38 protein-coding genes (2 of these 38 running past the window's edge) are annotated in these 57,671 nt (G+C 48.4%); 30 read left to right on the top strand and 8 right to left on the bottom strand.

Annotation, left to right across the window (positions count from 1 at the left end; translation table 11 throughout):
- Positions 1 to 938, top strand: the 3' portion of a protein-coding gene (locus BLS44_RS12715; RefSeq protein ID WP_090390458.1) for an OmpA family protein. The gene continues 709 nt to the left of window position 1, outside the view; 938 of the gene's 1,647 nt are visible here — the last part of the coding sequence; the start codon falls outside the window, past its left edge; its stop codon occupies positions 936 to 938.
- A gap of 463 nt (positions 939 to 1,401) precedes the next feature.
- On the opposite strand, the gene BLS44_RS12705 is transcribed toward BLS44_RS12715, so the two are convergent.
- Together BLS44_RS12705 and gltB are read right to left on the bottom strand one after the other, a co-directional pair.
- On the bottom strand, positions 1,402 to 2,907 hold the full coding sequence (locus tag BLS44_RS12705; RefSeq protein WP_090390456.1) for a glutamate synthase subunit beta: 1,506 nt from the start codon (positions 2,905 to 2,907) through the stop codon (positions 1,402 to 1,404).
- Between the two features lie 36 nt (positions 2,908 to 2,943).
- A complete protein-coding gene (gene gltB, locus BLS44_RS12700) occupies positions 2,944 to 7,458 on the bottom strand; it encodes a glutamate synthase large subunit (RefSeq protein ID WP_090390455.1) in 4,515 nt (1,504 codons plus the stop codon).
- 325 nt (positions 7,459 to 7,783) lie between these two features.
- On the opposite strand from gltB, the gene BLS44_RS12695 reads away from it, so the two are divergent.
- The 17 genes from BLS44_RS12695 to BLS44_RS12615 all read left to right on the top strand — a co-directional run bounded on the left by BLS44_RS12695 (position 7,784) and on the right by BLS44_RS12615 (position 32,335).
- Positions 7,784 to 8,272, top strand: a complete 489-nt coding sequence (locus BLS44_RS12695; protein WP_090390454.1) for a hypothetical protein — start codon at positions 7,784 to 7,786, stop codon at positions 8,270 to 8,272.
- A 93-nt stretch (positions 8,273 to 8,365) separates the two neighbouring features.
- Positions 8,366 to 9,046: a FadR/GntR family transcriptional regulator gene (locus tag BLS44_RS12690; protein ID WP_090390453.1), complete on the top strand. Its 681-nt coding sequence runs from the start codon at positions 8,366 to 8,368 to the stop codon at positions 9,044 to 9,046.
- A gap of 118 nt (positions 9,047 to 9,164) precedes the next feature.
- Positions 9,165 to 9,509 (top strand): hypothetical protein, encoded by a 345-nt coding sequence (locus BLS44_RS12685; protein ID WP_090390452.1) that lies wholly within the window; start codon positions 9,165 to 9,167, stop codon positions 9,507 to 9,509.
- Between the two features lie 29 nt (positions 9,510 to 9,538).
- Positions 9,539 to 12,766, top strand: coding sequence for a SusC/RagA family TonB-linked outer membrane protein (locus BLS44_RS12680; RefSeq protein WP_090390451.1), 3,228 nt, complete (start codon positions 9,539 to 9,541; stop codon positions 12,764 to 12,766).
- Between the two features lie 37 nt (positions 12,767 to 12,803).
- On the top strand, positions 12,804 to 14,240 hold the full coding sequence (locus BLS44_RS12675) for a RagB/SusD family nutrient uptake outer membrane protein (RefSeq protein ID WP_090390615.1): 1,437 nt from the start codon (positions 12,804 to 12,806) through the stop codon (positions 14,238 to 14,240).
- A 12-nt stretch (positions 14,241 to 14,252) separates the two neighbouring features.
- A complete protein-coding gene (locus BLS44_RS12670; RefSeq protein WP_090390450.1) occupies positions 14,253 to 15,371 on the top strand; it encodes a sialidase family protein in 1,119 nt (372 codons plus the stop codon).
- Positions 15,372 to 15,378: 7 nt separating this feature from the next.
- Positions 15,379 to 16,887: a PKD domain-containing protein gene (locus tag BLS44_RS12665; protein WP_176954405.1), complete on the top strand. Its 1,509-nt coding sequence runs from the start codon at positions 15,379 to 15,381 to the stop codon at positions 16,885 to 16,887.
- A 30-nt stretch (positions 16,888 to 16,917) separates the two neighbouring features.
- Positions 16,918 to 18,081 (top strand): sialidase family protein, encoded by a 1,164-nt coding sequence (locus BLS44_RS12660; protein ID WP_090390448.1) that lies wholly within the window; start codon positions 16,918 to 16,920, stop codon positions 18,079 to 18,081.
- A 3-nt stretch (positions 18,082 to 18,084) separates the two neighbouring features.
- Complete coding sequence (locus BLS44_RS12655) at positions 18,085 to 19,008, top strand: dihydrodipicolinate synthase family protein (RefSeq protein WP_090390447.1); 924 nt, start codon at positions 18,085 to 18,087, stop codon at positions 19,006 to 19,008.
- A 211-nt stretch (positions 19,009 to 19,219) separates the two neighbouring features.
- Positions 19,220 to 20,290, top strand: a complete 1,071-nt coding sequence (locus tag BLS44_RS12650) for a galactose oxidase (RefSeq protein WP_245729203.1) — start codon at positions 19,220 to 19,222, stop codon at positions 20,288 to 20,290.
- A 12-nt stretch (positions 20,291 to 20,302) separates the two neighbouring features.
- Positions 20,303 to 21,526, top strand: a complete 1,224-nt coding sequence (locus tag BLS44_RS12645) for an MFS transporter (protein ID WP_090390446.1) — start codon at positions 20,303 to 20,305, stop codon at positions 21,524 to 21,526.
- A 77-nt stretch (positions 21,527 to 21,603) separates the two neighbouring features.
- The gene (locus tag BLS44_RS12640; protein WP_090390445.1) at positions 21,604 to 22,200 is read left to right on the top strand and encodes an RNA polymerase sigma-70 factor; all 597 of its coding nucleotides are present in this window, start codon (positions 21,604 to 21,606) and stop codon (positions 22,198 to 22,200) included.
- A gap of 54 nt (positions 22,201 to 22,254) precedes the next feature.
- Positions 22,255 to 23,247, top strand: coding sequence for a FecR family protein (locus BLS44_RS12635; RefSeq protein ID WP_090390444.1), 993 nt, complete (start codon positions 22,255 to 22,257; stop codon positions 23,245 to 23,247).
- A gap of 59 nt (positions 23,248 to 23,306) precedes the next feature.
- Positions 23,307 to 25,961: a TonB-dependent receptor domain-containing protein gene (locus BLS44_RS12630; protein ID WP_090390443.1), complete on the top strand. Its 2,655-nt coding sequence runs from the start codon at positions 23,307 to 23,309 to the stop codon at positions 25,959 to 25,961.
- 66 nt (positions 25,962 to 26,027) lie between these two features.
- Positions 26,028 to 26,537, top strand: coding sequence for a gluconokinase (locus BLS44_RS12625; RefSeq protein ID WP_090390442.1), 510 nt, complete (start codon positions 26,028 to 26,030; stop codon positions 26,535 to 26,537).
- A 62-nt stretch (positions 26,538 to 26,599) separates the two neighbouring features.
- Positions 26,600 to 27,919: a gluconate:H+ symporter gene (locus BLS44_RS12620; protein WP_090390441.1), complete on the top strand. Its 1,320-nt coding sequence runs from the start codon at positions 26,600 to 26,602 to the stop codon at positions 27,917 to 27,919.
- Positions 27,920 to 28,072: 153 nt separating this feature from the next.
- Positions 28,073 to 32,335: a two-component regulator propeller domain-containing protein gene (locus tag BLS44_RS12615; protein ID WP_090390440.1), complete on the top strand. Its 4,263-nt coding sequence runs from the start codon at positions 28,073 to 28,075 to the stop codon at positions 32,333 to 32,335.
- Between the two features lie 281 nt (positions 32,336 to 32,616).
- Here the strand turns inward: BLS44_RS12615 and BLS44_RS12610 are convergent, their stop codons facing one another.
- The 6 genes from BLS44_RS12610 to BLS44_RS12585 all read right to left on the bottom strand — a co-directional run bounded on the left by BLS44_RS12610 (position 32,617) and on the right by BLS44_RS12585 (position 37,155).
- Positions 32,617 to 33,297, bottom strand: coding sequence for a LytR/AlgR family response regulator transcription factor (locus BLS44_RS12610; RefSeq protein WP_090390613.1), 681 nt, complete (start codon positions 33,295 to 33,297; stop codon positions 32,617 to 32,619).
- Positions 33,298 to 33,452: 155 nt separating this feature from the next.
- Positions 33,453 to 34,319 (bottom strand): hypothetical protein, encoded by an 867-nt coding sequence (locus BLS44_RS12605; RefSeq protein ID WP_143019756.1) that lies wholly within the window; start codon positions 34,317 to 34,319, stop codon positions 33,453 to 33,455.
- Between the two features lie 135 nt (positions 34,320 to 34,454).
- Complete coding sequence (locus BLS44_RS12600) at positions 34,455 to 36,218, bottom strand: tetratricopeptide repeat-containing sensor histidine kinase (RefSeq protein WP_090390438.1); 1,764 nt, start codon at positions 36,216 to 36,218, stop codon at positions 34,455 to 34,457.
- A gap of 47 nt (positions 36,219 to 36,265) precedes the next feature.
- A complete protein-coding gene (locus BLS44_RS27150) occupies positions 36,266 to 36,508 on the bottom strand; it encodes a CPBP family glutamic-type intramembrane protease (RefSeq protein WP_090390437.1) in 243 nt (80 codons plus the stop codon).
- 5 nt (positions 36,509 to 36,513) lie between these two features.
- The gene (locus BLS44_RS12590) at positions 36,514 to 36,825 is read right to left on the bottom strand and encodes a helix-turn-helix domain-containing protein (RefSeq protein WP_090390436.1); all 312 of its coding nucleotides are present in this window, start codon (positions 36,823 to 36,825) and stop codon (positions 36,514 to 36,516) included.
- Between the two features lie 15 nt (positions 36,826 to 36,840).
- Complete coding sequence (locus BLS44_RS12585; RefSeq protein WP_090390435.1) at positions 36,841 to 37,155, bottom strand: type II toxin-antitoxin system RelE/ParE family toxin; 315 nt, start codon at positions 37,153 to 37,155, stop codon at positions 36,841 to 36,843.
- 436 nt (positions 37,156 to 37,591) lie between these two features.
- On the opposite strand from BLS44_RS12585, the gene BLS44_RS12575 reads away from it, so the two are divergent.
- The 12 genes from BLS44_RS12575 to BLS44_RS12520 all read left to right on the top strand — a co-directional run.
- Positions 37,592 to 40,762, top strand: coding sequence for a SusC/RagA family TonB-linked outer membrane protein (locus BLS44_RS12575; protein WP_090390433.1), 3,171 nt, complete (start codon positions 37,592 to 37,594; stop codon positions 40,760 to 40,762).
- Positions 40,763 to 40,784: 22 nt separating this feature from the next.
- Positions 40,785 to 42,554 carry a RagB/SusD family nutrient uptake outer membrane protein gene (locus BLS44_RS12570; RefSeq protein WP_090390432.1) on the top strand — a complete coding sequence of 590 codons (1,770 nt, stop codon included), beginning with the start codon at positions 40,785 to 40,787 and terminating at the stop codon, positions 42,552 to 42,554.
- A gap of 37 nt (positions 42,555 to 42,591) precedes the next feature.
- A complete protein-coding gene (locus tag BLS44_RS12565; protein WP_090390612.1) occupies positions 42,592 to 43,890 on the top strand; it encodes an alginate lyase family protein in 1,299 nt (432 codons plus the stop codon).
- A 35-nt stretch (positions 43,891 to 43,925) separates the two neighbouring features.
- A complete protein-coding gene (locus BLS44_RS12560) occupies positions 43,926 to 45,452 on the top strand; it encodes an IPT/TIG domain-containing protein (protein ID WP_090390431.1) in 1,527 nt (508 codons plus the stop codon).
- A 42-nt stretch (positions 45,453 to 45,494) separates the two neighbouring features.
- Positions 45,495 to 46,703: a glycoside hydrolase family 88 protein gene (locus BLS44_RS12555; RefSeq protein WP_090390430.1), complete on the top strand. Its 1,209-nt coding sequence runs from the start codon at positions 45,495 to 45,497 to the stop codon at positions 46,701 to 46,703.
- A complete protein-coding gene (locus tag BLS44_RS12550) occupies positions 46,700 to 48,130 on the top strand; it encodes a glycosyl hydrolase family 28 protein (protein WP_245729202.1) in 1,431 nt (476 codons plus the stop codon). The genes BLS44_RS12555 and BLS44_RS12550 overlap by 4 nt, the downstream gene beginning before the upstream one ends.
- A gap of 2 nt (positions 48,131 to 48,132) precedes the next feature.
- The gene (locus BLS44_RS12545) at positions 48,133 to 50,046 is read left to right on the top strand and encodes a glycoside hydrolase family 97 protein (protein ID WP_245729201.1); all 1,914 of its coding nucleotides are present in this window, start codon (positions 48,133 to 48,135) and stop codon (positions 50,044 to 50,046) included.
- A gap of 22 nt (positions 50,047 to 50,068) precedes the next feature.
- Positions 50,069 to 51,466, top strand: coding sequence for a sugar porter family MFS transporter (locus tag BLS44_RS12540; RefSeq protein WP_090390428.1), 1,398 nt, complete (start codon positions 50,069 to 50,071; stop codon positions 51,464 to 51,466).
- A gap of 136 nt (positions 51,467 to 51,602) precedes the next feature.
- The gene (locus BLS44_RS12535; protein ID WP_090390427.1) at positions 51,603 to 53,525 is read left to right on the top strand and encodes a glycoside hydrolase family 127 protein; all 1,923 of its coding nucleotides are present in this window, start codon (positions 51,603 to 51,605) and stop codon (positions 53,523 to 53,525) included.
- 78 nt (positions 53,526 to 53,603) lie between these two features.
- Positions 53,604 to 55,643, top strand: a complete 2,040-nt coding sequence (locus BLS44_RS12530) for an alginate lyase family protein (RefSeq protein ID WP_090390426.1) — start codon at positions 53,604 to 53,606, stop codon at positions 55,641 to 55,643.
- A 10-nt stretch (positions 55,644 to 55,653) separates the two neighbouring features.
- Positions 55,654 to 57,339 carry a glycoside hydrolase family 43 protein gene (locus BLS44_RS12525; RefSeq protein ID WP_218127749.1) on the top strand — a complete coding sequence of 562 codons (1,686 nt, stop codon included), beginning with the start codon at positions 55,654 to 55,656 and terminating at the stop codon, positions 57,337 to 57,339.
- Between the two features lie 16 nt (positions 57,340 to 57,355).
- Positions 57,356 to 57,671, top strand: partial view of a hypothetical protein gene (locus BLS44_RS12520; protein WP_090390425.1) — the 5' end (the start) only. Its footprint extends 1,265 nt past the window's final position; only the first 316 of its 1,581 coding nucleotides appear in the window; the start codon lies at positions 57,356 to 57,358; its stop codon lies beyond the right edge, outside the window.

Here is a 57,671-nt window from a genome sequence, read left to right as displayed (position 1 = left end):
ATGAGTCTCCTGCTGAAAGAGACCCAAGCGTAAAATGGAGCAAAATGTTTGCCGGTTATATCACTCCTTCTGCTACAGCAGGTGCTGGTATTGCTTTCAGACTGTCTCCCCGTGTAAACCTGGCAGTTGAAGATCGTATCATCTACAACATGAATGCTTCTGATCTGTTAGACGGTCAGCGTTGGGCTGAACAGCCTTCTCTGAGCCCTGATAAAGATTTCTTTAACTACCTGACTGTTGGTCTGAACTTTAACCTGGGTAACAAATCCAGAAGAGTTGAGCCCCTGTACTGGCTGAACCCGCTGAACTACGCTTACGGCGAACTGCGTCGCGTACCAGAGATCGTTCTTCCTGATTCTGATGGTGATGGTGTTACTGATCAATTTGACCAGGAGCAAACTCCTGCTGGTTGCCCGGTTGATACTCATGGTGTAAGCCGCGATACGGATGGTGATGGCGTTCCTGATTGTAAAGATAAAGAACTGATCACTCCGACTTATTGCCAGCCGGTTGACGCTGATGGCGTTGGTAAATGCCCTTGTCCGGAAGGTTGTGTAACAGAAAAGAAAGATGATTGTGCAGCTTTACTGGGTGCTTTACCAAGCGTAACTTTCAAAGCAAACTCTAACACACTTTCTTCTGATGCTGCAGCTTCTTTAGCTACTGTAGCTTCTAAACTGAGAGCAAATCCGAATTGTAAAGTGGTTGTAGTAGGCTATTGCGCAGCTACAAAACGTCAGCAGCAATTAAGCTGGGATCACGTAAATAAAGTGATCACTCACTTACAGGAAAAAGAAGGTATCAGCGGAGACCGTTTCATCTTCTCTTCTGGTCAGGAAGGTGGCGATTGCAACACCGTAGACATCCGTGCTGCTGCACCGGGTGAAGACGGACCGAACACAGTTGCTCCCCCGCATCCGAATCTTCGCAAAAAATAGTAACTTTTTGCTATAACAAATATAAACCCCTCCCGCTTGGGAGGGGTTTTTGTATTAAGGGTACGCCGGGGCGCTGAGATAGTTTGATCTCCTTTCCGGTTTTTGAGGAAGCGCTCTTTTGTATCTGACGCTATTTTTGGCTACAGAGGCCCTGTGTTTTTTATTTCCGTCTATGGTATCTATTACCATTGAAGCCGGAAACACCAGGTTTTTGAACTTCGCTCCGGCAAAAGCCCCACAGCCCGGCCCCTCATCTGTTTTGATCCGGGGTCCCCGGGCCTTTTGCATTCCGGGCGTTGGGAACAGTGGCTAACATAGGAGAGAAAAAAACGGGAAAACCGAAGTGGGTATGTTGTGGTTTCAGAATAAGCGCTGAATGCTGCGTTTCAGCGCCTCTGTGGCATAAAAAAAGCTGCCTCAATTGAATGAGACAGCTTTCTGAATGTTTGTTGTTATCCCGCCTTTACTCGAAAGACATCAGGACCGATTGCTCTTTTGCTTCCAGGATAGAATGTCCCATCAGGAACTCGTCTACCTTCCGGGCACATTCGCGTCCTTCGCTGATGGCCCATACCACCAGGCTCTGGCCTCTGCGCATATCGCCTGCAGCAAATACTTTTGGAATGTTGGTTTTGTATGCCTGCTCAGAAGCTTTTATATTGCCTCTATTGTCCAGTTCCACATCCAGTTCTTCCAGTAAACCCTGGTGCTGCGGATGTACAAATCCCATCGCCAGCAATGCCAGCTCGCAGGGCATCTCCCGCTCAGAACCGGGAACTTCCGTAAACTGGGCAGGCTTCCCCGGCTCGGGGGTCTTCCATTCCAGGTCTACCACTACAAGCGATTTCAGGTTGCCGTTTTCATCGCCCCTGAATTCCCTGGTGGCAATAGACCAGTGCCGGTTGGCGCCTTCTTCGTGGCTGGTGGTCGTTTTCAGCAACATGGGATAGGAGGGCCAGGGCATGGCTTCCGTGCGCTCTTTCGGCGGCATGGGCAGTAACTCAAACTGTGTTACAGAGGCTGCCTGATGCCGGTTGCTGGTACCTACACAGTCGCTTCCTGTGTCTCCGCCACCAATCACCACTACATTTTTTCCGGTGGCCAGCACTTCTTCTGTTAAGATATTACTTTCGATATCCTTATGCGCCAGGAAGTCTTTTCCGTCTACCCGTTTGTTATTCTGTTTCAGGAAGTCCATCGCAAAATGAACGCCTTTGAATTCCCTTCCCGGTATCGGCAGGTTGCGGGGAACGGTGCTGCCTCCGCATAATACTACGGCGTCGTAGTTCCGCAGCAGGTCGTGGATGCTGATGTTCTTGCCTACATTGGCATGACAACGGAATTCCACGCCTTCTTCCTGCATTACTTCGATGCGGCGGTCTACTACCCATTTTTCCAGTTTAAAGTCAGGGATACCATAACGGAGCAGGCCACCGGGCTTTTCATCCCGTTCAAAAACGGTTACGTTATGACCGGCATAGTTGAGCTGCGCGGCGGCCGCCAGTCCTGATGGACCACTGCCCACAACAGCTACTTTTTTTCCGGTGCGGATATTGGGCGCTTTCCTGGAAACAAAGCCCCGTTCAAAAGCGATCTCAATGATATGCTTTTCGATCTCTTCAATCGCCACGGGGGGCTGGTTAATACCCAGCACACAGGCAGATTCGCAGGGGGCCGGGCAGATCCTCCCCGTAAATTCGGGGAAGTTATTGGTGGAAGTCAGGATGTCGTATGCTTCCTTGTACTCTTTGCGGTAAATAGCGTCATTAAATTCGGGGATCACATTACCCAGCGGGCAACCGCTGTGACAAAACGGAACGCCGCAGTCCATGCACCTTGCGGCCTGGTTATTCAATTGGTCTTCCGGAAATAGTTCCACGAACTCTTTATAGTGCTGAACGCGCTCTTCTACTGTTTTCTTTTGGGGAGTTGCTCTCGCAAACTCTAAAAATCCTGTTGGTTTACCCATTTGTTAATTTCTAATTTCTGATTGCTAATTGCTGATTTATGCCAATTGTTTTTGTTCTTCTTTTGCCAGTAATACTTTCTTGTATTCGGAGGGAAATACTTTTACAAAGTTCTTCAGCTGGTTTTCAAAATCATCAAGGATGAAGCGGGCCACCGGGCTGCTGGTATACTGGTAGTGTTTGGTGATATACTGGTTCAGGAATTGCGCATCTGCATCATTCACCGGGTCCAGTTCCACCATTTCCTTATTGCAATTGTCGGCGAATTTCTGACTGGCATCATATACATAAGCGATACCACCACTCATTCCGGCGGCAAAGTTCCGGCCGGTATTTCCCAGGATGATGGCTTTACCCCCGGTCATGTATTCACAGCCGTGATCACCAACACCTTCTACCACAACAGTTGCCCCCGAGTTCCGCACGGCAAAACGCTCGCCTGCCTTACCGCGGATAAAACCTTCACCACTGGTAGCACCATAAAAGGCCACGTTACCAATAATGCTGTTCTCTTCCGCTACAAAACCGGCTTTGGCATCAGGGTAGGTGATGAGTTTGGCACCGCTCAGGCCTTTACCAAAGTAGTCATTGGCGTCGCCCTCCAGTTCCAGGGTAATCCCTTTGTTGCTGAATGCACCAAAGCTTTGCCCGGCAGTTCCTTTTAATTTCAGGTGCACGGTATCTTCCGGCAGCCCTTCGGAGCGGTATTTTTTAGTGATCTCGTGTGAAAGGATGGTTCCGGCCGCACGGTCGGTATTCACAATATCAAAGGCTGCTTTTACCGCGGTTCCGTTTTCAATGGCTGGTTTTGCCGCTGCTACAAATTTCCAGTCCAGTACGGATTGGATGCCGTGATCCTGCTCCTCGGAGTTGTAAAGCCCGATACCGGCTTCTTCCTGCTCGCGGTAAAGGATGGGCGACAGATCCAGGTTTTTGTATTTCCAGTGGGTGATACCCTCCCTTACTTTCAGGTCGTTCGACTGGCCGATCATTTCCTCTACGGTCCGGTACCCCAGTTCTGCCATTACCTCCCGCATATCTTCTGTAAGGAATTTGAAGAAATTCACGACGTGATCGGGATTACCGGTAAAGCGCTTCCTGAGTTCAGGATCCTGCGTGGCCACACCAACGGGGCAGGTATTCAGATGACATTTCCGCATCATGATACACCCTTCCACGATCAGCGCAGCAGTGGCTACACCCCATTCTTCGGCGCCCAGCATGGCCGCAATAACAATGTCGCGGCCGGTCCGCATCTGGCCGTCGGTCTGCAATACCACGCGGCTTCTTAATTTGTTTTTAACCAGTGTTTGCTGCGCTTCCGCCACACCCAGTTCCCAGGGCAGCCCTGCATGACGGATGGAGCTGATGGGGGAGGCGCCGGTTCCGCCATCATGACCCGCAATGAGCACCACATCGGCCTTGGCCTTGGTAACCCCTGCTGCAATGGTTCCTACACCGGCCTTGCTCACCAGTTTTACGTTGATGCGCGCATGGCGGTTGGCATTTTTCAGGTCAAAGATCAGCTGTGCCAGGTCTTCGATCGAATAGATATCATGGTGCGGGGGCGGGGAGATCAGACCCACACCCGGTGTGGCATGGCGGGTCTTACCGATCCAGTCATCCACTTTGTCACCGGGCAGCTGCCCGCCTTCGCCGGGCTTGGCGCCCTGCGCCATTTTGATCTGTAATTCGTCGGCCTCTGTGAGGTAAAGACTGGTTACGCCAAAGCGGGCACTGGCCACCTGTTTGATGGCGCTGCGCATGCTGTCGCCGTTTTCCAGGCGGGTATAGCGTGCTTCATCTTCACCACCCTCACCGGTATTGCTTTTGCCGCCCAGGCGGTTCATGGCAACGGCCAGCGTGGTATGTGCTTCCCAGCTGATAGAGCCAAAACTCATGGCACCGGTGGCAAAGCGTTTGTAAATATTTTCGGCCGGCTCCACCTCGTCAATGGAAATGGGCTTCCGGGTCCGTTTAAAATCCAGTAAACCTCTTAAGGTGATCGCCTTTGTGGTCTGATCGTTTACGAGCTTTGTATATTTTTTAAAGATGTTGTAGTCATTCATTTTTGTTGAATACTGCAACAGGTGGATGGTTTGCGGGTTGAAGAGGTGCGCTTCTCCTTTGCGTTTCCATTGATAGAAGCCTCCGGTTGGCAACTGATCCACCGGGCTGGGTTTCTGGCTGAAACCAAAATGATGTTTGGTCAGCGCTTCCCTTGCTATTTCGTCCAGTCCCATTCCCTCGATGCGGGAGGTGGTTCCGGTAAAGTATTTCCGTACCACGGCCTGGTTTAAACCGATGATCTCAAAGATCTGCGCGCCCTGGTAAGATTGCAGGGTAGAGATCCCCATTTTAGAGAACACTTTCAGCAACCCGTCACTTATGGCTTTTATATAGTTTTTATAAAGCTCTTCTGTAGAAAGTGCTGTTTTGATCTTCCCGGTCTCTTTCAGATTGTGGATGGTAGAAAAAGCCAGGTAGGGGTTAATAGCGGTAGCACCAAATCCCAGCAGGCAGGCGAAATGATGCACTTCCCAAACATCGCCGGCTTCTACAACAATGCCCACTTTTCCGCGCAATCCTTTCCGGATCAGGTGATGATGCACCGCGGATATGGCCAGCAGGGAAGGGATGGGGGCATGCTGGCTGTCGATGGCACGATCCTGGAGTACCAGTACCTCAAAACCATCGTTCACCGCATCTTCTGCATACGCGCAGATACGGTCCAGTCCTTTTCCCAGGGAACCGGGCTTTCCGTCGGCCCGGAAATAGCACTGAAGCGTTTTGGCCTGGAAAGTGCCGGTATCAATGCTGCGCAGGGTTTCCAGCTCAAAATTGGTAAGTACGGGCTGCTTTAAGGCTACTACATGACAGTCCATTTCGTCTTCGATCAAAAGGCTTCCATTATCTCCCACAAAAGTGGCCAGGGACATGACCATCCGTTCCCGGATGGGATCGATAGGCGGATTGGTTACCTGTGCAAATAATTGCTTAAAGTAAGAGCTTAAATGCTGCGGCTGATCGCTCAATACCGCCAGCGGTGTGTCTACACCCATGGCGCCGATCGGCTCTTTACCGGTAATGGCCATGGGGGTAATGATATTTTCAACGTCTTCCGAAGTATAACCAAAAGATTTCTGGTAACGGAAGATCTGGTCTTCGCTCAGGTTGGTGAACATCACCCTTGGTTCGGGCAGTTCATTCAGGCGGATCTTATGTTTGTTCAGCCAGTCACCGTAAGGCTTTTGTGAGCAGATCTCTTTTTTCAGTTCCTCATCGCTGATGATGCGGCCCTGTTCCATATCCACCACAAACATTTTGCCCGGCTGCAGGCGGCCTTTTTCAATCACCAGGCTCTGGTCTACGGGTAATGCCCCCGTTTCAGAAGCCATGATCACGCGTCCGTCGCTGGTAACACAGTAGCGGGAAGGACGCAGCCCGTTCCGGTCCAGCGTAGCGCCGATGATCTTTCCATCCGTAAAAGAAATGGAAGCGGGTCCGTCCCAGGGCTCCATCAGGCAGGCGTGGAATTCATAAAAGGCCTTCTTGATAGGGTCCATATCTTCATTGCCGTCCCAGGCTTCCGGGATCAGCATCATCATTACATGGGGCAGCGAGCGGCCGGTCAGCGCCAGCAGCTCGATCATATTGTCCAGGCAGGCGGAGTCACTCTGGTCGTTGCTTACAATGGGCACGAGCATGTCCATCTCTTCCCGGGTAAACAGGGGCGATTCAAAACTGTTTTCGCTGGAGCGCAGCCAGTTAAGATTTCCCTGCAGGGTATTGATCTCCCCGTTGTGCGCAATAAAGCGAAAGGGCTGGGCCAGGCGCCAGGAAGGGAAGGTATTGGTAGCAAAACGGGAGTGTACCAGTCCAAAAGCACTTACCGTCCGCTTGTCGGTAAGGTCATTATAATAAGTACGTACCTGGAAGCTGGTGAACTGGCCTTTATATATAACGGTTCTGCATGACAGCGAACTGATATAAAAGCCGATCGGGTCTTTTTTAACAGCGTTGGTGGTAAGGTGCGTAGCATACTTGCGCAATACAAAAAGTTTGCGTTCAAACTCTTCGGCCGTTTTGATGTTGTCGGGTCTTTTAAGAAAAACCTGCTCAATATCCGGCTCTACTGAAAGGGCCGAAGACCCGATACCTTCCGGGTTTACCGGCACATTGCGCCAGCGGATCACCTTCATCTGCATTTTTTCTGCGGCGCGGGTAAAAGTGTCGCGGCATTCCTCCCGGGCCTTTACTTCCTTCGGGAAGAAGATCATGCCCACCGCATATTCTTCAACCGCCGGGAGGGAAATACCCATCTGCAGACATTCGTCATAAAAAAGCTCATGCGGAATCTGAATCATAATGCCGGCACCGTCACCCGTGTTGGGCTCAAAGCCACAGGCACCCCTGTGATCCATGTTTTCCAAAACCGTAAGGGCATCTGAAATGGTCTGGTGGTTTTTATTGCCTTTGATATTGGCAACAAAACCGATCCCACACGCATCACGTTCAAACGAAGGGTCGTATAATCCTTTTTTTTCTGTCATTTTTTTAAATAACGATTTTTAATAAATAAGTTTGGCTTTTCAATACAGAGTGGGCAATCGAGTTGTGTAAATTAATAAAAAATCTGCTTATTTAGACAATAGCCACACGAATCGATAAAAAAATTGAAAAAATCTAACAATATGCTTGTTTTTGTTGATATTTTTCATGTAAAGGTAATCTTCTTTAAAAGTGATCCGGCCCCTTTTCTGCCCTTCCCGGCATCATCCGATTTCACAAAACGGGGTCCTGGAAAAGCGGTTTTCTAAAATTAATTAGCTACTTTTATTTCCACACTTTATTCAGCCCGGATATAAACTTTGACCTATGCGTTTTTTTGATTTTTTTAATGGCACAGATAAAAAAGATCCTGCAAAAAAAGAACCTCATAAACAGGAGCCTGCGGGCCTGGACAAGGAGCTGGAAATGCTGGCGGCAGCCTTTCTTCAGAAATATGCACCCCGCTATCCCGGACTGGATTATTCAGTTAGCAGCCTTGAAGTGCTGGAAACCCTGCTCCGGGATGCCAGTGGCTTTTACGGTGAGATGACACCCGTACAACAGCAGAAAATAGTAGCCGGTACAGGCGCCTATCTTTTTGAGGTGGCCCGCAGAAATGTGGGCGGTTCTTATTACTGGTACCAGAAGCTGAACCAACCTATTCTTGTTACCGGTCAGCCTGATTTTGAAACCGGTATCCTCGCCTACAACCAGGTAAACAATCGTTTGAAGAATGGCCCGGAGGACAGCATCCCCGCTTATTTTGAAGGATATACCGATTGTGTGCGGCTGCGCCGCTCGGCCATCATTCTTTAACCCGGGGGGGATCTTTACGGATATAAAAAAAATGACCTGGTTTTAGGTAAATGTGTAATTTTGTTCAATTGTAGTACAAAATACATTTATTCTATGGTAGAAGGCATTAAGCCGATCGGGGCCAAATCGATGGCGGAGCAGGTAGAATTGAGCCTGCGTGATTATTTTGCAAAGAAATCCTTTAAACCCGGGGATGCGATTCCTACCGAACTGGAGCTGGCTGCAGCATTGGGCGTGAGCCGTAATGTGGTGCGGGAAGCATTGAGCCGTTTTAAGATGCTGGGAATTATCGAGTCAAAGAAAAAAGTGGGAATGATCATTTCGAACCCGGACATCGTAGGCACTTTTGAAAAAGTGCTGAACCCCACTATTATGGACACCGCTACCTTGCAGGATCTTTTTGAACTGCGGCTGGCATTGGAAGTGGGTATTGCCGACCTGCTGTTTATCCGTAAAACAGAAGCCGATATTGATGAGCTGGAGGCCATTGCTGCCAATGAAACCCGGGGCGATTTTTTCCGCATCAGCAACGAGATCGCGTTTCATGGAAAATTATATGAAATGACGGGGAATGAAACCCTGAAGAATTTTCAGAAATTGCTGCTCCCGATCTTCGGATACGTGGTAAAGCTGGAAAAGGAAAAGCAGGTATCCGGAAAAGTTTCACATAAAGACCTGGTAAAACTGTTGCGTAAGGGCGATAAAGAGGCCTTTAAGAAAGGAATGCTGGCACACCTGCAGCCCCATTACGACCGGCTCAAAGCGCATCGCTAACCGCATTACTGCGCCGGAAACACGACTCCCCTGTTCCTTTTAGGATTTAAATTTTTGCTGATCCGGGATTATGTTGTATATTTGTTATGTAGAACATAACTACTAAAACGATTGACACATGAAAACAACAATGTTCACTAAACGGCGGATCTTGCCCGTTGCGCCGCCTTTTTTTTGGGGAGGCTGCATAAAGACAGCGAAGGAACTGGCAGCGGCTGCGCCGTACCGGTCGTTGCCGGTTGTACTTTTTGACGGAGGACATGAAGGAGGGGGGCATAGCTCCCGAACAGTTTCAGTTGTCAAGGCCGGAAGGGGCGATTATTCATCCATGACCAGGACCGCTGATGATGGCGTGGCGGCATGGACGGAGTTCAATGAAAATCTGCATGTAAGTACCAGCAATAAATCGATAGCGCTGCATAAGTTCAGCCTTTCCCGGATTTTGGAAAATAATCCCGAATAAAAAAGTTTAAGATCATACAAACTATCGCTATGAAGTCGATTGCATTATTCTGTTTTTTTAGTTTTTGTTTCTGGGGATCAGCCGTGCTGAATGCCCAAACATCCCGGGTGGTGACCGGTACCGTGGTGAACGCAGACCTGCAACCCGTACCCGGTGCCAGCGTATTGGTAAAAGGAACCACCCTGGGCACCACAACGGACACCACCGGAGTATTTAGTATTCAAATGCCGCAACACTCCGCCGTATTGGTGGTAAGTGCCATCGGTTATAAAGAGCGGGAAATAATACCGGGCAGGGAATTGCATATTACGGTAACGCTTGAGTCGCGGTCGGATCCGTTGAATGAAGTAGTGGTCATTGCTTATGGCCGGCAGGCCCGTACTACGTTGACCACTTCGGTATCAAAGGTAGGCAGTCAGGAATTCAGGAATGCACCGGGTGTAAATCCACTGGCACAGCTGCAGGGAAAGGTTGCGGGTGTGTCTATCCAGTTGTCTGACGGCCAGCCCGGCGCCAACCCGCAGATATTTATCAGGGGAGGAAGCTCCACTTCCCCGGAAAGTGATGCACCCTTACTCATTGTGGATGGTATTGTCGGGCAAATGCGTAACATCAGCGATCTGAACCCGGATGACATCGAATCGATGGAACTGCTGAAGGATGCCGCGTCTACCGCCCTCTACGGAGCACGTGCCGCAAATGGTGTTGTGATGGTTACAACAAAAAGGGGGACTGCCGGCAAACCGAAGATCAATTTAAAATTTTCCACCGGGCAGGACCGGCAGGGCAAGAAATATAATTTCTTAAACGCCCGGGATTATATCTATGTAACCCGCAAAAATATAGCGGCCTATAACACTTCCAATCCGCAATTGTATTTAAGTGGGGGCACTTATGGAATGTCAACCGGTAATCCGCGTAACTCAAAGAACACGCTTGAGTTTCTTGATGTTTATATCAGGGATTATGGCGAAGACTATGTAGCCGGCCTGATCAACAGGGAGGGCTGGGAAACCATGGAGGATCCTGCTACGGGAAAAAAGCTGATCTTTAAGAATACGAATTTTGAGGATGTAACCTATCAGAACGCCAACCGGATTGATGTGGATGCCAATGTAAGCGGCGGCTCCGATAAGTATACCTATTACCTGGGCCTGGGGCATAATAACCAGGACGGTATCGTATATGGCACTTACTACAAGGGCTATAACGGCTTGTTTAACGGAACCATGAAGCTGAGCAATAAATGGAGCATGAATACCAGTTTTAGCTTCCAGTTGCGGAATGCCAATGCACCGAATAATTATACCAATGTGGTGAACCGGTCCATTAAAACGCCGCCTACCTACCGCCTGCGTTTCGAAGATGGAACTCCTGCTCCGGGCGAAGGGATCTCCTCCTTTTTACCACGGCTTTACGAAGTGTATTATAAAGAAAAATATACGGATGTAAAAGTATATCGGTATACATCCAAAGTAGGTGCCAACTGGGATATTTTGCCGGGACTGAAATTTACACCTACCTTCTATTATTTTACAACAGAGGGCGTGGAAAACCGGTATGAAGCATTCAGCAGCGTGTATAAAAACAGGAATGCTTCGGCCAATCATAATCTGGACCGGCAAACACAAATTGATGGGCTATTATCTTACGACAAAAAAATCAGCGGGGGACATCATCTTAATACGGTCTTGGGTACCAGTTATATTAACAGCTACGCTTTTCGCTTAAGCGCCAGCGGCCGGGGCGCTCCTACGGATTATGTGGCCACCCTGAATGCTACCGTACCGGAAACGCAACGGACCTCGTCTTCCAAATCTTCTGAGGTCATGATGAGCTATTTTGGCCGGGCAGACTATGATTATAAATCGCGGTATATGTTATCGGCCAGCTTAAGAATGGACGGTTCCTCGCGTTTTGCAGAGAAAAGAAGACAGGCTTTTTTTCCGGGACTTTCCGCAGGATGGAATATACATAAGGAGGCATTTTGGGAGCCTGTGCTGAAAACGGTCAGCTCGCTGAAACTGCGTTCCAGCTTTGGTATGGTGGGTAATAACAATATTGGCGCCTATGATGCTTATGGGCAGTATGCAACGGGCTATAATTATGATGGCCAGGCGGGCATCGTTAATACGGTTCTTAAAAATGAGATACTGGTTTGGGAAAAAACGGCGTCATTTGATGCTGGAGCCGATATTGGTTTTCTTAACAACCGGGTAACGCTGATCCTGGATTACTATAATAAATTAACGTCTAACCGGCTTTTTGATAAACCGCTGGATGCTACTACCGGCTTCTCTTCTATTAAAAGCAATTACGGTTCCATCCGCAACAGGGGATTTGAAATTGAGCTGGAAGCACTTCCTGTTCAAACCAAAGACTTCTCCTGGAAAGTGAATGCTACCTTCTCCTATAATAAAGGAATAGTCGTAAAACAGCCCGCAAATGGAGAAGACAAAAACAGGATTGGCGGAAACTATGTGTACGATGTGGCTTCAGGCACTTACAGGAAAGTAGGCGGCTTTGCAGAAGGCGAGCGTTTTGGTCAACGCTGGGCCTATCACCTGCTGGGCGCCTATGCCAGCGATGAGGATGCGGCCAATGCTCCCCGCGATCTGAATGCCAGCGGCAGGGTGAAACTGGGTGGGGATGCTATCTGGGACGACCTGGACGGGAACGGTATTATCGACAACAATGATATGATCTTTATGGGGTATATACGCCCGGATAAAATGGGTGGCTTCGTAAATACGGTCACTTACAAAAGCCTTTCACTGCGCCTTGTAGGAGACTGGGCTACCGGTCATGTGATCGACAATAAATTTAAGGCCGATGTGATGGGAAGTGCGCGCAACAATAATTCCGCGCTGCCGGATGTAATGGGCCCCGATATCTGGAAGCAGCCGGGTGATAAAGCCACCATCCCCAAATATACCGTGCAGAGTGATTATGATTATAATTTCAGAAACCATCTCCGCTGGGATAATGGCATCGGTGGTGCCGATGGATCTAATAATTCGCTGTATTATTCCAAAGGTGATTTCCTGGCGTTCCGCGAAGTAACCCTCAGCTATCGCTTTCCGCCACGCATATTGGCCAGGGCCTTTTTGCAGAACCTGGAGCTGTTTGGCTCGGTATTTAACCTGGGCTACCTCACCCACTATAACGGGCTGATGCCCGAAGTGTATACCGGTGCGGATCCCGGTTTATACCCCCGGCCCCGGCAAGTGATTTTTGGAATTAACGCTACTTTTTAAACCCGCAGATCCCCATCAAAATAAAAACAATATTCGGATGAAAAATTATTATATACCTGTAGCGCTACTCGCCAGCCTGCTCTTTTTGCCGGCCTGTGAGAAGCTGATCGATATAAAGCCCGAGTCGGCCATCACCGCTGAAAACTACTGGAATGCCGAAGGCGATGTGATCGGCTACCTTACCGGAATCTATTCGAAGTACCGCGATGTAATGAATAATACCTATTACCTGGAGGACAGGGGTGATGCCTTTAGCCCGGGGCTGGAATCCGGGATGTCATCGGCATGGCAGCAAAACCTGACACCTCAAAATGCACCCAACTGGCTGGATTTTTATAACGTAGTGCATCATTGCAATCTGGTATTGAAATATGCGCCCGGTATCACCTTTACACAGGAGGCGGATAAAAACCGGATACTGGCCCAGACCAGGTTCATAAGAGCGCATATTTATTTTACACTGCTGCGTTCTTGGGGCGATGTGCCGGTGGTAACAGTACCCACAGAAAGTGCGGAGATGCTCCTGCCTGCAAGAGCAAAGGCTTCGGACGTTGCCGCTTTTATACTGAAAGATATTGATGAGGCCATCAATACATTCCCGGAAGATAATATCCGGAACAAGGATCTGGCATCAAAACAGGCGGCGTACGCTTTAAAGGCAGATGTGCTGTTGTGGAAGGCAAAAGTACTGGGTGGAGATGCGGCAGATCTTACCGGGGTTATTGATGCTGCGGATAAAGCTTCAGCTGGCTTAAACCTTGAAGAGGATTTTTCAAAGATATTCAGTACGGACAACCGTAAGGGGAAAGAAGTATTGTTTGCCCTGCATTTTGCCAAAGATGAAAAATCGGATCAGTACAGCAAACAGCTGAAGCCGCGTGATCTTTTTGTGCAGGCCGCACTGAATAAGAATGATATCCCTTATGCCGTAAGCGGCGCCCGTAGCCAGTATGCACCTTCTGATAAATTACAGCAAGCGTTTAAGGTGAATGCAAATGACAAACGGACCAATGCTTCATTGATCACCGCCGTTGGGGCCAATAATGCTGTGATCGGCGTTTTTGATAATAAAATGCGGGGAACGCTTTACCCGGATAACCGGTATTACGACAATGATATTATCGTGTACCGCCTGGGAGAACTGATCCTTTTTAAAGCGGAAGCGCTAGCGGCATTGGGACGTACGGAAGATGCGATCACCGAACTGGATAAAATAAGGGTACGCGCCGGTACGGGCAACTATAAGGGCGCAACAGATAAACTGTCAGTAGAACGCGAGATATTGAATGAGCGTTTCAGAGAGCTGTATCTGGAGCTCAAACGCTGGCCTGATCTGCTGCGCTTTCATTTTGAAGGGGTCATTGATGTACGTGCGGAAGTGGCCAATATGAACGCGACCATCCCGCTTTTCTTCCCCATTCCCAAAGCACAAATAGATATTAACTCAAATCTGACTCAAACAGAAGGATATTAAATTTAATAAACGATGCTTACAAAAACGCTTTTTTCAATATGGTTTTGTGGTCTGGTATTAATGGCCATCGGGTGCAAGAAACAAGGACTGGTTGGGTTTGAACCGATGAACCCGGATGCGCCCGGACTTGCAGACTCCAATAAGTATATTAAACTTTTTGAGCGCGGGTATAAAGGATATGCATTGTTTCGTATTCCGGCCATAGTACGCGCGAAATCCGGAACGCTGCTGGCATTTGCAGAAGGGCGCATGTGCGGAACCTGCGGCGATGCCGGCGACATCAATATGGTGCTGAAGCGGAGCACGGATGGCGGTAAAACCTGGGGCGATCTGATGGTGATATGGGATGACGGTGGAAATACCTGCGGTAATCCCGTGCCCATCGTGGATGAGGAAACCGGCACCATTCACTTATTAATGAGCTGGAACAATACCCGGGCATTTGTAACCCGGTCAACCGACGAAGGGATTACCTGGTCAACACCGGAGGAGATCACGGCCAATGTAAAAGATATCGGCTGGACCTGGTATGCAACCGGACCGGTTCATGGCATACAGTTAACGGAAGGGGCTTATAAAGGCCGGCTGATTGCACCTACGTACACCTCCGTTAGTGGTTCAGGAAATAAAAGTTATTCATTCTCGGTTTATTCAGATGATCACGGTGCCACATGGAAGAAAGGTGCGCTTACAAAGCAGGGCGATGTAGGAGAGTGTACCGTTGCGGAAACGAACAGCGGCCTGTTGCTGAATATGCGTTCTTCGGTCAGCAATGCCCGGGTACTGGCCAATAGCGCAGATGGCGGTTTAAGCTGGAGCGATAACCGGTTGCAGCAGGACCTGGTGGATCCCAAATGCCAGGCGGGCATGATCAGTTTTAAACAGAACGGAAGCTGGGTATTATTACAATCCAATGCAGCCGCGCAAACGCGTACCAATATGACCGTGAAAATGTCCGGGGATGACGGGAAAACCTGGAATAAAGCATATACAGTGTTTTACGGCGCTTCCGCTTATTCTGATATGGCTTTGCTGGACGACCGGCATATAGGGCTGATCTTCGAGAACGGGGATAAAAATCCTTATGACCGGATCTATTTTAAACGTATCCCATTGTCTAACCTTCAATAACTGCGGTATGAAAATTATGAATTATTTATCGGGTATCATTTTAGTTACGGCACTGTTATTGGCGGGATGTAAAAAAGATACTGCCAATTCTGCAATCATCGTCGATTTTTCCGCCAGCAAGACAGCGCTTATGGCCGGCGATAGCGTTACTTTTAAAGAGATGGCGCAAGGAACTGTTGCGAACTGGCATTGGGAATTTGAAGGTGGGACGCCTGCTGCTTCCAACCTGTCAGGCCCAACGGTGACCTACAAAACGCCGGGAACTTATTCTGTAACGTTGCAATTAAAGAACGCTGCCGGCGAAGCGGTGCTTACAAAGGAAAAAATGATCGTAGTGGGGTATAGCGCTATTAAAGCTGCTTTTACCCAGTCAAAGACGGTAGCCCTGCAAAACGAAACCCTGCAATTTACGGATAAGAGCACCGGGTTGCCTACTTCCTGGAAATGGGAATTTACATCCCTGGCAACGGGCGCGGTCATCAGTTCGGATAAGCAGCATCCGGAGATCAGCCTGACCGACACCGGCTTCTACAATATTCGCCTTATTGCATCCAATCCGGAGTACCGGGATACACTACAGAAAGAAAAAGCATTGCATATTATTGACCCGCATACACTGGCGGCTTCTTTTGGGGCAGATGTGCAGGCGATCTATGAGGGGCAGCAGGTTCAGTTTACGGATCAATCGCTGGGTATTGCCACCGAATGGGCCTGGGAAATAAAAGGAGCAGGCACCAACCTCCGGTCTGCCGAACAGAACCCTTCCTTTCAATTTGATAAAGCGGGCATCTATGCGGTAACCCTGAGTATCAAAAATACTGTAGCTTCCAATTCAAAAACGGTGGAGCGGTTTATTAATGTGATCCCTGCAAACGGACTGGTTGGTTATTTCCCCTTCAATGGTTCAATAGATGATGAAGGGCCGTTAAAGCTTCCTGTTACCCGGAGGGGCCAGGTTGGCGCGGTTCAGGCCGGCAGGAACGGACTTACAACGGGCATCGGCCATTTTGATGGAAGCGGTGGGATCATCGTAGGTGATGATCCGGCCTTTAATATGGGCGCCGGCGACTTTACCATCTCTGTTTGGGTACAATCGACCAGTACGGTGCGGATGATGGTATGGCAGGAAAGCGGTAAGAACGGATCAAAAGACAACCAGGCCTGGTTACGTCTCAACAGCTCTGCCACGCAGTATACCGCCTTTAATACGGAAGATGCTGCCGGCGGCTCGTTCCTGGCGCTGGCAGATCCCGGAAATATTGCAGATGGAAAATGGTATCATGTGGTGGCCGTTCGGTCGGGATTGGTAACAAAGCTTTATATTAACGGTCAGAAAATGACGGAACGCAGTTCCACTACCGGTATCAAGGAGGTATCCAACAGTGCCGCCTTTAAGATCGGTATGCAGGAAGGTGCCAGCAGTTTTAGTAATTACTTTATTGGTAACCTGGATGAGCTCATTGTTTATAAAAGAGCGCTTACCGATGCTGAAATTACAGAACTGGGAACGTATTAAATCAATAAGGATCATTAAAAGCATTATAAAATGAAGCAGGTATGGCTACGCGGTATAACAATGTGTATGCATCTCTGGGTGCTATCATTGCTGTTTTCCTGTGCGGGAAAACCCTCATCTGTTGCCCCGGATAACAGGGAGGCTGTTGTAGTGTTTGCCCCGGACCGCGTTTATAAATCGCTGCGCATTCCGGCATTGGTTTGTACAAAACAAGGCTCGTTGCTGGCTTTTTGTGAAGGGCGGATCGGAACGGCCAGCGACTGGGCCGATATGAACCTGCTGATGCGCAGGAGTACAGACGAAGGAAAGACCTGGAGCTCCATCCATGTGATTGACTCCTTTAAAGGCGGGCCGGTTGGTAACCCGGTTCCCATTGTTGATAAAAACGGTATCATTCACCTGCTGTACCAAAAGGATTATAAAGAGGGATTTTACACGTATTCGGCCGATGACGGAAAAACGTGGGCGCACCCGGTGAATATTACCCAGACATATGAGCTGTTTAAACCGGAGTATAACTGGAAGGTGCTGGCGCCCGGACCGGGGCACGGCATCCAGCTTTCCAACGGCCGTTTGCTAAGTGCCGTATGGCTGGCCAACTCCAATAAGCTGGTGCCCAGGAGAAGCCATGCGCCCTCCTGTGTGACTACCATTTACAGCGATGACGGGGGCCGCAGCTGGAAAAGAGGGGCGATTATTGCCGACAGCTCTGCTGCGATCGTGAATCCGAATGAGAGCATGCCGGTGGAACTGTCGGACGGTTCGGTGCTGATGAGCATCCGGAACCCTTCCAAAAACCTGAGGCGGGCGTTCAGCAGGAGCGCTTCGGGTATCGATGGCTGGTCTGCCGTGCAGTTTGCAGAAGAACTGTTTGATCCTACCTGTATGGCACCGATTGCCACATTACCAGTCACAGGCCGGCAGGGTTTACGGCCGCTATTGTTCATCAACCCCGATAGCCGGGATATCGGGAAGCATCCCCGGAGGAACCTGTCGGCCCGTATCTCTTTTGATGAAGGCCGTACATGGCCGGTGCATAAGGTTATCGATGCAGGCCCCTGCGGTTATAGCGATGTAGCCGTGGGTAAGGACGGATCGGTTTATTGTCTTTACGAATCCGGGAAAAAAGACCGGGATTTTAATTATACCCTGGTATTAAAAAAATTAAAGAACAATTGGTTATTGAAAAAATAGAAGATGAAAATAAACGGAATCATTGCAGCAACCTTCAGCGCGCTTCATGCAGACGGAAGTCTGAACCTGGAGCTGGTGCCGGCGCTTGTAGAAAAGCTGATCGCAGATGGAGTAAAGGGCGTATTTATTTGTGGTACTAACGGGGAGGGACCCAACCTTACAGTAGAGGAACGGATGCAGGTGGCGGAAGCATATATCAGTGCCGTGCGGAAGCGGATACTGGTTTTTGTGCATGTGGGGCATACGTCCATAGCGGAATCAAAAAAACTGGCCAGGCATGCTGCCGTTGCGGGGGCAGATGTGATCTCTTCTGTGGCCGGTTTTTATTTTAAACCTTCCGGAACGGAGAACCTGGTAGACTGTATGGCGGAGATCGCTACTTCGGCGCCGGGACTTCCTTTTTATTATTATCACATACCGGCGCTTACCGGCATCCAGGTAGATATGATCCGTTTCCTGGAGCTGGCGGAAGATCGGATCCCCAATCTTGCAGGTATCAAGTATACCGCCTCCACGCTGCACGAGTACCAGGCATGTCTTAACTACAGGGAAGGAAAATATGATGTGCTTTTCGGGTATGATGAGCTGTTGTTGCCGGCGCTCGCCATCGGGGCCAGGGGCGCTATAGGAAGTACCTATACCTTTGCCGCACCACTGTATGTTGCGATCATAAAGGCGTTTGAAGAAGGCGCTATAGAAAAGGCGAGGAGCCTGCAGCTATTGGCCAATAATATGATCTCCTGTCTGCCAAAGTATGGGCCCATCCCGGCACAGAAAGCCATTCTTGCACTGATGGGGTATGAACTGGGGCCCTGCCGCCTGCCCCTGGCAGCCTTAGCGGAAGCGCAGAAAAATGAGATAAAACGGTTCCTGGAATCGTTTAATTTTTTTGAGAAGCTGAAGAACTGTGTATACGACGTACAGTAAATTTGAGTGGTTGATATTGTCTGGTTGGATGGGATTTCCCTTCACCTGTCCGGTTCTGTCCTTCCCGGTCCGCCAGGTTGAGGCGGGCCGGGATTTTATCGCGGATGAATGTAAACGGATCCGTGAATAGCTGCGCCGGTCAGCGGGAAGACCAGGCTTTCAGGAGCCATTCAATTAAAGTCTAAATAAGTTCATTGTTAACACAACCCCCATGAAGTCGTTGCTATTTATACTGGGTCTTTTTTTTACGATACCGGATCTGCTTTTTGCACAGGAGCCTGCGCTGACCATTAAGGCACTGGCACCCCTGCCGGACAGCACAGGCTTTGCCGGTGCTTTTGCCGGTACAATCGACGGGCAGCTTATTGTAGCCGGGGGAAGTAATTTTCCCGGGGGCGGTGCCCCGTGGAAGGGATCGCAGAAGGTATGGTATGACCAGGTGTTTTTGCTGGCCAATGAAAAAGGACGCTGGAAAAAACTGGGTTCCTTACCCCGGCCGCTCGGATATGGGGTGTCCATTTCTGTTCCGGAAGGGCTGATCTGTATCGGGGGCAGCAATGCGAACGGACATTATGCAGATGTGTTCTTATTGCAGCTGGTAAAAGGGCGGTTACAGGTTACTTCACTGCCATCGCTTCCGGTTCCGCTGGCCAATACCTGCGGAGCCCTTGTGGGTGAGGTGATCTATGTGGCAGGGGGCATTACTGCACCCGACGCACCTGTAACGGAAAAGGCGTTTTACGCCATGGATATCAGCAAGGGGCTTCAAAAAGCCCGTTGGACAAAGCTACCCGCATGGCCGGGGCCTTCGCGGATGCTGGGGGTGGCCGCGGCTACAGATCGGGCGTTCTACCTGTTTAGCGGGGCCGGGCTGGTGGCGGGTAAGCGGATCTATCTGAAAGATGCTTATCGCTTTGATGCATCCGGCGGCTGGAAACAGATAGCCGGGCTTCCGGCCCCTGTAGCAGCCGCACCAGGTCCGCTGATGTATAAGAACGGACAGTTCTTTTTGCTGGGAGGCGATGATGGCATGCTGGCTGGAAAGGATCTGCGCCTGGCCCACCCGGGATTTTCAAAAAAGATGATCCGTTATGATACGGCAAAAGACTGCTGGTCCGTACCGGAAAATATAACGGGCCCCGGGAACGGCTTCCTGGTTCCGGTTACCACCCCGCTGGTGCAATGGAAGCAACAGTGGATCCTGCCCGGTGGCGAGATCCGGCCGGGCATCAGAACCCCAAAGGTATATGCCATTTCTTCAGATACCGGTGTCAGAAAATAATACAATTGCCAGATGAAAGAAAAAAAATATTATAAATGGGTTGTTGTTGCCTTGTTATGGGTGGTCGCCCTGCTCAACTATCTCGACCGGCAGATGCTTTCTACCATGCGGCCCTCCATGCAGATCGATATTACGGAGCTGGAGAGCGCCGCTACCTTTGGTCACCTGATGGCGATCTTTCTCTGGATCTATGGCCTGATGTCGCCCGTATCGGGACTTATTGCCGACCGGCTGAACCGGAAGTGGCTGATAGCGGGCAGCCTATTTGTATGGTCGGGCGTTACATTGCTGATGGGCTATGCTACCTCCTTTAACCAGCTGTATGGATTGCGGGCCATTATGGGTGTGAGCGAAGCGCTGTATATACCGGCGGCCCTATCGCTGATTGCCGACTATCATTCTTCAAAAACACGGTCCCTGGCAGTGGGGATCCATATGATCGGGCTGTATGCCGGCCAGGCATTTGGCGGTTTTGGTGCTACGGTTGCCCAAACCTATTCATGGCAGGCTACCTTTCATGTGTTTGGGATCGTTGGTGTTATTTATGCGGTTGTACTGATCCTGTTCTTAAGAGAACACCGGCCGGAAGCCCCGGCAAAAACAGCAGCCCCGTCCGCTTTCAAAGGATTTAGAATACTGTTCGCTAATTTTTCTTTCTGGGTATTGCTCTTGTATTTTACCGTGCCCAGTATACCGGGCTGGGCCGTGAAGAACTGGCTGCCCACACTTTTCTCCGATCACCTCGGTATGGAAATGAGCACGGCAGGCCCCATTGCTACCATTACCATTGCAGTTGCTTCGCTGATCGGAGTGGTTACCGGAGGCTTATTATCCGACCGCTGGGTACAAAAAAGCCTGAAAGGGCGGGTGTATACCAGTGCATTCGGTGTGCTGCTTACGATCCCGGCCCTGCTGCTGCTGGGTTATGGGCATACCTTATTCCTGCTTTTTTGTGGCGCATTTTGTTTCGGCTTTGGCTTTGGCATGTTTGATGCCAACAATATGCCCATTCTCTGCCAGCTGGTGGCGCCCCGTTACCGGGCTACCGCCTATGGTCTTATGAACATGACCAGTGTATTTTTCGGCGCATGGATCACAGATCTTTTAGGAAGATCGGTTGATGCCGGGCATTTGACCCGCGACTTTACCGTGCTGGCCATTATCGTTTTTGTGGCGGTGCTCCTGCAGCTGGTGCTGTTAAATCCCAAAACCGTTGACTACAAGAACGAGGCCTGACCCGCGCTATGCGGCAGGCAGAATAAAAACCGCAAATACATAAGTAGATGCATTATTTTTAGTGTCTGTATATATGCATGCATGCAACATCCCTTCATTTCCTGTTCCTGCAGATAAGCCAGGGACATAAGGAAGCCTTTGATCAGCTTTTTTACCGTTATTATGAACGGCTGGTAGATTTTGCCATGCAGTATGTAAAACAGCCGGAGCCGGCAGAAGAGCTGGTATCATCCCTGTTTGTGAACATCTGGCGAAAAAGGGACCAGCTTGCAGCGGTCCGGTCTCCGCAGGTATATCTTTTTGTGGCTACCCGGAACGGCTGTCTCAATTACCTGCGGCGGCCTGCAAAACAGGCACAACCACTGCCGCATCATCCGGAATCTTTGAGCCGGGATACTGGTAATACCCTGGATACAGAATATAAAGAGCTGGAAGCCATCGTGCGGATCGCCGTGGAAAAATTGCCGGAGCAGCGAAGAGTGATTTTCCGGCTTATTAAGGAGGAGGGAATGAAGGCGAAGGACGTTGCTGCTATCCTGTCCCTTTCTGTAAGAACCGTCGAAAATCAACTCTATAAGGCCCTGAAAAGCCTGGCTGCGGCCGTAAGCGGGTACCTGGGATATCATCCGCAGGGAAAGCCGTTGAAAGGAAAGACCTTCCTGTTATTTTTTTGAGGCGATGAGTATACGGGCTGTTTTTTTTGTCTTATAAAATAGAGCATAAATGATATGAACAGGGAACAATTTTTAGCCTTGTTATCAAAGAAGATGAGAAATGAACTTTCACCGGGGGATCGGGAAGCGTTCGAAGAGGGTATGAAAGAGAACAGGGAATACCGGCAACTTTATGAGGCGATCGCCGTCGCTGATGATCGCCACCCGGCGGTGAAACCCGGTATGGAAGGGCGGCTTTCTGCCATCTGGAAACGTATCGGGGCCGACGAACCGATCGTACCGCAGCAAAAGCGGTGGCTGCCGCTTCCGTTGTTGAGGACGGCTGCTGTTTTGTTACTGGCTGCCGGGCTGATCGTTTTTATACGCTATACGAATAAACAGGTAAAGGAGGATCGGATGCTGACATTAAGTACGACAAATAAGAAATTGTATACGACATTGCCGGATGGTACACAGGTAACCCTGAACTATCATTCCACTCTGGAATATAATACCGGTTTTGGGGAAGAAAAGCGCAAGATCGTGCTGCAGGGCGAAGCCTTTTTTGATGTGGCAGAGAACCGGAAAATACCGCTGCAGGTGCTGGCCGGGCCCCTTATGGTAGAAGTAAAAGGCACTGCTTTTGGTGTGAATGCCTATAAAGATAACCCCGATATCAGCGTGATATTGCTGCGCGGATCGGTAGAAGTATCAAGAAGGGGCAGTCTTACCGATAAAGTGCTGCTGAAACCCCGGCAGTGGTTACGGGTGCCTAATAGCGCGGGGGGCATGGTGCAGTTTAGTGTAGATTCGGTAAGCCGGGAGCAGGAACAGCAAATGCATTGGAAAGATGATTCGCTGGTTTTCAGAAAAGAATCATTGCAACAGATCGTTTTGAAGCTTGAGAAAAAATATGGTGTAACCATCGAAATAAAAACAGCGGCATTGAAAGAAAAGCGGTTTAGCGGCGTATTTGTTAATGAAAGCCTGGCCGCGGGACTGGAAGCATTGCGGATGGCATATCCGTTCAGCTATAAGATCGAAGAAAAAAAAGTAACCATACAGTGATCTGCAGGCCGCGTTGTAACAATTTGCAAAAGGAGGCGTATAACAGATATGTAAACGTCATGAAATTGGCAGGGAGTCGCTTTTTTATTTTTATAATGATGGTATGGTGCGCATCGGCGCATGCTCAAAACAGGAAGATCTCTGTTGTCGCACGGGATCAGCCGCTTAAAACAGTGTTAGATCAGTTGCAGCAGTTAAGCGGATACAAAATGATCTACAGCGACGAAGTGGTCTTGGATTCAATGAAGGCTTCCGTTCAGGCGCGCCGGCTGCCGGTATCGGAGATCCTGAACCGCATTCTTGTTCCCAACGGACTATTCTATACCAGTCAGCCGGGTAATCTTATTATTATCGGAAGTGCGGCGATCCGGGAGCAACGTCGGAACGAACAGCAGGACCTGAGGACGATGGAGGGGCTGGTCATCAACGCGGAGCAGAAGCCGGTGCCTTATGCTTCGGTAACCCTGATCAATGACGGTGTGATGCTCTCGGGAACTGCCGGAGGGGATGATGGCCGGTTCCGGATGCATTACCCGTTTGAGCCTGGTAAAGAATACCGGGTGCAGGTGTCCTCGGTTGGTTACCGGCCGGTTCTCGTTACGATCGTATTCTCAGACACACTGCGGTTGAAACCGGTCCTGTTGGAGAAAGATAAAAGCACCATGAACAACGTAACTGTTGCGGCCTCCAGGCCATTGGTGGAGAGAAAAGCCGATCGCTATATCGTTAATGTTGAAGGCACGCCGCTGGCGGACGGAAATAACGCGCTGGAAGTATTGCAAAAGGCACCCGGTATATGGGTAGATCCCAACGGGGGAATCAGGATCCAGGGGAACGGACCGGTAACGGTCATGATCAATGACGTGGTGCAGCGCATGGCTGCCTCCGACCTGGCAGAATACCTGCGAACCATCCGCTCCGAGAACATTAAAAAGATTGAAGTGATCGCCAATCCGCCGGCTGAATATGAGGCATCGGGTACCGGCGGCATCGTGCATATTGTGCTGAAAAAAGCAAGGGACGAAGGCTTTACAGGGCAGGGTACGGCGGTATATAAACAGCAGAAAGGAAAACCGTACCTGTCTGCCGGTATTTCGGCGCAATATAAGATAAAGCGTTTGTATCTTTTTGGAAACGGTTCCCTGTCAAAAGAGGAACAGGTATACTATGCACGAACGATCAATACCTATCAGGATAACCGCTCCTATGATGGCATTACGGACCGGGTGAACAATAACCGGCAGACCAGCTACCAGGCGGGGATGGCCTATGATATTTCTGATCAACAATCCCTGAGCTTCCAGGCGGGTACAACGGTTATAAACCTTTTACGGAATTTTAAAACAGGTATTACATTAAATGATGGTGCGGGGGATGTTGTAACCGGGGCCTCGGTTACCGACTGGAGCCGTAAGCCCGGACTTACAACCGCTACGTTAAACTACAGTTACCGGATGGATACCCTGGGCTCGGTATTTAAGATCCTTGCGGATTATGTGAACGGGGGAAAGGAAGAAAATATGCAGGTGGCCTCCCGCTATACGGATCCGTTGATGGATACGCTTTACAGGAACAGTTATCCCAGCAACACAGGGATCTACAGCGGTCAGGCCGACTATCTCAAATACCTGACCACACGCACTAAGTTACAGGCGGGTGCAAAATATGTAACCGCCCGGAGGGATAATACCACCACTACCGAATATTTTGCAAACAATGGATGGTTGATCAACCAGGACGCCAGTAACCGGTTTGTATATGATGAGAACCTGCTGATGGGCTACACGGCTATGGAAACATCCGTAAAACATACCAGTGTTAAACTGGGGCTGCGGGCAGAGGAAACCTATATGAAGGGCAACAATGTTACCTCGGAGCAACAATTTACCCGGAGGTACCTGAACCTGTTTCCTTCGGTGTTTTTATTACAGCAGCTCAATGATAAACCGGTTCCGGCTTCCCTGTCCTTTAGCTATAGCCGGCGGATCCGCCGGCCGCAGTTCAGCGACCTGAACCCCTTCCGGCTCCGCATTGGTGATTATTCTGTTGTGGTGGGTAACCCGGACCTGCTACCGGAATATTCCGATAACTATAAGCTGGGCTATAATTTCTGGAAAGGATATATGTTCAACCTGCAATACCAGCGTACCAATAATATCATTGCAGAGTTTGCTGCCCCCCAGGACAACGGAGTGATCGAATACCAGACGCGTAATTTTAAATACCGTACCTCGTATGGGGGCTCCGTATATGCCCCGGTGAAGATCAGCAAATGGTGGACGGCTAATATCTACTCCGGTCTTTTTCACACTGCCTATGCTATTGGTGATTTTCAGCTGGCTCAAACTGCGTTTTACCTGAATAGTTACCAGGCATTCACCCTCAAGAAGAATTTTGACATTAACTTGTCTACCGTATACAGCTCTCCGTACATTTCCGGCAACACCCGCAACGCTTCGATGTTTATTACAGACCTCTCCTTTGGCAAAAAGTTACTTGATAACAAACTGCGCCTGCGGCTGAATCTGACCGACCTGTTCAACACCTTCCGCGAAAAATCATTAACGACCTATGATGGTGTCCGGATCGACTTTTATCAGAAACGCCCGACCCGTACGGTGGGTGTTTCTGTAAGCTACCTGCTGAACGCCGGAAAGAAGATCAGGGATAAGAAAGTAGAACAGAGCGCAGAGGAGGAAAAAAGCCGGATCTGATCCGGAATTGCGGCCGCTGCATCGGAGGAATTTTGAATGATAGGGCTTATCTTAGTAGCCGGAATTATGACAGGCAGATCGATCATTATAATGGGCGTATCCGGCAGTGGTAAGACCACGGTTGGCAAAGCGGTGGCTGAAATGTGCGGGTGCCGGTTTATTGATGGGGACGACCTGCATCCCGTTGCCAATATCGAAAAAATGCGCTCCGGTACGCCCTTAACGGACGAAGATCGCCGGGGCTGGCTCTCACGTATCCACCAGGAAATGACGGAACTGAATGCGGCAGGTATCTCCGTGGTGGTGGCCTGTTCTGCCCTCAGGCAGCGATACCGGGAGGTGTTACGGAACGGCGTCGATATTTTGTTTTTGTATCTGAAAGGAGATCCCCGCCAGGTGGGTGCATTACTCGGTGCAAGACAGGGACATTTTATGCCGGCGGGATTGCTGCAGAGCCAGTTTGAAGCCCTGGAAGAGCCTGCGGAAACAGAAACGGATTGTATTACTGTTCCCATAACGGATCTTCCCGGGGAGCTGGAGCAGATCCGGACCCTGTTGATACAGCACGGATTTTAGCGGTCCCGGATCTGCTCCATTTGTCACAATAACCGTATTTTCGGTATCTGTAAATACTTGCCATGGCCCTGTTGATCCTGATACTTGGAATCCTGTTGCTGTTGCTGCTGATCACAGCCGCAAAGCTCAATGCCTTTATCTCCCTTATTGTGGTGGCGCTCCTTATTGGTTTGGGAAACGGAATGGAACCGATGCAGCTGGTTACGGCTGTTAACAAAGGTATCGGTGACACACTGGGGTCGTTGATCCTTGTTTTAGGACTGGGAGTGCTCCTGGGAGCGCTGCTCACCGAAACCGGGGCAACACAACAGATCTGCAATGGCCTGATCCGTACATTTGGCCCGGCCCGGGCAAAGATCGCCCTGGCGATAACAGGGTTTGCCGTGGGGCTGGCCCTGTTTTATAATGCGGGATTCATTGTATTGATCCCCCTTGTATTTGTAGTGGCAAAACAAACCGCCCTGCCCCTGGCCTACCTGGCCATTGCCATGGCGGCTCCGCTTTCTATTACACACGGGTTTCTGCCGCCGCACCCCGGTCCAACGGCCATTGCTGTTTTATTTAAGGCTGATCTGGGCAAAACCTTATTGTATGGGTTATGCGTTGCCCTGCCTGCATTGCTCCTGGCTGGTATGATCTTCCCGGAGTTTATAAAAAAAATAAGAACAGCCCCGCCGCCGGGTATCTTTGGCAGTGAGCAGCCCATGGGGCAATCGTTGCCCGGTTTTGGGATCAGTCTGTTCACCGCGCTGATACCGGTATTGCTGATGGCGGCCTCAGCTATAGCTTCCACAGTTGATGATCAGACTGCATCCGGTTTGGTCCGTGTACTGCATTTTGCAGGGGACCCGGGAATGGCCATGCTGATTGCGGTGCTCTGTGCCCTGCTGTTCCTCGGTGTATTCCGCGGAACCTCCATAAAAGTATTAATGGACCGGACCAGCGGGTCCATCAATGCCATTGCTACCATTGTGCTGGTCATAGCCGCCGGGGGCGCGCTTAAGGAAGTGCTCATCCAGAGTAAGACTGCCGATGCTATAACACATTTTTTCCTGGGTACTTCAATGGCTCCTTTATTCCTTGGCTGGCTGGTGGCCACCCTCATCCGTATTGCTGTGGGGTCGGCCACCGTAGCCGGACTTACCGCAGCCGGTATCGTACAACCCCTGATCGCATCCATGCATGTAAAGCCGGAGCTGATGGTACTTTCCATAGGCGCCGGAAGCCTGATGTGCTCGCATGTAAATGATACGGGTTTCTGGATGTTTAAAGAATACCTTGGTCTTTCCATCGGGGACACTTTCCGTACCTGGACGGTGATGGAATCCATTATCGGGATCGCCGGTCTGCTGGGCGTATTACTGCTGAATGTATTGATATAAGTGCCGGCATTGAAGCCCGGAGACGGAATTTTCCGAAAATTAATAAATGTCTTATATACAATTAATTAAACGGATTAAAGCGCTTCCCCCGGGGAATTTGCGCTGTTCAGGTATCCGGGCTGTTGATGAGTCTGTTATATTTGCTTGTTGCTTATGTTTAAAAAGATATACAGGATACTCTTTTTGCTGCTGACGACCAGTGCTGCAGTGGCCCAGCCTCATATAGCCAGGCTGGGTGTGGAGCAGGGTTTGTCGAATGAAACGGTTCGCTCTATCTATCAGGACCGGGATGGCTTTATGTGGTTTGGCACACTGGATGGGCTCAATCGTTTCGACGGGTATGCTTTTAAGATCTATCGCAATAAATTCGGGGATACCACATCATTGCTGAGTGATGTTATCTATGGTATTGCAGAAGACCATCAGGGCAACATCTGGCTTGCCACACGCTTGGGCGTATGCCGGCTGAACCGTTTTAGAGATGATTTTACAACCATTTATTACCGGAAAACGGATCAGGATAAATCCATCCGGCTGGACCGGGACGTTATTAAAACGGTTGTATGCGATGCAAATAACAATGTACTGATCGCTTCCGAGCTGAAGGGGCTCATGATGTGTGAGAAGGCCGGAACAACCGCTATCCAGGTTGCTTTCACCGGCACTTCGGGCGAAAAGACCTGGCAGTATGGAGTGCAGGCCATCTGTTTTGATAAGCATGGAAGAACACTTGTTTTTGTTCAGGGTAAGGGGCTTTGCCTGCTGAACTATAAAAGCCGCACCCTGCAACTGTTAAATAACAGCATTCAGTACGTGAACAGCATGCTGCCGGATGGGGATCGTATCTGGCTGGCCGGTAACGACGGGGTGTATACGTATCATTTAAGCCGCAACCAGGTACAAAAAAGCCTTACCGTTGAAAATGCCCGGTTAAATGCCAACCTGGCCATTGCCCTGGAATCGGATCATAAAAGGAATATCTATGTAGCCACAATGGGAGGTGGTTTGAACGTGTACGATAAGGTAACCGGGCAGGTCCGTTATCTGGTTGCCGGTGATGGCAGGGGCCAGCTTTCAAGCAGCGGCATCTATTCCCTGTTTGTAGACAAAACATCAAGGATCTGGATCGGTACCCGGCGCGGGGGTATTAACATTATCGACCCGGGCCGCGAAAAATTCGTAACGGTCAGTCATGAACCGGGTGATGCGAACAGCCTGTCCGGCAATTTTATTACCTCTGTGTGTGAAGCTCCGGGTGGCGGCCTGCTGGTAGCTACGGAAGATAACGGGCTCAATGTGGTGGACGCAAAAAACAACCGGATCACCTACTATAAGAATAACCCCCGGGATCCTGCATCGTTGTCCGGCAACAATGTCAATAATATCACTATTGATCACCTGGGCAACATCTGGCTGGCGACCTATACCGATGGAATATGCAGGTTCATCCCGGCTGGCCACAGTTTTAAGCGGTATAGGACCGTTAATGAAAAAACCGGTGTTGAAAATAAAGTATTCAATATATTTTATGAAGATGCAGGCAGGACCCTTTGGGCGTCGGCCTTGCGCAGGGGCAATTATTTTGGAGCCCTGTACCGGTACAACCGGCCAAAAGATGTTTTTGAGATCTTTGATGACAGGCTTTCCGACCTGTTTTCGCTGGTGGAAGACAGCCGGGGTGATTTCTGGGGAGGGGGGCTTACGGATCTTGTAAAGATCGACCGGGTCAACCGCCGGCACCAGTATTTTTATATCGGCCAGTTTATACGTACGATCACTGATGACGGAATGGGGCATCTTTGGCTGGGCACGGAAGGTGGAGGGCTGGTATTGTTCGACAGGAAACAGCAGAAGGTCACCGCCCGGTATACGACCTCGGAAGGACTGAGCAACAACAGCATCTTCTCTACCTTGCAGGATGATAAAGGGAACCTCTGGCTGGGGACCTTTAACGGTTTGTCCAGGTTTCGTATTAAGGACCGGACGTTCAGGAATTATTACCGCAGTGATGGCCTGGAAAGTGATCAGTTTCATTTTAATGCAGCAACAAAGCTGCGTTCCGGGGCCTTTGTCTTTGGTGGTATACAGGGGTATAATGTATTTTTTCCGGACAGTATCGGGTTGCCGGCCGGCCATGTTCCGTTACGTTTTACCGGGATCGTGATCGATGGCCGGCCGGTGGAAAGGGTACCGGGGTATATCAGTAAAATGAGCGGAAGCAATATAGCGGCTATTGCGGTGCCCTACAACAATGCCGTTTTTTCATTCAATTTTGCAGCCCTTGAATATGCCGTACCCGACAAGATCTCTTATGCCTATATGATGGATGGTTGGGATAAGGGGTGGAATTATTCGGGCAATGTGCGTACGGCTACCTATACCCATTTACGGGAGGGGAACTATGTTTTCCGGGTAAAATGTACTGATAGCAATGGGATCTGGAAAAACGAAATTACGATCCCGGTAAAGGTTTTTCCTCCCTGGTACAGGAGCTGGTGGGCCTACCTGCTGTACGTGGCAGTGATCATTTCGCTTGTTTATTTATACCTGAGGTACCGCGCAAGACAGGCCCAGTTGCAATACGAGGTGGATCTTCAGAAGCTGAATGTTCAGAAGGAAAAGGCGGAACGGGAAAAAGGACTGGCCGAACTGGCCCTGGAAAAAGCAGAGCATGAAAAATATGCAGCAGAACTGGAAACGGAACGTACACAACGCGCGCTGGAGCAATCCGAAAGAGAAACAGAGAAAGCCATTGCCGATCGGGAACGGGAAGTGAATGAACGCAGGGCCTCGTTCTTTACCAGCATCTCGCATGAATTCCGTACACCGCTTACACTGATCATTAACCCGGTTAAAGACATCCTGGAGAAGCGCGACCTGTTACCGGAAAAGGAAGACCGGGAACTGGAGATCGTATACAGGAATGCGCGGCGCATGTTGAGTTTAACCAACCAGTTACTGTTATTCAGACGCGAGGAAAGCGGGCTGGATACGGTATACCCGGCAAAGCTGGACCTTGTGGCGCTTTGTAAGGATGTATATTTATGCTTTGTACAGCAGGCCCAGGCAAAGAATATTCAATACCATTTTTATTGTGACCCAAAGGTGATCACGATCTATGGGGATAAAGATAAACTGGAGATCATTTTTTACAACTTGCTGTCCAATGCGCTCAAGTATGCGCCCCATAGCGGAGAAGTAGTGCTGGAGCTTCTTGATGAAGAAAATGCGGTATCCATCCGGATATCCGATAACGGGCCGGGTATATCGCCGGAAGCGACGGATAAGATATTTGAAAAATTCTACCAGGCTAAAGAGAGTGGTAAGGAAATAAAGCCGGGCTTTGGCATTGGCCTGTACCTGGCGCGGCAATTTGCGGAAGCGCACCAGGGCCGCATCGGCTACAGCATCAGGAAAGGAGGGGGCGCGCTGTTCCATGTGCACTTATTAAAAGGGAGCGGACATTTTACAAAGGAACAGTTATCGCATAACGTGGTGTCCGGTCAGTCTGTTTTGCATGAAATGGTTCATGGTGCAGAAGAGCAGGCCGGGGAGTTGGTTTCCTCAGTAACAGAACAAACGGGCGCCCTGCTGGCCAGTGATAAACGGTCGATCCTCGTAGTAGATGACGATCCCGCGATCAGGGAGTATTTAAGCCTGGTATTGAATACGGATTACCAGGTTTATGAAGCCCCCGGTGCTGAGGAAGGGATCCGTAAGGCAGAGAACCTGCTACCGGATATTATCATCAGTGACATCATGATGGGGGGATTGAATGGGATCGACCTGTGCAAAGCCATCAAGGAAAACCCGGGTCTGAGCCATATCCCCGTTATTTTATTAACCGGAACCTCCAGTGACGCATTAAAGTTGCAGGGCATCCGGCAGGGGGCGGATGATTATATCATGAAGCCTTTTGATAAAGAACTGCTCTTGGCCAGGGTAAGCACGCTGCTTAAAAACAGGACCAGTCTCCAACAGTACTTTTATAATGCCATCACACTGGATAACCAGGACATAAAGATCCCGGAAAAGTACCGGCAATTCCTCGAAAAATGCATCGAAGTTGTGGAGGAACACCTGGATGATGAGGAGTTCAACAGCAAAAAACTGGCAATGGAGTTGGGAATGAGCTATTCATTGATCACCAAAAGGGTTAAAGCCGTCTCCGGTCAACCGCTCAATAGTTTTATCCGTTTCATCCGTTTGCGGAAGGCGGCGCGCCTGTTTATTGATACCGGCTACAATGTAAATGAAGTGGCCACAACGGTGGGTATTTTTGATGCGCGTTATTTCCGGGAGCAGTTTAGCAAACAGTTTGGAATGAACCCCTCCGCATTTATTAAAAAATACCGGAAGCCCTTTGCCAATAAATATACGGTCAATAAGGATGTATTGGGTAAAGGGGAGGCCTGAGCTCTTGGAACAGGACAACGGCCTGTTGTATCACAATATCTGAGGGAAGAAGATCTCCCGTTCTGTACTGTTATGACCTTGCTACCGGAGACCAACCGATAATTTCAAATACCCGCCGAGCCCGAAAATATCCTGTGTAAGGCTTTTCATTACTTTCTGATTTTTACCACTCCCTGTCCCGCAAGGCGGGATAGATTTATAGCATTTAATGGGGCTTCCCCAGGTTCAACGAGGTCATAAATACAAGTTGAGCAAAGCTATCACCACCCTGAGCATACTAATCAATCTTTGTAAAATGCAATATTCTCCGCAAAATTTTCCGAAACAGGAATCACCGCTTCACCAATCATCACGGTTTTGCTGGTGAATTTGCTTATCTTGTTTTTATTAACAATATAGGCTCTGTGTGCCTGCACAAAAGATTTTCCGGAAAGCTCTTCCGTTATTCTTTTGATGGTTGAACGGGTTTTGTAGATTTTATTATCGGTATGAAACAGCAGGTAATTCCCATCGGATTCGATATAGTTGATTTCATCTATCGGAAGCTCTGTGGTATAATCTCCGTCTTTCACCGGGATTTTGGGGATATGCTTTTTGCCGGATTGCCGGATGGCCACTTCTACCGAAGCAATCATATCCACGTTTTTAAACGGCTTGGTAAGATAAGAATAGGGTGTAGTAGCCACTGCCCGGTTAATCACTTCCGAATTGTCATAAGCCGTTACATAAATAAAAGGAGCCGCATACCTGTCTTTTATTTGCTGCCCCAAGCTGATGCCATCCTGCTCGTCTTCTCCGAGATTGATGTCAAGAATGGCAAGGTTTATCTGTTCTTTTTTCAGGGTTTCGAGGGCTTCTTTCGCATTTTTAGCTTCCAAAACACGATAGCCGTTTTCGATCAGGATTTTTTTTGATAATCGCCTGTTTAAAAAATCGTCTTCTACGAGTAATATTGTTTTCATGTTCGTTTTTGCATATTCAGAAGCTCTAAAGTTCATTTCTCCGAAACTTAGCGTATATTATCTGACAGCACAAAAGTAGAATATCTGTACTTGAATTCAAAAGGCCGCAACGGGTACGGCCTTTTGAATTCAAAGAATGTTTATTAACTTAATCCTTACATTTTCCAGGTAGATGTTGCTGTCCACACAACTTTGCCTGCTGCATTGTAAAGATTTAATTTACCATTGTTTTCAATTACCAGCTTTACCGCTTTTAAATTTTGCGTGTTTGAGTTGAATAATTCTTTTTTCGTTTGGCTGTCAGTTAAAATAAGATTCCCGGCTCCAGTTAATTGTAAACCTGGCTTTCTGGTTGTTCCATTGGTCATAGAGCACCATAATCTATTATTACTTTCATCTAAATGAAATTCCTTCCCGTTTACCATCTGGTAAATGCAAATATTTCCATCATCCCCCACTTTTGCTATGTACTTGCCATTTTGCGAGGTAATTTTACCTCCTACACCAAGTGTTTTTCCGGGTAGTAAAGCATTATTGGCTGCTGGGCCCGAGGTTGGTGCTGGTTTTGGTGCAGGGTTTAATGGTGATTGATGATACTGTTTAACCCCTCTGCTTAGCGTAAGATTATTTAGTGCCGAGGTTCCCATTTGTCCATTTGCAAAATTGAGTGCACTGGGATACGAGGGATTTTTTGTAGGCTCGCTACTCCGGTAATGTTCTTTTTTAAAGTTTCCGATTCCTTTTTTTGCCAGGTTATTGTAGATAGTTATCAACTGTTTGTTATTGGGTAATCTAAAGTCTGCGTACGCCGGGCCAAACTTTTTAGAACTTACAGCATCTGCATAGTTCAATTTAGCTTCTCCAGGCATTACTACCCAGAAATACCCCGTCTTTGGATCCATGTCGAACACAAAACCATTAGGATGGGTGTCTCCAATTTTATATTTATAATTCTGTGCTATAGAAAAAAATGTACCGCATAACAAGACGGATAAGATTGAAAGTTGTCTCCACATTTTCATAATGTATAAAAAATATATTAATGCCTACTCTAATGCATTTTCGGCTTCCTGTTTTATTATGGAACAATGATATAGAGAAGGTTGCCATCCTAAAAATTTCTGGGATAGAATGGCGATTTTAGGGATAGAAATTGCCTAAAACGAAACGGTAAGCTCAAATCCGTTATCACTTTTGGTTTCGGTTACACCGTCTAACTGGTCTATCAGCCCTTTGATAATTTCCTGACCCAGCCCTTTTTCGCTTGGTGCGTTAAAATCAAAACCGCCTCCGTTATCGGAGTAGTATAGTGTATGGCTATTGGAGTCTTTGGTAAGCTCTATGCTGATGATTCCGATATTTTGTTTTTGGAAAGCGTGCTTCATGCTGTTACTGACCAGCTCCACTATTATCAAACCCAAAGGCAGGGCTTTTTCCAAGGAGATTTTTTCTATACTCACATTGACAAACAGGTTCACTTTTTTGTTGTGGCTGTCATAAGAATCTTTGACCAGTTCCGAGAGTTCGGTGACGTACCGTTTCAAATCTACTTCATTCACATTATCGGCAACATTCAGCTTCTTATGGAGCAATGCCATAGAATGGATGCGGTTTTGGTTGCCCCTAATAAGTTCATCAATGTTATTAAAATCAACCGATTCTTTCTGGATTTCGAGAATACTGATGACGTGTTGCAGATTATTTTTTACACGGTGCTGCAATTCGGATAGCAATACCTGTTTCTGATTCAGTGTTTTGGAAAGTTCGGCTAATTGTTTATTGATAACTTTGTTTTTACGGCTGATTTCCCTGTTTTTCCAGAATAATACGACCGAACCGAAAACAATCAAAGCAAGTAACCCGGCGGTTAAAACCATCTGCCGGTTTTTGCTTTTGATAACGGCTTCTTTTTTGTCGTTTTGGTATTGTTCGCTTATTTGCTTTATTTTGGAGTTTTCCATTTTGCTTTGCTCATTGGCATAAACATTATGGAATTTTTCAAAGTAATAATAAGCCGAATCCATTTTGCCTTTTCTCCTGAAAAGGTCGCTTCTTACCTCATAGACTTCGGGATTGATGTACGCATTAGTTCCTCTGAGTACGGAAAATGCAGAGTCGCTGTACTTCATTGCCTCATCTGGCTGATTATGTTTTATTAAAATACGGGAAGCACTTGTCAACTGACTCGCAGCCGAAGCATAGTCCTCTAATTCCAAAAGTTGTTTTGCCGCCATTGACTTGTATTTCACGGCATCTTTGTAGTGGTTTTCAGACAAAAGTCCTCCCAACAGTAGATAAGCATCTCTTATCTCTCTTTTGTTTTGATATTTTTGAGCATATTCCAATCCCCGATAAGCGAAATGCAGGGCAGAATCCCGCTTTTGTACACGAACATAATAGGAAGACATACGAATGCAGTAAACACTGTAAACATTGTCGAGGCTGTATTTTTTGTAGATTTTGTGGGCTTCGTCCAGATATTGTCTGCACAATTTATAATCGCCGCCATTTTCATACATAATCTCTATTATCCAGCAACTGCGGTATATTTTTTCCGGCAATTCGTATTCCTTTGCTTCGTCCAATGCTTTCAGTGCTATTTGGAGGGCTTTATAGTGTTCTCCGTTCAAACTGTAAAGAATGGATTTTTGGAGCATTACATCAATCAGAAAACCTTTGTATTCTTTCGATTTGTATTTTGTTTTCAGTAAATTATACAATTCGTCGGCTTCACGTTCGGCTTGTTCAAAATTGGTATAATATTTATCCATCAAACTGTCTATTCTTTCTATTTTTCTCTTTATATCAGGATTCTGAGCCATTGCAAAATGCCCGAAAAAAAGGAAAAATAAAATTAACAAATAAATACTGTGTTGACTCTTTTTACATAAAGCATAAGGTATTTGATCAATCGGAGGCATATCTGTATGTAAGCAAACGTCTGTAAAACGATAAATTTTTAAGTGATTTATGCAATAGGTAAAATACCATATAGGTTATAAAGAGCATGCAGAACAAACACTAAAAGTAAATTATAAAACAGGTTAAAATTTAAACGCACAAAATATAAATTCATTAGTATCCCAAGCATAAACGCCGTAAAAAAGTGCAAGATATGATACAGATGAGAAAGTGCGAAAAGGATGCTTGAGACTAATATCAGTATCGCCTTATTTTTAATTTTATAACTCACTAAAATATAGTGGGGCATCCAAATTACCGGAGACCAACCGATAATTTCAAATACCCGCCGAGCCCGTTTTGAATAATACGTATTAGTGTTGAAAGACGGATATCACTTGCATTGTTCTCAATTCTTGAAATGTAGGATTTTGTTGTGCCACATTTATGTGCAAGCTGTTCCTGGGTCAGATTCAGTTTCTCCCGCATTTCCTGGATAAGTACGCCCAGTTTAAACGCTTCAAACTCTTGCTCGTAAATCTCTCTTTCTTTGGTACCCTGCTCGCCATATTCTTTATCAAGATGGTCTGCAAAAGAAACGAGGTTATCGTTGTCCTTATTTTTCATTAAAATACTCCCTTTTTATTTTTTAGCCAGGTCAAGTTCACTTTTGGGCGTTTTTTGTGTTTTCTTTTGAAAAGCATTAGCGATCACTATCAATTGTCCTTCGTCAAAAAAAGCAAATGCCCTGTAAATGTTATTTACCATTTCAACGCGTATTTCATACAAACCGTCGGTGCCCGCCATATGCCTGAAATATTTTTTAGGAACCCTATCTATCGTTGCAATGAGCTGAAGCGTCCAGTTAAATTTCTTTTTAACCTCTTCTGTCTGGCAGGCATAAAAATCCAGGAAATAGTCTTTATAATAAAAGATGTTCCGGGTATAGGTTTGCATTATGCCGACAATTACCAGACAAAGTTAGCTAAATAGTGAACATTTTCAAAGATTTCTTTGCCCAATTATTTGTATTGCCTGTGTTCCGGTTATTGCCGGTATCGCATTTTGCCAGCAGCACACTGGCAGGGATAACATAATCGTACTGGCTTCCCGGTTACGGTCAGCGGGGGCATACAGACCGGGAGTATATCATGCTCCGTTTTTTGACCCCGCCTCTATATTTCCCGGGGTTCCTTGTCTCCCAGGCAGTTGTTTTTTAAACAACTTATATTCAATGTATTAATAGATTTTATAGCTCCATATTGAAAATTTACCCACTCTTCAAATGGGTAAAAATGCTGATTTACCCCCCTTTTTTTGACAACCATCCCACCATTTACCCCCCTGCGCAGCATTAGTATTGCACTGTAAATAATTTAATCAATTATTCAATATGAAAGAAATTAAACGATTGCCAAACAGGGCGGGCCTGTTCATGGTCCTTGCCTTCCTTGTTATTTGTCCGCTTATGGGTGGGGCGCAAACCAGGACCGTTACCGGTGTGGTTTTGGATGGCAGCTCCGAAAAGCCGGTTGCCGGTGCATCTGTATTGGTCAAAGGTACAACGACAGGTACCCTTACCAATGCGGAAGGACAGTTCTCGGTCTCGGTGCCCGAAAATGCGTTGCTGCTTATTTCGGCCATCGGTTACCAGGAAACAGAAGTAAGGGCGGATGCGGCTTTAAACCGGCTATTATTGTCTGCAGCTAACAGAGAGCTGGACCAGGTGGTTGTGGTTGGTTATGGAAAGCAAAAAAAGGCAACCCTTACCGGCGCCGTCGAAACCATAAGCGGGAAAGCCTTTGAAAGCCGCGCTGTAACCAATGTAGGCCTCGCATTGCAGGGACAAACCCCCGGATTGCTGGTAACAAGGTCGTCGCCAAGACCGGGAAATGAGGGCATCGCGTTCACCATCAGGGGTGCTACGTCGGTAAATGGCAGCGATCCTTTAATAGTCGTTGACGGGGTACCTATTATGAATTACTATTCTTTCCAGAATATGAACCCCGATGATATTGAAAGTATTTCTATACTCAAAGACGGAGCATCGGCTATCTATGGTTCCCGTGCTTCAAACGGGGTCATATTGGTTACTACCAAACGCGGAAAGGGAAAAGTAAAAGTGGATTATAGTGGAAACTTTCGCTTCACCACCAATGGCATTACCGGTTACTCGCCCTCCATGCAACAATATGCCCGCACATGGATCGAGGCCAACAAAGAGGAAACCACCCCTAACTGGTGGGTTTGGGGCGAAGATAATGTTAAGAAAATGGAACAGGGTGTAGAAGGGCGGTATGACCTGTTTGGCACCGACTTTTACATTTACAATTCAGACAGGATCGCCGAGATGTTTGCCCGCCGTTTTTCCTACCAGCATAATTTAAGCCTGTCGGGCGGTAATGAAAAATCAGGTTACCGGTTATCCCTGGGCTATGCTGATAACCAGGGCAACCTGGCTACTGCTTATGATGGTCAAAAGCAATACAACCTCCGCTTCAATCATGACTATAAGTTATCAGAAAAATTAAAGATCGAAACCGGTATAAGCCTGATCAATGCCGCTACCCGTACGCCATCTGTAGGGCTGGATAATACCTTGTATGCGTTTGATATGCCGTTTTACCCGGCAAAGAACCCGCTGGGGCAGTGGTTTGCCACCTTTAATGGTATCGATGGCGGTGCTATAAGGAACGCAGCGGCTATGACCAGCGATGGCGGGCGTGATAATAAAAATTCCTTAACCGGGCGTATTGATGTAAAAGCCACTTACCAGATCATGAAAGACCTGGCAATAGAAGGGGCCGCTTCTTTGCAAAATGAACGGTTTAATGAGGAAAAATATGTATTGCCTGTGCAGCTTTACAACTGGTACGGTACGCCTACCGGCATCGGCCTGAACACAGGCGGCACCAATAATGTGTACTATGCCTATGCCTGGCAGGGGTATTATCAATATTACTCGGCGCTTTTAAGGTATAATAAAACGTTTAAAGGGCTGCACAACGTAGCGGCTATGGCGGGTATCAATGCCGAGAAGAATACCACCCAGTGGATTTCGGGCAACCGGGTAGGTTTTGACGACCTGGGGATATACGATATCAGTGCAGCCTCTACCACCACACAAACCAATAATGGCTCAAAATCTTTAAATGGCCGTTATTCCTATATTGGAAGGTTTAATTATAACTATGGAGAAAAGTACCTGCTGGAATTAACAGGAAGGAGCGATGGTAACTCACGTTTTGCCAAAGGGTATAAATTTAAAAACTTTGGGTCGGCCCTGCTGGGTTGGGTATTTACAAAAGAGGATTTCTGGCAGGATCTTTCACGGGTCATAAGCTTTGGTAAAATAAGGGCCAGCTATGGTGTGTTGGGTAACGAGGCATCGGGGCTTGGTGCTTTTGATTACTTATCCACCGTAAATATCGGCACCACCATCATTGGTCAGCCAGCTTCACAGCAGCAGTCCACAACCTTAAATAATAGTGGCCTCATCAGCTATACCCGTACCTGGGAGCGGGTAAAAACGCAAAATATAGGTATCGATCTGAATTTTCTCCAAAACCGGTTGACCACCAATTTCGATTATTTTACAAAAGATAATATCGGCATGCTCATAGGGGTAACCTATCCCTCTGTATTGGGTGGTTCGGCGCCTAAAACCAATAGCGGGCGTTTTAATACCAGGGGCTGGGAAGCGGTGATGGCATGGAAAGACCATGTTAAAGATTTCAGCTATAATATATCGGTTAACATGGCGAACACCCGTACACTGGTGACCGGGGTTGAAAATGCAGACGCTTACGGCGCCGGGGTAAACAATATTGTAAACGGCTACCCCTGGAAGCCCTGGTTTGTATATGCAACCGCCGGTTATTTTAAAAACCAGGAAGAAGTAGATGCTTATTACAAGCAGTTTGGGAAAAGCAATGACCTCACCGATAAGCCGCAGTCGAACAAAGCGGTAGCCTTGCGCCCGGGAGATGTTATTAAAGCGGATGTGGCAGGTACCGGCAATATAACATCCAAAGGAAATGAAAAGAGCTCACTGATCTATGTGGGCGATGGAACGCCCCATTACACTTTTGGAGCGAATATAGGAGCATCGTATAAGGGGATCGATTTTAATGCCTTCTTCCAGGGACAATTAAAGCAAAACATCATGCGTAATGGCTATATGGCCTATCCCTTTGCTGCGTTATACACCAATCAAAATCCTAAGTTCCTGGGGAACACCTGGACCGAAGAGCACCAGGATGCGCTTTATCCGCGCTTAACGGTAAATCCCACGCGGGCCGCATGGAACTATGCCAATAATGATTTTATGCTGCAGAATAACCGGTATATCCGTTTAAAAGCGTTGATACTGGGGTATACCCTGCCTCAGCCTTTAACAAGGAAAGTAAAGCTGGACCGGGTAAGACTCTACTTCTCCGGTGAAGATCTGTGGGAAGCTACATCTATAAAGGACGGGTTCGATCCTGAAATGGGCGAAGCCTCTATTAACAGCGGCTATCCCTTTGCCAGGACCTGGTCTTTTGGCCTCAATATCGGATTTTAATTACACCAAAAAAAGCATACAAATGAAACGTTTATATAAATATTTGATCATTGGCAGTATGGGTTTGGGCACCTTGTCCTGCCAGAAACAATTTATAGATCTGGATCCCCCGGCTCAGTTTACCGATGCGGTTTATTTTAAAAAGGCCAGCGATTTTAAGGCGTTTGCCACCGATTTTTATAACCGCCTGCCTGGCTGGAACTTTAATTCAATGGATAATAATACCGACCTGTCGGCAAATAATAAAAGCAATGATTTTGACCTGGGGCATGGAACCATTGCGGCGAGCGGCGTGGGCTGGGATTATGCGGGCATCCGCAGTTTTAATACGCTGCTGGAAAAAGCTGCTGCTTATACTGGTAAGGATATCGGCCAGTATGTGGGGGAAGCGTATTTCTTTCGGGCCTTTGCGTACTTTAATTTGCTGAAAACTTTTGGCGGGGTCCCACTGATAACAACGATGCTTGACATCGATTCGCCTGAATTATACGGCGCCCGGAACAGCCGCTATGAAGTGACGGCGCTGATTTTAGCCGACCTGGACCAGGCCATTTCAAAATTACCTATTGAACAGAATATACCGGCCACCGATAAAGGCAGGGTAAGTCAATGGGCTGCCAAAGCATTTAAAGCGCAGGTGCTGCTTTATGAAGCCACCTGGGAAAAATATGTAGGACAGAAAACTGATGGCGATGGTGTTACCACAGGCGCGGGAACCGCAGGTTATAATGCCTCTAACGTAAATAAATATTTAACAGAGGCCGTTGCTTTAAGCAAAGACGTAATGGATAACGGGGGCTACGAGATCTGGAATAAAAATGCCGATGCGAAGATGGACAGTTTAAGCAGTTTTTATTTATTTAACCTCGAAGATGCGGGCAGCAACCCCGGTGGCTACGATAAATCTACCAATAAGGAATTTATTTTATATAAAACATTCGACTATACCTATAAGCAGGCAAGAATGAACATTTCCTGGACGGCCTGGCAGCTTTACCCCAGCCGGAAGTTTATGGATATGGTGGTTTGTAAAGATGGCCTGCCTCCCGAAAAATCTCCGCTCTTCCAGGGCTATCATACCATTACTTCCGAATTCCAGAACAGGGATCTGCGTATGTTCAATTACCTTTTTGGCGCCAGAACAGCCCCCACAACCGTTACTTTGACCTTCGGGAGCCTGGGTTACAGCGGCTATAACAATAGCAAGTATGCTGTATATGGATATGGCTCGCGAAGAAAAGATAATGAAGAATCTGCCAACTGGCCCATTATCCGGCTGGCAGAAGTGTATTTGACTTACGCCGAAGCGTTGTACGAATTAAACGGAAGCATTACCGATGGGCAGCTAAATGAATCGATCAATAAACTAAGGGCCCGCTCCAACGTAAAACCATTAACCAACGTACTGGCGGGTGCCAATGATTTAAACATGCTTGAGGAAATAAGAAGAGAGCGGGCTGTAGAGCTGTATAGGGAAGGCAAACGATTTGACGACCTGAAACGCTGGGGCATACTGGAGGCTGCTTTAAATCCTTCGCGCCTGGGACGTGTGGTAGGAGGGGGATCTTATGCAACGCCGTTTAAAGATGCTTCGGGCAATGCCACGCCCATCTATGCGCCCAACACCTATGTATACGGGGAAGAAGCTGTGGCTACACCGGCCGGAACTTTAAACTGCGTGGTGGTAGACAGCTATCAGAACCATTCTGTTGCGTTAAAGCATTATTTGTATCCGATAGCTACGGATCAGATCGACCTCAATGAAAAGCTCCTGCAAAACCCCGGCTATTGATTGTAGTACCACTAACTATTACTTAAAAGATAAACTCATGAAACGAAATAAGATTTTAGTACCGGTCATGATCCTGGCCATAGCTATTGGTGCAGCGGTTACCGCCTGTAGTAAACCGGGACTAAGGCATCTTGGTACATGGACGCCCGTTGCGGACAGCAGCGCCCGGCTGGTAATTGATACCCTGGCACCAACGGTTGCACTTAAACATGGTGGCCTTCACACATCCGGGGACTTTGCACGGGTGAAGGCAAAGATCGCTGCCAAAGCCGAGCCCTGGTATTCCGGCTGGAACAGGCTTATCGCCAATTCCCACGCACAGGTGTCTTATGTGGCTAACCCAACGGTAAAACTCATCCGGGGTGGCGGTTCAAGAGAAGAACCGGAAGCAGATAACTATTCGCGTGCCATGAACGATGCCGCTGCGGCCTACCAGCTTGCATTAAGATGGAAAATAAGCGGTGATGATACGTATGCGGCAACGGCTATTGCCATATTAAACGCCTGGGCGGTAACCTGTAAATCTATCAACGGCGATTCCAATTCGGCGCTGGCCGCAGGCTTTTACGGCTACCAGTTTGCCCTCGCAGGTGAGTTGTTGAGAGACTATAACGGGTGGGCTGCTGCCGATTTTACAGCGTATAAAAAATGGATGACAGATGTATTCTACTCATTAAATTATAATTTTTTGAGTACTCATTTTGGCAGCTGCGTTACAAATGCGTATGCCAACTGGGACCTGGCAAACCTCGCTTCCGTCCTGTCCATCGCCATATTAACCGATAACAGGTCTATGTATAACTATGCCGTCAGTTACCTGCAAACAGGCCGGGGCAATGGTAACTGGTATCTTGCCATTAACAATGTTTTTGAGGGTGCAGATGCGGGTCTGGCGCAGCTCCAGGAAAGCGGCCGCGATCAGGGCCACGCCACATTATGTATCTCTTTAATGGGGGTTATAGCCCAGCTGACCTGGAACCAGGGGGATGACTTTTTTGGTCTGGATGATAACCGCTTTTTAAAAGCATGTGAGTACACTGCCAAATATAACGTAGCTTCTTTAAATGTCCCTTATCGCTCCTATACCCGTATATATGGCGCTAACTGCGGTTCTACGGAAGTGCATTCGGTGATCAGCGACAATGGCCGTGGCACCGTGAGGCCCATGTGGTCCCTTCCTTATTTTCATTATGTGAAAATAAAAAAGCTTACGGCAAAGTACAGCGAGATGGGAGTGCAATCGACCTTGCCCGAAGGCGGTGGTGGTGATTATGGCCCTAACAGCGGTGGTTTTGATCAGCTGGGATTTGGAACATTAATGTTCACACTTGACTAAGGATAGATCATTTAATAAAAACGAATAAAGAAGCTATGCAACAATATAATTTAGCACAAAGATATATATGCGGTTTGCTGGCAGTTATGCTGTTGGGTTTTGCCTCATGTGAAAAGGGTCCGGACTTCAGGGAATTTAATTATCCGGCGCCGGTTATAGACGGGCTTTCGCCGGCACAGGGCTACGTGGGCAGCGATGTGACCATCACGGGAGCCGATTTTGGCAATTTAACAAAAGCCGTAAAAGTATATTTCGGAGGAGTACTTGCCGATACCATCCGGAGTGTGGAGGATAATAAGATCGTGGTACAGGCGCCGGAAAACGGTGTTTCGGGTGTAATACGGGTGGAAATATTCGGCAAAGCCGACACCTCGGGGACGGCATTTACGTACCTGCCCTCTGCAAAATTTATTGCGGTGAGCGCCGATAAGGCAATGAAGGGCGATAAGCTGACCATTACCGGTGAAAACTTCGGAACGGACATTGCTAAAGTACAGCTATTTATTGGCGCCAACGAAGCGCAGGTAACATCCGTTACTTCCACCCAAATTGAATTTGTGGTGCCCGATGTACCTTCCGGAACGGTATATATAGTGGTGGATGGTCAGCGCCTCACGGGATCTTACCTTATGGTAGGAATGGAAAAACTGACAGGCACTCTTATAGGTCACACCGGCTCCTGGAGCAACAGTCCTGCCACTACGATTGCAGCTGCAGTTGACGGTGATATTGCAACTTATGTTGATGCGGCTACAGCATCAGGTTTTGTTGGGTATGATATGGGAGTGGGTAAGGCAGCCGTCATTAAATCGGTAAGATTTGTTCCGCGCAATACTTTCGGATCGCGGATGGTTAACGGGGAAATCAGGGGCGCTAATGACCCTGCACTAAGCGACGCGGTAACATTGTATACAGTTACCGCTGCACCTCCTTCGGGCGTATATACGGAAGTGGCTATTACAAATACGGAAAGTTACCGGTATATTTATTATTATGCGCCCGCCGGTAATTGTAATATAGCAGCGATCGAATTCTATGGCAATGTAGTAGAAAAGGCGGACCCTGTTGGTAAATACATCTGGGAGTTTTTGAAAGAGGGTGATAATGAAGGCTGGGTACCCCAGCAATCAGCATCATGGACGGTATCGGGCGGTGCCCTGAATGTAACCTTTCCCCAGACCTCGGGAAATAAAAGGGCCGACCTGGCGCAGAAAACGACCTCGCCGGTTGTAGTACATACCGGAACATTCCCCGTGATTGCCATAAAGATGATTGGCAAGCCGGAAGGCGCCCGCATCACCTTTGATACCAACCTGGGATCCTTTGGCAACGGCTATAATAAATATGCTACGGAATATGCCGGGCAAAACGTATACTATTGGGATATGGCTGCGTTAAGCATCGGTGCCGGCGCACCCAGGCCCAATGAGCAGCTCAGTTTTACCACGTTCCAGTTTAAAATTGCAGATATACCGCAGGCAGATCCGGCTACGGGCTATAAAGTAGAATGGATCCGGACATTTGAGAGCAAAGAAAAACTGGCTGCGTTCCTGGGGCTGTAAGAAGATCATCGCCTGCTAATACTAAGTAATAAAATTGATTGAATGAAGCGTGTATTCCTGTGGAGTCTGGGTTGTCTTTTATTGAATGCCTGTAAAACCAGCGCACCGGATCTTGATGTAGACCGGCAGCTTAATTATTGTCTGGCGCAGGCTGCAAAAACGCTGGACCAGGTAACAGACAGTACGCGGATGCCCCGCAGTATTGACCGTGATCAGAAAAACTGGCGAAGGGTCGGTTACCGGGATTGGACCAGCGGCTTCTGGCCGGGTATCTTATGGTATGCGTATGATTACTCAAACGCCGTAAAATGGAAGGCGGCTGCGGAGCGGTTTTCTGCAGCTTTATTCCCGTTGGTTGATTCGGCTGCGATCGATCATGACATCGGTTTTCAGTTATATTGCAGTGCGGGTAATGCGTACCGGCTAACGAAGAAGAATACCTATAAGCAGGTACTGCTGAGAGGCGCAGACTCGCTGGCGGCCCTGTTCAATCCTAAAGTGGGTACGCTTTTGTCCTGGCCGCGGGTGGTGCCGGGGGTAGACTGGCCGTTGCGGCATAACACCATTATGGATAATATGATCAACCTGGAGCTGTTATTCTGGGCGGCTAAAAACGGTGGTGCAAAATATTTATATGATATGGCGGTCCGTCATGCCCTTACCACCATGAAGAACCAGTTCCGGCCGGACTATACTTCATATCATGTGGTGGTATACGATACGGCAACCGGGCAAAAAGTAAAGGCGATCACCCACCAGGGATACAGCAACAGCAGCATGTGGGCGCGCGGGCAGGCATGGGCTATTTATGGTTATACCATGGTATACCGGGAAACGAAGGACCCGCGCTTTCTCGATTTTGCACAAAAGGTAACGGATGTCTATCTGCAAAAGCTGCCGGGGGATCTTATTCCTTATTGGGATTTTGATGATCCGGCGGTTCCCAATGCACCGCGCGATGCATCGGCGGCAGCGATAGTGGCTTCGGCGCTGCTGGAGCTTTCAACGCTGGTGCCCGGTGAGGAAAAGGCCGCACTGTACCGGGAAAAAGCCGTGGACATGCTGAAGGAACTGTCTGCAGCAACATATCAGAGTGGCCCTGCCAACAACGCATTTTTACGGCACAGTACCGGTCATAAGCCAAATGGCGGGGAAGTAGATGCTTCTATTATTTATGCAGACTATTATTATATTGAAGCATTGTTACGGTTACAACATTTACGAAAAGATCAAAATAAGATAGAACAATGATGCAGATGATCAGGAAACTGTGGATGGTTGCTTTACTATTGTGCGTGTATACGCTGCAGGCCCGGCAACTGGTGGTATACCCGGCACCGCCTAATGCGCCGGAGGGTTTGGAGAATAAAGATTTTACCGTAAAAGTAAGAAAGCCGGGCGGCGCCTGGCAGGAGCTGTATGCGTATAATGTTAAGGTAGATGAAATGCGCGGCACTGCGCATCATGTACAAAATGCATCGCTATGCAGTTTTGATTTCTCCGGCGACGTAGAAGTGTCTGTAACCTATAATAAAGGCCGTATTGAAACGGCGCGTATCCGTCCGCTTTCCTTTAATATTGCATATACGGCAAGGGGAAATACCTTGTATTTTAAACTGGACCGCCCCCGTAATCTGTCCGTGGAGATCAACGGCGATCTCTTTCATAACCTGCATCTTTTTGCCAACCCTGTTGACGATTTTAAAGTGGATAAAAAAGATCCGGACCTGGTCTATTTTGGTCCGGGCGTTCACCAGCTCCCCGGGGGCAGGCTTAATGTGCCATCAGGTAAAACAGTATATGTAGCCGGAGGTGCCGTGCTCATGGGGCAGCTATTGGTCAGTCAGGCGCGGGATGTAACGATCCGGGGCCGGGGCATCATCGATTTTTCGGTAAAGGAAGGCGTTAAGATCGCCTATTCAAAAAATGTTTTGGTTGAAGGATTATGTTTTACACAATGCCCCACGGGAGGGTCCGACAGTGTTACCATCCGCAACGTCAAAAGCATCAGTTCTTATGGCTGGGGCGATGGGCTGAATGTGTTTGCCAGCAACAATGTTTTGTTCGATGGGGTATTTTGCCGTAATTCGGATGACTGCACCACGGTATATGCCACCCGTAAAGATTACACCGGCGGCTGCCGGAATATCACCATGCAAAACTCGACCTTATGGGCCGATGTGGCGCATCCGATCCTGATCGGAACGCATGGGAACAGCACGGTGCCCGATGTGATAGAAGATGTAAAATATATGAATATTGACATACTGGATCATAATGAATTGCAGCTCGATTACCAGGGATGCATGAGCATTAATACCGGCGATAATAACCTGGTAAGAAATGTGCTGTTCCAGGACATACGTGTAGAGAACTTCCGGAGGGGACAGCTGGTAAACCTGCGGGTATTTTATAATAAAAAGTATTGTACAGCACCGGGTCGTAATATAGAAGAAATCACGTTCAGGAACATTACCTATAATGGCAGCGGGGCAGAATTATCGGTTATTGCGGGCTACGACAGTACCCGGCAGATCCGGAACGTTACCTTTGAGAACCTGGTTATTAACGGGGTAAAGATTACGGATCATATGAAAGGGAAGCCCGGCTGGTACAAAACTTCGGACATGGCCCGCTTTTTTGTAGGAGAACATGTAGAAAATATTCAGTTTAAATAGCTATGACACGTTTTTTCAGATTCCTCGTATTTACAATGGCGGCTGTAATGCGCGTAGCGGCCGCACAAGCCGGCCAGCCGGAGGCAGGAACATCCGGCAATGTTTATACCATAACATCGCCGGATGGTTATTATACATTCAGTTGTTATCAGAAGCAAACCCGAGATACGGCTTCCGCCTTGTACTATACCCTAAGCTACAGGAACGTTCCGGTTATTTATGAATCGTTAATGGAATTGCAGCTGGATAACCATCTTTCCGAACAGGCCATGGCGCTAAAAGTAGATCGGCGGCAGCATTGGTTTGATAACCTGCTGATCACGGGAATAGATTCTTCCACCGTTAGCAGCAGCTGGGAACCGGTATACGGCGAGCAACATGAGATCAGGGACCACTACCGGGCGTTAACAGTACACATGGTAAAGGATGATAACCCCATCTACAAAATGGATCTCCAGGTGCGTCTTTACAATGAAGGGGCGGCGTTCCGTTTCTTTTTCCCGGAGAACGAAAAAGGCACTTATTACCGGGTCACCGGCGAGCATACCGAATTTACATGGCCTGCAGGAACCCGGGCCTGGCACCATTCCTGGGCACAGGCACCTTATCAATTAATGCCCCTCGCCGGCTGGCCTGATGAAACGGAGCGGCCACTGACATTGGAGCTTCCAAACGGCTGGTATGCCTGTCTTGCCGAAGCACAGATGGTAGATTATGCCCGTACCAGGTTTAAACTGGGCAGTAAGCCCAATACGATCATTACGGCGATGTACACGCCCGCGGATCTGATCTCCCCGTTTGCCACACCCTGGCGCGTTATAATGATTGCAGAGGAGGCCGGTAAACTTATACAGAATAACGCATTGCTTTTAAACCTGAATAAGCCGTCCGAGATAAAGGATCCGGATTGGATAAAACCCGGCAAGATCATGCGGGTAATGACACAAACAACAAAGGATGCTTTTGAGAATATCGATTTTGCGGCGCAACAGGGATTGCAATACATATTGTTCGACTGGAAATGGTATGGACCGGCGTTTAGTTTTGCTTCTGATGCCACAAGGGTGGCCATCCCGGATTTTGATCTTCCGGCTATTATAAAATACGGGCGGGATAAAGGGATCGGGGTCTGGTTATATGTGAACCAGCAGGCCCTGCTGGCGCAATCGGATTCCCTGTTCAGGGTATATCACAGTTGGGGGATTAAAGGTGTGAAATTTGGATTTGTGCAGGTGGGGTCGCATCGCTGGACCACCTGGATTGAGGAAATGTTCCGGAAGGCTGCCGAAAACAGGATCATGGTTAATGTGCATGACGACTGGCGGCCAACGGGGGAACAACGGACATGGCCCAACCTGATGACGGCAGAGGGCATCCGCGGAAACGAGGAAATGCCGGATGCTACGCATAATACCATATTGCCGTTTACACGGTTTTTGGCAGGCGCGGCGGATTATACGATCTGCTACTATGATCAACGGATCAAAACGACCCATGCGCATCAGCTGGCCCTGGCCGCTATTTATTATAGTCCCATCCAAACCCTGTTCTGGTATGATAAACCGGCAATGAGTACCAACGAGCCGGAGCTGGAGTTCTGGAAAGCGATACCCACTACCTGGGATGAAACAAAAGTGCTGCAGGGAAAACCGGGTGCATTTATAACAACGGCAAGGAGAAGCGGCACCAGCTGGTTTATCGGTACCATTACCAATAATGATGCACGGCAGTTAAAGATCGATTTTTCATTTTTACCCCGGAACCGGAAATACCAGGCTGCCATTTATAGCGATGATGATACCGTGCCCACAAAAACAAAAGTGAGAATCAGGAAAACTGTAATAACTTCAGACACGGTATTGGATGTGCGCCTTAAGCCCTCCGGCGGACAGGCCATATGGTTAACGCAGCAATAATATTCAATAAAAAACTAATACGATGCAGATCAACGACACGCCCGGCCTGGTTGCAAAAAAAGGAATCAATCTTTTTGGCATCTCTTTAATAGCCGCATTAGCCGGTTTTATTTTTGGTTTTGATACGGTAGTGATCTCCGGTGCCAACCAGCCTATTAAGGATCTCTGGCATACCACGGATATCTCACCCTGGTTCCATGGCATATTCATCATGTCGATGGCGCTGTGGGGCACGGTTTTAGGAGCCGTATTGGGTGGCCGGCCAACGGAACGTTATGGACGTAAAAAAGTGCTGTTATGGATCGGTATTTTCTTCAGTGTGTCAGCGATCGGTTCAGCATTGGCGCAGGATCCTTATACATTCTCGGTTTTCCGGTTCATTGGCGGTGTGGGGATCGGGGTGTCTTCAGTGGCGGCACCTACTTATATCTCTGAAATTTCCACGCCGCAGACAAGGGGCCGTTTGGGTGCTATGTACCAGTTCAATATTGTATTTGGCATCCTGATCGCCTACCTGTCCAATTATTTTTTGCAGGGTGTTGGAGGGGTTAACGACTGGCGCTGGATGTTGGGTGTAATGGCGGTGCCTTCGCTGTTATATACGGTTCTGGTATTGGGTATTCCCGAAAGCCCGCGCTGGCTGGTGGCGCGTAAGAAGGATGATGCACAGGCGGCCAACGTACTGGAGCGGTTGGGGGTGGCGGATGCGGCAGCAGCTGTTAAGGATATAAAGGAAAATGCTGCGCTGGAAGCCGCTGCGGGTGGTACCGCCTTTTTCAGCAAAAAATACAGCCGGATCATCTGGCTGGCCTTTTTCGTTGCCTTTTTTAACCAGTGGTCAGGCATCAATTTTATTTTATACTATGCGCCGGAGATCCTCGAACGGGCGGGGCTGGCTTCAAAAGAGTCGTTGCTCAATTCCATAGCCATAGGAGGCACCAATCTTATTTTTACGTTTGTAGGCCTGTACCTTATCGACCGGATCGGGCGTAAAACCCTGCTGATCCTGGGCTCCATAGGATATATCATCAGCTTGGCTATGGTAGCCTATGCGTTCTATGCACATGCCGGTGCCGCCTTTCTTTTATCATCTCTTTTATTGTTTATTGCGGCACATGCCATTGGCCAGGGCGCTGTTATATGGGTCTTTATCTCCGAGATCTTTCCAAACCGCATCCGCGCGTTGGGACAATCTTTTGGTGCCAGCACGCACTGGGTATTTGCGGCCATCATCACCCTGATCGTTCCTGTTTTTTTAGACGCAAAGACCGGGGTATTTAAAGATAATCCATGGCCGATCTTTGCCTTTTTTGCATTTATGATGCTCCTTCAGCTGGTATGGGTGCTGGTCAAAGTACCGGAAACCAAAGGTGTTTCGCTGGAGGATCTTGAAAAGAAACTGGTGGAAGACCGGCTTTAAAAATAGGCTTATTTGATATGGGGCAGGAATTTCAATCGGTATGTAAGGGCAAAGCCGGGTTCCGGGATTTTCACTACCGGGAACTGGCCCCACCTGTCAATTAAGACTTTTGAGGAACAACGAACTTTTTTACGAAATGAGAAGCCTGATATTATATTGTTTTTTCATCCTGCCGTTGCCCATGCGGGCACAGTCGCATTATCCCGGCCAGCATGCAGGTAAATTTGCCTTGCCGGATCAGTTAAAGCCGGCCGTGTACAGTTTTGATCTGAAGGATGTGAGGCTGCTCAACAGCCGGTTTAAAGAAAATATGGTGCGGGAACAGCAATGGCTTTTACAGATCGATCTCAAACGGCTGCTGCATAGTTTTTATGTGAATGCGGGAATGTATGATGCCAGCGAAGGCGGTTATGACGAGATAAAGAAATACGCAGGATGGGAATCGCTGGATTGTGAGTTACGCGGGCATTCAACAGGGCATATCCTATCCGGTCTTGCACTGATGTATGCGGCTACGGGAGATCAGATCTACCGGGCAAAGGGCGATACCATCATCACCGCCCTGGCGGGGATACAGAAAACGCTGAACCAGGATGGGTACGTTAGTGCCTTTCCCCAGGAATATATCAACCGTAACATCCGCGGCGAAAAAGTATGGGCGCCCTGGTATACATTGCACAAGATCCTGGCGGGCGTCATCGACCAGTATTTATACTGCGATAATCTTCAGGCACTGGCAATTGCAAAAGGATTTGCAACCTGGGCCTATAAAAAACTATCCCCGTTAACCCAGCAGCAACGTGCCACAATGCTGCGGAATGAGTTTGGCGGCATTAATGAAGTATTTTATAACCTGTATGCCATAACCGGCAACGCCAACGACCGGTGGCTGGGCGATTTTTTCTATGATAGCCGGATGCTCGACCCGTTAAAGAGCGGTATTGATAATTTGCAGGGGACCCACGCCAATACCTATATTCCCAAACTGCTGGGTGTAACACGCGCCCGCGAAATTGAAAATAAAAACGGGCAAACGGATATGGCAACGTTTTTCTGGAAGACCGTTGTGGACCATCATTCGTTTGTGACCGGCAGTAATAGCGACCGGGAGCACTTTTTTAAACCGGATGCCCTTGCTGCGCACCTGACGGGTTATACCGGTGAGAGCTGCAATGTATACAATATGCTCAAGCTGACGCGGCACCTGTATATCCATAGCGGCGCAATCGACTACATGGAGTATTATGAAAAAGCCCTCTTCAATCATATACTGGGCCAGCAGGATCCCCAAACGGGCATGATCGCTTATTTTTTACCAATGCTGCCGGGTGCACATAAAGTATACAGTACGCCCGATAGCTCTTTTTGGTGTTGTGTAGGTACCGGGTTCGAGAACCAGGCAAAGTATGGCGAAAGCATCTATTATCACACGGAAAATGCCTTGTATATCAATCTTTTTATTCCGTCTGAATTAAACTGGAAGAACAAGCGCCTCCGGCTTACACAGCAAACCCGGTTCCCCGCGGAAGGCCGGATGATCTTTACGGTTGATGAAGCACCCTTGTCGGGTATGGCTATTCATATACGTTACCCTTTGTGGGCAACAGGGGGCGCCCGTGTATTGGTAAACGGCCGGCCGCGAAAAACAGAACAGACTCCCGGCCGCTACATCACTTTAAACCGCGTATGGAAAAAAGGAGACCGGATCGAAGTAGATTATCCCATGCAATTACACCTGGTTCCGGCCAACGACGATCCCTCTGTTGCGGCGGTCGTTTATGGTCCTGTTGTACTGGCCGGTGCAATGGGCTCCGGAAACTTTTCGGCGCGCGCACCTTATTCAGATCCCACCATGCACAATGATTATTATACCTACAATTATCATGTTCCTGCAACAATGGATACAAGCCTGGTATTGGATCCGGCAAGCCCGGACCGGGGCATAAAGAAGATCGCAGGTCAGCCGCTCCTGTTTAAAGCGCCGGTACAGCCCGTTACATTGAGGCCATTGTATGATATCCACGGTGAACGCTATGTGGTGTACTGGCACATTAAATGAGCAGAAGCACTGTGATGCAATTATGGTATTGCTGCCGGCTACAGCGAACAGAAACTAAAATATACGGTAGAACTATAGATGAAAACGAAGATTCAATATGTTGCAGGAAAGATCTGCATTTGTTTTATGGCATGGGTTGGCAGCGCAGGGGTGTTGACTGCCCAGCCATTTATACACCCGGGTATTTTACACAGCAAAGAAGACCTGGCACGGATGAAGACTGCCGTTGCGTTGCAGCAACAGCCGGTTTACTCAGGATACCTGGTTTTTATAAAAGACTCTGCTTCTCAATATACCTATAAGATGCAGGGACCGCTTAAAACAGTAGGCCGTAACCCGGGGGTAAGCGCTGCATACGACAACGACGCCAATGCGGCACATCAGAATGCCGTTATGTGGTGCATTACCGGCGATCACCGGTATGCACAAAAAGCAATCGAGATCGTCAATGCATGGGCAGCAACATTAACGGCGGTGACCGGCCGGGATGCCATACTGATGGCGGGTTTGGGCCCTTTTAAAATGATCAATGCCGCGGAGCTCCTGCGTTATACCGGGGCGGGCTGGAAGGCTGCCGATATCCGGAAAGCGGAATGGCATTTTAAGGAAGTGATCTACCCGGTGCTGAAGGATTATGCGCCATTTGCCAATGGTAACTGGGATGCCGCAGCGCTTAAAACCTGTATGGCCATCGGCGTTTTCTGTAACGACCGGCCTGTTTTTGAGGATGCGCTGCGTTATTATACGCATGGCTGGGGCAATGGCAGTATCGGGAATTATATCATTAATACCAGCGGACAGATCCAGGAAAGCGGACGCGATCAGCCGCACTCGCAACTGGGGATCGGTATGCTGGCGGAGTGCTGCGCCATCGCATGGAACCAGGGATTAGACCTGTATGGTTATGACAACAACCGGTTGTTGAAGGGATTTGAGTATGTGGCAGGATACAACCTGGGAAAGGATGATCTGCCGTTTAGCGAGTGGCTCGACCGGACAGGCAAATACCATCACTACCGTATGTCGGATAAGGGCAGGGGGCAGCTGCGGCCTTTGTATGAGCAGGTATATGCACATTATGTGGGCACAAAAAAATTACCGGCGCCAGGTGTTGCAGCTGTGGTGGAAAAGATACGGCCGGAGGGACCGGGAAGACCCGGTGCTGATCATCCGGGCTATGGTACCTTATATTATGCAGCGGCCGGCGAACCGGCGGATGCAAAGCCGGCCCCGCCTGCCGGGCTATTTGCACAGGGGTTTAATAAGGAAGTACAGCTCTCATGGATCGCACCCGGTACCGGTAGCGGGGATATAACTTATATGGTAAAACGTTCCGGTTTGCCGGCAGGACCGTTTAAGACGATTGCTGAAAATATCAGGATCACCCGTTTTAGTGATAAAACCGTAGTGCCGGGCCACCGGTATTATTATACCGTTGCTGCCGTCGGGAAAAAAGGTCGTAGCAGCGATGCATTTATACAGCCGGCCGTAGCGGGCTTGCCGCGGGGCTGGCTGCAAGAGGATATAGGTCCCGTTGCACCAGGCAATACCTGTTTTGACGGAACCCGGTTCAATATCGAAGCATTTGGTGCCGGCCCGGGAAAAACGGGGGATGGTTTTCATTACACTTTTTTCCCGGTTAAGGGAAACGCAATGCTTGAATGCCGGATCGATCCGCAGCCGGGGTCGCAGTTCTCCATGATCGGTTTGATGCTGCGAAAGGATCTTACAGAAGGAGCGCCCTTTGTTTCGCTTTTTTTATATCCGGGAAAAACGGAGCATATTGAAGAACCCGACTGGCATACCCGGTTTGAAGCCCGGGCAAAGCAGGGCGGGGGAATTACAACATTGGCAAAAGGCGCTGGTTTGACGGCTCCGGCCGTAACCTTTGGCCGGCTGACCGGCAGTTACTGGTTACGGGTACAAAAACACGGTAACAGGATTGCGGCATTCGTTTCTTACGATGGAGCTCAATGGCGGGAAGCAGGGAGCTCCCCGGCCGATCCGGGCGACAGCCGGTTTTTGGGCATTGCCGTTGCCTCCGGAATGACCAATTCAACGAATGTAAGGATCCGTCAGGTACGGGTAAATGGACAGCCTTTAAACGTTCAGCAATAAAACGATCAATGTGACCAAAGGATACTTTGCAGTTTTAGCCGTTGTTATTTATCTGAGCTGCAGACCGCTTTTATCGGAAGCTCAGGAAAAAAAAGATCCGGGGATATGGGTTGCGGACAGGAGCAATGGCACGTATAAAAACCCGGTGCTGTTTGCCGATTATTCCGATCCGGATGTGATCCGGGTTGGTGATGATTATTATATGACCGCTTCCAGTTTTAACTGTGTGCCAGGTTTGCCCATCCTGCATTCAAAAGACCTGGTCAACTGGCAGATCATCAACTACGCGCTGGATGACCTGTACCTGCCGGGAGTACCGCCGGATTTTTTCAACAGACCGCAGCATGGCAAAGGCGTGTGGGCGCCCTGCATCCGTTTTCACAAGGGCGAATACATGATTTACTGGGGCGATCCGGATTTTGGGATTTACCGGGTAACAACAAAAAATATACGCGGCAAATGGGATAAACCTGTCCTGGTGCTGCCGGGAAAGGGGCGTATAGATCCCAGTCCCTTCTTTGATGATAATGGTAAGGTATACCTGGTGCATGCCTGGGCGGGAAGCCGTGCAGGGCTGAACAGTATCATGACGGTTTGTGAGCTAAACAAAGAGGGTACAAAGGTTATCAGTAATCAATCATTGATATTCGATGGTAATGATGGCATCAATCATACCGTGGAAGGGGGAAAGTTTTATAAGAAAGACAGCTACTATTATTTACTGGCTCCTGCGGGTGGGGTGGTAAACGGATGGGAGATCGCGCTGCGTTCCAGGAGTATCTATGGCCCCTATGAAGTAAAAAAGGTTTTGGCGCAGGGCACAACTGCCATCAATGGTCCGCACCAGGGCGGGCTGGTGGATACAAAAACCGGTGAGTGGTGGTTCCTGCATTTCCAGGATAAGGGCCCTTACGGCCGCATCCTTCATCTGCAGCCCGTTCATTGGAAGGACGGCTGGCCGGTAATGGGGATCAATGACCATGACTATTGCGGGGAGCCGGTCATCACTTATAGGAAGCCCGATGTGGGGCATCGGAATTCCATTGAAGTACCCGCAACCAGCGATGAATTTAATAAGCCCGGCCTGGGCCTGCAGTGGAGCTGGCATGCGAACCCGCAGCAGTCCTGGGGCTTCCCTTCCTCAAATGGTTATATAAGGTTGTATGGCCAGTATTACCCGGAGGGATATACCAATTTCTGGGACCTGCCCAACCTGCTCCTTCAAAAATTGCCTGCCCCTGCATTCACTGCTACGATGAAGCTGACCGCTGTATTGCAGAATGAAGGGGATATGGCAGGTTTGATCATGATGGGTTGGGATTATTCCTATATAGCACTGAGGAAAACGGCTGCCGGCTATGCTGTGGTGCAAACGATCTGTAACGATGCGGAACAGCAGCATACAGAAAAAGAAACGGGCAACAGCATACTGAAAAATTTCAAACCTGAAGTACGGTATAATTACCAGACAAAACTGGAGCGGGCCACGATCTTTCTTAAAGTAGCGGTTGAAGAAGGCGCCCGCTGCACCTTTTATTACAGCCTGGATGGTAACCGGTTCGAAAAGGTAGGTACGCCGTTCCAGGCAAAACAGGGCAAATGGATCGGCGCCAAAACAGGTATGTTTACCTTAAATCAGCAACCGGGCAGTCCCCGCTCCTGGATGGATGTGGATTGGTTCAGGATCGGGAAATAACAATAAACGAATAACAATGATAAAAAAGATCCTGCTGGCGATAGGGTTGTTTGCGAGCGCAATGACTACGCGGGCGCAGGTTTGGCAATGGTGCGTTAGTGTAGATCGTATGGTATCCTCAGAAACGGGCGACCATCCGCAGGCCTATTTATGGATCCCCGAAAATTGCAAACAGGTACGGGGCGTGGTCTTTGCCCAGCATAATATGATCGAAGAAGGCATGCTGGAGCACCCGGTCTTCAGGAAAACGATGACGGAGCTTGGTTTTGCAGAGGTATGGGTAACGCCGGGTATCGATATGCCCTTCGACTTTAATAAAGATGCCGGTAAAA

The sequence above is a fragment of the Niabella drilacis genome, assembly GCF_900101395.1.
In the GTDB taxonomy this organism is placed as follows: domain Bacteria; phylum Bacteroidota; class Bacteroidia; order Chitinophagales; family Chitinophagaceae; genus Niabella; species Niabella drilacis.
Note: the sequence above shows the minus strand (reverse complement) of the source record. Positions and strands in the feature narration are given on the sequence as shown.

Excerpts from the sequence above, each read along its gene's own strand:
- BLS44_RS12655 (WP_090390447.1), top strand. The coding sequence starts at position 18,085 with ATGAAAATAAACGGAATCATTGCAGCAACCTTCAGCGCGCTTCATGCA.
- BLS44_RS12575 (WP_090390433.1), top strand. The coding sequence starts at position 37,592 with ATGAAAGAAATTAAACGATTGCCAAACAGGGCGGGCCTGTTCATGGTC.
- BLS44_RS12570 (WP_090390432.1), top strand. The coding sequence starts at position 40,785 with ATGAAACGTTTATATAAATATTTGATCATTGGCAGTATGGGTTTGGGC.
- BLS44_RS12610 (WP_090390613.1), bottom strand. The coding sequence starts at position 33,297 with ATGAAAACAATATTACTCGTAGAAGACGATTTTTTAAACAGGCGATTA.
- BLS44_RS12695 (WP_090390454.1), top strand. The coding sequence starts at position 7,784 with ATGCGTTTTTTTGATTTTTTTAATGGCACAGATAAAAAAGATCCTGCA.
- BLS44_RS12680 (WP_090390451.1), top strand. The coding sequence starts at position 9,539 with ATGAAGTCGATTGCATTATTCTGTTTTTTTAGTTTTTGTTTCTGGGGA.
- BLS44_RS12590 (WP_090390436.1), bottom strand. The coding sequence starts at position 36,825 with ATGAAAAATAAGGACAACGATAACCTCGTTTCTTTTGCAGACCATCTT.
- BLS44_RS12545 (WP_245729201.1), top strand. The coding sequence starts at position 48,133 with ATGACACGTTTTTTCAGATTCCTCGTATTTACAATGGCGGCTGTAATG.
- BLS44_RS12600 (WP_090390438.1), bottom strand. The coding sequence starts at position 36,218 with ATGCCTCCGATTGATCAAATACCTTATGCTTTATGTAAAAAGAGTCAA.
- BLS44_RS12640 (WP_090390445.1), top strand. The coding sequence starts at position 21,604 with ATGCATGCAACATCCCTTCATTTCCTGTTCCTGCAGATAAGCCAGGGA.
- BLS44_RS12540 (WP_090390428.1), top strand. The coding sequence starts at position 50,069 with ATGCAGATCAACGACACGCCCGGCCTGGTTGCAAAAAAAGGAATCAAT.
- BLS44_RS12665 (WP_176954405.1), top strand. The coding sequence starts at position 15,379 with ATGAAAATTATGAATTATTTATCGGGTATCATTTTAGTTACGGCACTG.
- BLS44_RS12550 (WP_245729202.1), top strand. The coding sequence starts at position 46,700 with ATGATGCAGATGATCAGGAAACTGTGGATGGTTGCTTTACTATTGTGC.
- BLS44_RS27150 (WP_090390437.1), bottom strand. The coding sequence starts at position 36,508 with ATGCCCCACTATATTTTAGTGAGTTATAAAATTAAAAATAAGGCGATA.
- BLS44_RS12620 (WP_090390441.1), top strand. The coding sequence starts at position 26,600 with ATGGCCCTGTTGATCCTGATACTTGGAATCCTGTTGCTGTTGCTGCTG.
- BLS44_RS12635 (WP_090390444.1), top strand. The coding sequence starts at position 22,255 with ATGAACAGGGAACAATTTTTAGCCTTGTTATCAAAGAAGATGAGAAAT.
- BLS44_RS12645 (WP_090390446.1), top strand. The coding sequence starts at position 20,303 with ATGAAAGAAAAAAAATATTATAAATGGGTTGTTGTTGCCTTGTTATGG.
- BLS44_RS12660 (WP_090390448.1), top strand. The coding sequence starts at position 16,918 with ATGAAGCAGGTATGGCTACGCGGTATAACAATGTGTATGCATCTCTGG.
- BLS44_RS12670 (WP_090390450.1), top strand. The coding sequence starts at position 14,253 with ATGCTTACAAAAACGCTTTTTTCAATATGGTTTTGTGGTCTGGTATTA.
- BLS44_RS12560 (WP_090390431.1), top strand. The coding sequence starts at position 43,926 with ATGCAACAATATAATTTAGCACAAAGATATATATGCGGTTTGCTGGCA.
- BLS44_RS12565 (WP_090390612.1), top strand. The coding sequence starts at position 42,592 with ATGAAACGAAATAAGATTTTAGTACCGGTCATGATCCTGGCCATAGCT.
- BLS44_RS12690 (WP_090390453.1), top strand. The coding sequence starts at position 8,366 with ATGGTAGAAGGCATTAAGCCGATCGGGGCCAAATCGATGGCGGAGCAG.
- gltB (WP_090390455.1), bottom strand. The coding sequence starts at position 7,458 with ATGACAGAAAAAAAAGGATTATACGACCCTTCGTTTGAACGTGATGCG.
- BLS44_RS12630 (WP_090390443.1), top strand. The coding sequence starts at position 23,307 with ATGAAATTGGCAGGGAGTCGCTTTTTTATTTTTATAATGATGGTATGG.
- BLS44_RS12685 (WP_090390452.1), top strand. The coding sequence starts at position 9,165 with ATGAAAACAACAATGTTCACTAAACGGCGGATCTTGCCCGTTGCGCCG.
- BLS44_RS12675 (WP_090390615.1), top strand. The coding sequence starts at position 12,804 with ATGAAAAATTATTATATACCTGTAGCGCTACTCGCCAGCCTGCTCTTT.
- BLS44_RS12705 (WP_090390456.1), bottom strand. The coding sequence starts at position 2,907 with ATGGGTAAACCAACAGGATTTTTAGAGTTTGCGAGAGCAACTCCCCAA.
- BLS44_RS12530 (WP_090390426.1), top strand. The coding sequence starts at position 53,604 with ATGAAAACGAAGATTCAATATGTTGCAGGAAAGATCTGCATTTGTTTT.
- BLS44_RS12615 (WP_090390440.1), top strand. The coding sequence starts at position 28,073 with ATGTTTAAAAAGATATACAGGATACTCTTTTTGCTGCTGACGACCAGT.
- BLS44_RS12605 (WP_143019756.1), bottom strand. The coding sequence starts at position 34,319 with ATGAAAATGTGGAGACAACTTTCAATCTTATCCGTCTTGTTATGCGGT.
- BLS44_RS12555 (WP_090390430.1), top strand. The coding sequence starts at position 45,495 with ATGAAGCGTGTATTCCTGTGGAGTCTGGGTTGTCTTTTATTGAATGCC.
- BLS44_RS12585 (WP_090390435.1), bottom strand. The coding sequence starts at position 37,155 with ATGCAAACCTATACCCGGAACATCTTTTATTATAAAGACTATTTCCTG.
- BLS44_RS12535 (WP_090390427.1), top strand. The coding sequence starts at position 51,603 with ATGAGAAGCCTGATATTATATTGTTTTTTCATCCTGCCGTTGCCCATG.
- BLS44_RS12650 (WP_245729203.1), top strand. The coding sequence starts at position 19,220 with ATGAAGTCGTTGCTATTTATACTGGGTCTTTTTTTTACGATACCGGAT.
- BLS44_RS12625 (WP_090390442.1), top strand. The coding sequence starts at position 26,028 with ATGACAGGCAGATCGATCATTATAATGGGCGTATCCGGCAGTGGTAAG.